Source organism: bacterium (assembly GCA_030649025.1).
Taxonomy (GTDB): domain Bacteria; phylum Patescibacteriota; class Minisyncoccia; order JAUYLV01; family JAUYLV01; genus JAUSGO01.
Map to the genome: position 1 here is coordinate 1 of JAUSGO010000004.1, position 56,922 is coordinate 56,922.

The 56,922-nt window shown below is 49.1% G+C and carries 61 protein-coding genes, 2 tRNA genes and 1 pseudogene (1 of these 64 only partly in view); 44 read left to right on the forward strand and 20 right to left on the reverse strand.

Going from position 1 to position 56,922, the window contains the following annotated elements:
• Positions 1-947: 3'-5' exonuclease (locus tag Q7S09_00620; GenBank protein MDO8557681.1), on the forward strand; the 947-nt coding region annotated here is incomplete at its 5' end.
• Here the strand turns inward: Q7S09_00620 and Q7S09_00625 are convergent.
• From Q7S09_00625 to rpmH, 9 genes are all read right to left on the reverse strand, one after another.
• The gene (locus Q7S09_00625) at positions 899-2,101 is read right to left on the reverse strand and encodes an O-antigen ligase family protein (GenBank protein MDO8557682.1); all 1,203 of its coding nucleotides are present in this window, start codon (positions 2,099-2,101) and stop codon (positions 899-901) included. The genes Q7S09_00620 and Q7S09_00625 overlap by 49 nt on opposite strands.
• Positions 2,102-2,108: 7 nt before the next feature.
• On the reverse strand, positions 2,109-3,434 hold the full coding sequence (locus tag Q7S09_00630; protein MDO8557683.1) for an O-antigen ligase family protein: 1,326 nt from the start codon (positions 3,432-3,434) through the stop codon (positions 2,109-2,111).
• 94 nt (positions 3,435-3,528) lie between these two features.
• The gene (locus Q7S09_00635; protein MDO8557684.1) at positions 3,529-4,287 is read right to left on the reverse strand and encodes a nuclease-related domain-containing protein; all 759 of its coding nucleotides are present in this window, start codon (positions 4,285-4,287) and stop codon (positions 3,529-3,531) included.
• A 56-nt stretch (positions 4,288-4,343) separates the two neighbouring features.
• A complete protein-coding gene (locus Q7S09_00640) occupies positions 4,344-5,765 on the reverse strand; it encodes a flippase (protein MDO8557685.1) in 1,422 nt (473 codons plus the stop codon).
• Between the two features lie 2 nt (positions 5,766-5,767).
• A complete protein-coding gene (locus Q7S09_00645) occupies positions 5,768-6,253 on the reverse strand; it encodes a R3H domain-containing nucleic acid-binding protein (GenBank protein MDO8557686.1) in 486 nt (161 codons plus the stop codon).
• A gap of 12 nt (positions 6,254-6,265) precedes the next feature.
• Positions 6,266-6,991 (reverse strand): YidC/Oxa1 family membrane protein insertase, encoded by a 726-nt coding sequence (locus Q7S09_00650; protein MDO8557687.1) that lies wholly within the window; start codon positions 6,989-6,991, stop codon positions 6,266-6,268.
• Between the two features lie 111 nt (positions 6,992-7,102).
• Positions 7,103-7,342 (reverse strand): membrane protein insertion efficiency factor YidD, encoded by a 240-nt coding sequence (yidD, locus tag Q7S09_00655; GenBank protein ID MDO8557688.1) that lies wholly within the window; start codon positions 7,340-7,342, stop codon positions 7,103-7,105.
• Positions 7,305-7,655 carry a ribonuclease P protein component gene (gene rnpA / locus Q7S09_00660; GenBank protein ID MDO8557689.1) on the reverse strand — a complete coding sequence of 117 codons (351 nt, stop codon included), beginning with the start codon at positions 7,653-7,655 and terminating at the stop codon, positions 7,305-7,307. The genes yidD and rnpA overlap by 38 nt, the downstream gene beginning before the upstream one ends.
• A gap of 17 nt (positions 7,656-7,672) precedes the next feature.
• Positions 7,673-7,810 (reverse strand): 50S ribosomal protein L34, encoded by a 138-nt coding sequence (gene rpmH / locus Q7S09_00665; protein MDO8557690.1) that lies wholly within the window; start codon positions 7,808-7,810, stop codon positions 7,673-7,675.
• Between the two features lie 189 nt (positions 7,811-7,999).
• Between rpmH and dnaA the strand changes: the two genes are divergently transcribed.
• From dnaA to Q7S09_00680, 3 genes are all read left to right on the forward strand, one after another.
• Positions 8,000-9,394 carry a chromosomal replication initiator protein DnaA gene (gene dnaA / locus Q7S09_00670; GenBank protein MDO8557691.1) on the forward strand — a complete coding sequence of 465 codons (1,395 nt, stop codon included), beginning with the start codon at positions 8,000-8,002 and terminating at the stop codon, positions 9,392-9,394.
• A 220-nt stretch (positions 9,395-9,614) separates the two neighbouring features.
• Positions 9,615-10,712 carry a DNA polymerase III subunit beta gene (gene dnaN / locus Q7S09_00675; protein MDO8557692.1) on the forward strand — a complete coding sequence of 366 codons (1,098 nt, stop codon included), beginning with the start codon at positions 9,615-9,617 and terminating at the stop codon, positions 10,710-10,712.
• Between the two features lie 26 nt (positions 10,713-10,738).
• Complete coding sequence (locus Q7S09_00680) at positions 10,739-11,038, forward strand: hypothetical protein (protein MDO8557693.1); 300 nt, start codon at positions 10,739-10,741, stop codon at positions 11,036-11,038.
• A gap of 45 nt (positions 11,039-11,083) precedes the next feature.
• Here the strand turns inward: Q7S09_00680 and Q7S09_00685 are convergent, their stop codons facing one another.
• The 6 genes from Q7S09_00685 to rpsL all read right to left on the reverse strand — a co-directional run bounded on the left by Q7S09_00685 (position 11,084) and on the right by rpsL (position 17,824).
• Positions 11,084-13,252: a transglycosylase domain-containing protein gene (locus Q7S09_00685; GenBank protein MDO8557694.1), complete on the reverse strand. Its 2,169-nt coding sequence runs from the start codon at positions 13,250-13,252 to the stop codon at positions 11,084-11,086.
• Positions 13,253-13,630: 378 nt separating this feature from the next.
• On the reverse strand, positions 13,631-14,239 hold the full coding sequence (locus tag Q7S09_00690) for a nucleoside-diphosphate kinase (GenBank protein MDO8557695.1): 609 nt from the start codon (positions 14,237-14,239) through the stop codon (positions 13,631-13,633).
• 48 nt (positions 14,240-14,287) lie between these two features.
• Positions 14,288-14,623, reverse strand: coding sequence for a hypothetical protein (locus Q7S09_00695; protein ID MDO8557696.1), 336 nt, complete (start codon positions 14,621-14,623; stop codon positions 14,288-14,290).
• A gap of 84 nt (positions 14,624-14,707) precedes the next feature.
• The gene (gene fusA / locus Q7S09_00700; GenBank protein MDO8557697.1) at positions 14,708-16,807 is read right to left on the reverse strand and encodes an elongation factor G; all 2,100 of its coding nucleotides are present in this window, start codon (positions 16,805-16,807) and stop codon (positions 14,708-14,710) included.
• Positions 16,808-16,918: 111 nt separating this feature from the next.
• Positions 16,919-17,386 (reverse strand): 30S ribosomal protein S7, encoded by a 468-nt coding sequence (gene rpsG / locus Q7S09_00705; GenBank protein MDO8557698.1) that lies wholly within the window; start codon positions 17,384-17,386, stop codon positions 16,919-16,921.
• A gap of 18 nt (positions 17,387-17,404) precedes the next feature.
• Positions 17,405-17,824, reverse strand: coding sequence for a 30S ribosomal protein S12 (gene rpsL / locus Q7S09_00710; protein MDO8557699.1), 420 nt, complete (start codon positions 17,822-17,824; stop codon positions 17,405-17,407).
• A gap of 187 nt (positions 17,825-18,011) precedes the next feature.
• On the opposite strand from rpsL, the gene Q7S09_00715 reads away from it, so the two are divergent.
• The 9 genes from Q7S09_00715 (at position 18,012) to Q7S09_00755 (ending at position 25,453) form a co-directional block, all read left to right on the forward strand.
• The gene (locus Q7S09_00715) at positions 18,012-19,211 is read left to right on the forward strand and encodes a thiolase family protein (GenBank protein ID MDO8557700.1); all 1,200 of its coding nucleotides are present in this window, start codon (positions 18,012-18,014) and stop codon (positions 19,209-19,211) included.
• A 1-nt stretch (position 19,212) separates the two neighbouring features.
• A complete protein-coding gene (locus Q7S09_00720) occupies positions 19,213-20,268 on the forward strand; it encodes a hypothetical protein (GenBank protein ID MDO8557701.1) in 1,056 nt (351 codons plus the stop codon).
• 127 nt (positions 20,269-20,395) lie between these two features.
• On the forward strand, positions 20,396-22,375 hold the full coding sequence (locus tag Q7S09_00725) for an AMP-binding protein (GenBank protein MDO8557702.1): 1,980 nt from the start codon (positions 20,396-20,398) through the stop codon (positions 22,373-22,375).
• A 243-nt stretch (positions 22,376-22,618) separates the two neighbouring features.
• A complete protein-coding gene (locus Q7S09_00730) occupies positions 22,619-23,224 on the forward strand; it encodes a hypothetical protein (GenBank protein ID MDO8557703.1) in 606 nt (201 codons plus the stop codon).
• 13 nt (positions 23,225-23,237) lie between these two features.
• Positions 23,238-23,310: transfer RNA gene (locus tag Q7S09_00735), tRNA-Val, on the forward strand.
• 39 nt (positions 23,311-23,349) lie between these two features.
• On the forward strand, positions 23,350-23,799 hold the full coding sequence (locus tag Q7S09_00740; GenBank protein ID MDO8557704.1) for a YraN family protein: 450 nt from the start codon (positions 23,350-23,352) through the stop codon (positions 23,797-23,799).
• Positions 23,800-23,926: 127 nt separating this feature from the next.
• Positions 23,927-23,997: transfer RNA gene (locus tag Q7S09_00745), tRNA-Gly, on the forward strand.
• A 286-nt stretch (positions 23,998-24,283) separates the two neighbouring features.
• Positions 24,284-24,691, forward strand: coding sequence for an NUDIX hydrolase (locus tag Q7S09_00750; GenBank protein ID MDO8557705.1), 408 nt, complete (start codon positions 24,284-24,286; stop codon positions 24,689-24,691).
• Positions 24,692-24,874: 183 nt separating this feature from the next.
• Positions 24,875-25,453 carry a hypothetical protein gene (locus tag Q7S09_00755; protein MDO8557706.1) on the forward strand — a complete coding sequence of 193 codons (579 nt, stop codon included), beginning with the start codon at positions 24,875-24,877 and terminating at the stop codon, positions 25,451-25,453.
• Positions 25,454-25,656: 203 nt separating this feature from the next.
• Here the strand turns inward: Q7S09_00755 and Q7S09_00760 are convergent, their stop codons facing one another.
• Positions 25,657-26,052, reverse strand: a complete 396-nt coding sequence (locus Q7S09_00760) for a protease inhibitor I42 family protein (GenBank protein ID MDO8557707.1) — start codon at positions 26,050-26,052, stop codon at positions 25,657-25,659.
• A gap of 206 nt (positions 26,053-26,258) precedes the next feature.
• Between Q7S09_00760 and Q7S09_00765 the strand changes: the two genes are divergently transcribed.
• Entirely contained in the window at positions 26,259-26,528 is a 270-nt protein-coding gene (locus Q7S09_00765; protein ID MDO8557708.1) for a hypothetical protein, read from the forward strand.
• A 105-nt stretch (positions 26,529-26,633) separates the two neighbouring features.
• Here Q7S09_00765 and Q7S09_00770 read toward each other — a convergent pair whose 3' ends face one another.
• Both Q7S09_00770 and Q7S09_00775 read right to left on the reverse strand, forming a co-directional pair.
• Positions 26,634-29,648 (reverse strand): ATP-dependent DNA helicase, encoded by a 3,015-nt coding sequence (locus Q7S09_00770; GenBank protein ID MDO8557709.1) that lies wholly within the window; start codon positions 29,646-29,648, stop codon positions 26,634-26,636.
• Positions 29,649-29,733: 85 nt separating this feature from the next.
• Positions 29,734-30,975, reverse strand: coding sequence for a pitrilysin family protein (locus Q7S09_00775; protein ID MDO8557710.1), 1,242 nt, complete (start codon positions 30,973-30,975; stop codon positions 29,734-29,736).
• 100 nt (positions 30,976-31,075) lie between these two features.
• Here Q7S09_00775 and murJ point away from each other — a divergent pair, with 100 nt between their 5' ends.
• Complete coding sequence (murJ, locus tag Q7S09_00780) at positions 31,076-32,398, forward strand: murein biosynthesis integral membrane protein MurJ (protein MDO8557711.1); 1,323 nt, start codon at positions 31,076-31,078, stop codon at positions 32,396-32,398.
• 80 nt (positions 32,399-32,478) lie between these two features.
• On the opposite strand, the gene Q7S09_00785 is transcribed toward murJ, so the two are convergent.
• Positions 32,479-33,543: a hypothetical protein gene (locus Q7S09_00785; GenBank protein ID MDO8557712.1), complete on the reverse strand. Its 1,065-nt coding sequence runs from the start codon at positions 33,541-33,543 to the stop codon at positions 32,479-32,481.
• Between the two features lie 197 nt (positions 33,544-33,740).
• Between Q7S09_00785 and nusA the strand changes: the two genes are divergently transcribed.
• From nusA to Q7S09_00825, 8 genes are all read left to right on the forward strand, one after another.
• Positions 33,741-35,129: a transcription termination factor NusA gene (gene nusA / locus Q7S09_00790; GenBank protein ID MDO8557713.1), complete on the forward strand. Its 1,389-nt coding sequence runs from the start codon at positions 33,741-33,743 to the stop codon at positions 35,127-35,129.
• A gap of 15 nt (positions 35,130-35,144) precedes the next feature.
• Complete coding sequence (locus Q7S09_00795; protein MDO8557714.1) at positions 35,145-35,564, forward strand: GNAT family N-acetyltransferase; 420 nt, start codon at positions 35,145-35,147, stop codon at positions 35,562-35,564.
• 65 nt (positions 35,565-35,629) lie between these two features.
• On the forward strand, positions 35,630-36,733 hold the full coding sequence (gene ddlA / locus Q7S09_00800; protein ID MDO8557715.1) for a D-alanine--D-alanine ligase: 1,104 nt from the start codon (positions 35,630-35,632) through the stop codon (positions 36,731-36,733).
• Between the two features lie 130 nt (positions 36,734-36,863).
• A complete protein-coding gene (locus tag Q7S09_00805) occupies positions 36,864-37,184 on the forward strand; it encodes an AbrB/MazE/SpoVT family DNA-binding domain-containing protein (GenBank protein ID MDO8557716.1) in 321 nt (106 codons plus the stop codon).
• A gap of 3 nt (positions 37,185-37,187) precedes the next feature.
• A complete protein-coding gene (locus Q7S09_00810) occupies positions 37,188-38,738 on the forward strand; it encodes an efflux RND transporter periplasmic adaptor subunit (GenBank protein MDO8557717.1) in 1,551 nt (516 codons plus the stop codon).
• 28 nt (positions 38,739-38,766) lie between these two features.
• The gene (locus Q7S09_00815) at positions 38,767-39,456 is read left to right on the forward strand and encodes an ABC transporter ATP-binding protein (GenBank protein ID MDO8557718.1); all 690 of its coding nucleotides are present in this window, start codon (positions 38,767-38,769) and stop codon (positions 39,454-39,456) included.
• 1 nt (position 39,457) lies between these two features.
• Positions 39,458-40,729: an ABC transporter permease gene (locus tag Q7S09_00820; GenBank protein MDO8557719.1), complete on the forward strand. Its 1,272-nt coding sequence runs from the start codon at positions 39,458-39,460 to the stop codon at positions 40,727-40,729.
• A gap of 6 nt (positions 40,730-40,735) precedes the next feature.
• Entirely contained in the window at positions 40,736-41,992 is a 1,257-nt protein-coding gene (locus tag Q7S09_00825; protein ID MDO8557720.1) for an ABC transporter permease, read from the forward strand.
• Between the two features lie 240 nt (positions 41,993-42,232).
• Here the strand turns inward: Q7S09_00825 and Q7S09_00830 are convergent, their stop codons facing one another.
• The gene (locus Q7S09_00830) at positions 42,233-42,388 is read right to left on the reverse strand and encodes a hypothetical protein (GenBank protein MDO8557721.1); all 156 of its coding nucleotides are present in this window, start codon (positions 42,386-42,388) and stop codon (positions 42,233-42,235) included.
• 119 nt (positions 42,389-42,507) lie between these two features.
• On the opposite strand from Q7S09_00830, the gene Q7S09_00835 reads away from it, so the two are divergent.
• The 21 genes and pseudogenes from Q7S09_00835 to rplF form a co-directional block, all read left to right on the forward strand.
• Positions 42,508-43,503, forward strand: coding sequence for a M28 family peptidase (locus Q7S09_00835; GenBank protein ID MDO8557722.1), 996 nt, complete (start codon positions 42,508-42,510; stop codon positions 43,501-43,503).
• A 307-nt stretch (positions 43,504-43,810) separates the two neighbouring features.
• Complete coding sequence (locus tag Q7S09_00840) at positions 43,811-44,254, forward strand: hypothetical protein (GenBank protein ID MDO8557723.1); 444 nt, start codon at positions 43,811-43,813, stop codon at positions 44,252-44,254.
• A gap of 283 nt (positions 44,255-44,537) precedes the next feature.
• Entirely contained in the window at positions 44,538-46,379 is a 1,842-nt protein-coding gene (gene lepA, locus Q7S09_00845) for a translation elongation factor 4 (GenBank protein MDO8557724.1), read from the forward strand.
• Positions 46,380-46,491: 112 nt separating this feature from the next.
• The gene (locus tag Q7S09_00850) at positions 46,492-47,112 is read left to right on the forward strand and encodes a hypothetical protein (GenBank protein ID MDO8557725.1); all 621 of its coding nucleotides are present in this window, start codon (positions 46,492-46,494) and stop codon (positions 47,110-47,112) included.
• 227 nt (positions 47,113-47,339) lie between these two features.
• Complete coding sequence (tuf, locus tag Q7S09_00855) at positions 47,340-48,533, forward strand: elongation factor Tu (GenBank protein ID MDO8557726.1); 1,194 nt, start codon at positions 47,340-47,342, stop codon at positions 48,531-48,533.
• A 110-nt stretch (positions 48,534-48,643) separates the two neighbouring features.
• The gene (rpsJ, locus tag Q7S09_00860) at positions 48,644-48,970 is read left to right on the forward strand and encodes a 30S ribosomal protein S10 (GenBank protein MDO8557727.1); all 327 of its coding nucleotides are present in this window, start codon (positions 48,644-48,646) and stop codon (positions 48,968-48,970) included.
• A 180-nt stretch (positions 48,971-49,150) separates the two neighbouring features.
• Positions 49,151-49,753: a 50S ribosomal protein L3 gene (gene rplC / locus Q7S09_00865; GenBank protein MDO8557728.1), complete on the forward strand. Its 603-nt coding sequence runs from the start codon at positions 49,151-49,153 to the stop codon at positions 49,751-49,753.
• 72 nt (positions 49,754-49,825) lie between these two features.
• Positions 49,826-50,455, forward strand: coding sequence for a 50S ribosomal protein L4 (rplD, locus tag Q7S09_00870; protein ID MDO8557729.1), 630 nt, complete (start codon positions 49,826-49,828; stop codon positions 50,453-50,455).
• 4 nt (positions 50,456-50,459) lie between these two features.
• Positions 50,460-50,876 (forward strand): 50S ribosomal protein L23, encoded by a 417-nt coding sequence (gene rplW, locus Q7S09_00875; protein ID MDO8557730.1) that lies wholly within the window; start codon positions 50,460-50,462, stop codon positions 50,874-50,876.
• A 72-nt stretch (positions 50,877-50,948) separates the two neighbouring features.
• Positions 50,949-51,779 carry a 50S ribosomal protein L2 gene (rplB, locus tag Q7S09_00880; GenBank protein MDO8557731.1) on the forward strand — a complete coding sequence of 277 codons (831 nt, stop codon included), beginning with the start codon at positions 50,949-50,951 and terminating at the stop codon, positions 51,777-51,779.
• A 78-nt stretch (positions 51,780-51,857) separates the two neighbouring features.
• On the forward strand, positions 51,858-52,199 hold the full coding sequence (rpsS, locus tag Q7S09_00885; protein MDO8557732.1) for a 30S ribosomal protein S19: 342 nt from the start codon (positions 51,858-51,860) through the stop codon (positions 52,197-52,199).
• Between the two features lie 90 nt (positions 52,200-52,289).
• Positions 52,290-52,628, forward strand: a pseudogene (gene rplV / locus Q7S09_00890) (50S ribosomal protein L22).
• 227 nt (positions 52,629-52,855) lie between these two features.
• Positions 52,856-53,509, forward strand: a complete 654-nt coding sequence (gene rpsC, locus Q7S09_00895) for a 30S ribosomal protein S3 (protein ID MDO8557733.1) — start codon at positions 52,856-52,858, stop codon at positions 53,507-53,509.
• Positions 53,510-53,598: 89 nt separating this feature from the next.
• Positions 53,599-54,003: a 50S ribosomal protein L16 gene (gene rplP / locus Q7S09_00900; protein ID MDO8557734.1), complete on the forward strand. Its 405-nt coding sequence runs from the start codon at positions 53,599-53,601 to the stop codon at positions 54,001-54,003.
• Between the two features lie 31 nt (positions 54,004-54,034).
• Entirely contained in the window at positions 54,035-54,346 is a 312-nt protein-coding gene (gene rpsQ / locus Q7S09_00905; protein MDO8557735.1) for a 30S ribosomal protein S17, read from the forward strand.
• A gap of 81 nt (positions 54,347-54,427) precedes the next feature.
• On the forward strand, positions 54,428-54,793 hold the full coding sequence (rplN, locus tag Q7S09_00910) for a 50S ribosomal protein L14 (GenBank protein MDO8557736.1): 366 nt from the start codon (positions 54,428-54,430) through the stop codon (positions 54,791-54,793).
• A 10-nt stretch (positions 54,794-54,803) separates the two neighbouring features.
• Complete coding sequence (rplX, locus tag Q7S09_00915) at positions 54,804-55,109, forward strand: 50S ribosomal protein L24 (GenBank protein ID MDO8557737.1); 306 nt, start codon at positions 54,804-54,806, stop codon at positions 55,107-55,109.
• A gap of 73 nt (positions 55,110-55,182) precedes the next feature.
• Entirely contained in the window at positions 55,183-55,740 is a 558-nt protein-coding gene (gene rplE / locus Q7S09_00920; GenBank protein ID MDO8557738.1) for a 50S ribosomal protein L5, read from the forward strand.
• Between the two features lie 47 nt (positions 55,741-55,787).
• Positions 55,788-55,973 carry a type Z 30S ribosomal protein S14 gene (locus Q7S09_00925; GenBank protein MDO8557739.1) on the forward strand — a complete coding sequence of 62 codons (186 nt, stop codon included), beginning with the start codon at positions 55,788-55,790 and terminating at the stop codon, positions 55,971-55,973.
• Positions 55,974-56,052: 79 nt separating this feature from the next.
• A complete protein-coding gene (gene rpsH, locus Q7S09_00930) occupies positions 56,053-56,439 on the forward strand; it encodes a 30S ribosomal protein S8 (GenBank protein ID MDO8557740.1) in 387 nt (128 codons plus the stop codon).
• Positions 56,440-56,683: 244 nt separating this feature from the next.
• On the forward strand, positions 56,684-56,922 hold the start of the coding sequence (gene rplF / locus Q7S09_00935) for a 50S ribosomal protein L6 (protein ID MDO8557741.1). 310 nt of this gene lie beyond the right edge of the window; only the first 239 of its 549 coding nucleotides appear in the window; it begins with the start codon at positions 56,684-56,686; its stop codon lies beyond the right edge, outside the window.

Below are 56,922 nucleotides of genomic sequence, written 5' to 3' on the forward strand. Positions count from 1 at the left end.
TCATTGACGAGATACTCGCCATGCGGAAAAAAGGCGTCAGTCTATCCGATGCCGTGGTGCTCTACCGCACCAACGCCCAGTCGCGGCCTTTTGAAGAATTGCTTCTGCGCGAGCGCATCCCATATCGCATAACCGGGGGAACGCGGTTTTACGAGCGAAAAGAAGTAAAAGACATGCTGGCGTTCCTTCGGTATCTAAAAAACGAAAACGACCGCTCGGCCCTGGAGCGCATTATCAACATTCCTCCTCGCGGCATTGGCAAGGTAGGCCTTGAGCGCATTGTGGAGCGGGGATTGGACGCCGCCGCCGACGCGTCCCCCGCGGCCCGTGATTTTAAGGCGATGGTGCGGCTTTTGCGCGAAAAACAACCCACGCGACCGCTGGCGCAGTTTATCAAAGAACTTTTGTCGGCCATTAACTATAAAAATTATCTGCGCGAAGCCTACGCGTCCTCGCGCACCTGGCGCGCCGACGAATTTGAAGAACGGTGGGAGAATATTGAAGAACTCATCGGCACCGCAAAAAAATACGACCAGATATCTCCGGCGACGGCGCTCGAAAACTTCCTTGAAGATATCGCGCTTTTTTCAAGCGCCGACACTATTGATGTAAGCGGCGGCATGCTCAACCTTATGACCATGCATCTTGCCAAGGGACTTGAATATCCCATTGTTTTTTTGGCCGGCTGTGAAGAAGGTCTTCTACCCCACGCGCGCAGTATCTATGACCCAGAGGCGCTGGACGAAGAACGCCGGCTTTGCTATGTGGCCATCACGCGCGCAAAAGACCTGGCGCACCTCACGTTCGCAAGAGAGCGGACGACCCACGGCGAACGCTCACGGCGCCTTCCTTCAAGATTCATTTCCGAGATTCCCGAGCACCTGGTGCATTACGAAGGTCACGATTTATCCGAGCCGGAACTCATTGAAGAATGGGAGACGGATTGAAGTGAGGCGATGGCAAGTAAACCCCAGAAGACGACCGAGAGGTCGTTTTTCCAATAAAGCGTGTCAACCGCACCGTGGAGTAAGATATAGAGTATGACGATGAATGCCAAATGTCCGAGATCCAATGTCCAATTGTCGAGGGTTTGTTTGAAGAACCACCAAAGAAGAAGCAAAAACCCGACAAGGCCCAAAAGGCTTGTTTGCAGCCAGAATGCCAGATAGATGTTGTGTGGCTGTGGGACTGCCCACTCAAGATACGGCGGGTAGTTTTTTTGTTCTGCAAGATACCGGTCCTGAAAATTTCCGGGGCCGATGCCGAAAACAGTATTGTCTTTCCCGATGACAAGTGCGCTCCGCCAAATCATCATGCGCGACGAGGCGGATGAACGCTCGGGAACATAAAACATTTCTTGCAGAAACGGCCAGAAGCGAGTAGCGAGAAAAGGCGTGAGCGCTCCGCCGACAATAACAATGACAATAACAATGACGCGAAACTTCGCTGTAAGCCGCGGAACGAACAAGCCAAGGACAAGCGCTCCCACAACTCCCACCCAGGCACCAAAGGACCCCGTAAGATATAACACGGCAAGAAGCGAGACCAGGGCCATGCCAAACAATATGCGTTTTTGTTTTGAACTTGTAACCACAAACCGCCATAGCATAATAAGCGCCGCGGGCGCCAGATACATCGCCAGATGATTCGGAGATTCAAAGAATGCGCGCAATCTTCCGTCGTATGTCACACTGCCCGCAAAAACATATCCAAGCGCAATAAGCGCCACACAAAGACCCGAGACGGCGTATGCGGAAAAAAGTTTGCGTCTTACATTGTCGCCCGCATTTCGTATGAGCAGGAACATAAGGAACGGATCAAGGAACCACCCCTTGATTATGCCCAATGACCGGAGCGTGGGATTTAGGGCGACAGAAAAAATAACGCCGAGCACGAGAAGTAAAAGCCCCGCGCGGAACATATGTTCGCGCGGCAGAGAAAAAAGTTCTTTAAACGCGCCCTTTCTGCTCGCCTGCGCGCTCGCGATAAAAAATGCAATATACAGCAATGCTTCAAACAATGTCGTAGGAATGCCAAATACGCCGAATCGCACAAGATACAGCGGCGTAAGTCCGAAAAGAATTATGGGAATGTGATACATAAAAACTTTATGGATTTTTAGCTGATTCGGCGGCGGCGAGCATTAACAATACAAATATTGCCGGGGCCCAGAGGGGATTCTCAAAAAACGCATGCGTGGAAAATCCCACAAGAGCGCCGACAAACCCCATCGTAAGAACATTGGAAGAAAAATTGTCCGTTTTACATGACCGATAAAGCCCAGAAAAAATCGCCACCAAAAGCAATATAAAAACGACAAGGCCCGGAAGTCCTGTCTCAACCGCTATATCAAAATACAGATTATGCGCCGTAATGGGATTGCGGATGCCCACGCTGCCGTCTTCGGCGACGGCATAATTTCCAAGTCCCGCGCCAAAGGGATGTTGCAAAGTTTTTTCCGTAGCATCCCTCCAGATATCAATGCGTCCCGCATTGGAACCTTCCGCAACATCAAAAGACGAAACAAGGCGTCCGACAACCGGAGCTCCCGCGATAAACAGAACAAACAATGCCGCTGCAACCAGAACAAGATAGGGCGCAATGCCGTGTTTCAATTTTTTCCACGAAAGCGCAAGGACGACAATGGTACTTGCAAGGAACCCCAGATATCCGCCGCGCGAAAACGTGAGAAATAGACAGACTACAAAAAGCGCATAGAGCGCGGCGAGAAACGTGAAACGTTTTCTGTCTTTTGCCGCAAGAAGCATGGACAGCGCCAAGGAAGATACGAACACAAGATAGAACGCGAACATGTGCGGATCGGGAAAGAACGCGAATGCCCGCAGATAATCGGCTCCTCCGATGTTCACAAACCAGCTGGGATATTCGGCAATAAGCGCGCCAAATTCTTCTCCGTGCAGATATGGCGCGAGTCCCGCAAAAAAACGAAAGAGATCTTCCGTTCCGAAAAAGAACTGCAAAATAAATTGCGTAATGCCCAAGAGGGCGGCCACAATGCCCCCCGCTAGAAGAAATTTTATCAACGAAGCCCGGCTATCGGGCTTTTCTTTAAAAAGCGCGGCGATGGCAGGAAGCAGAGGAGTAAGAGACCAAACATATAAAAGTTTCCGCAAAGCCCACGAAACTTCCACGGCAAAAAATGTCGCAAGAGACGCGACTACTAAAAATAACCCCAAAAGCAATGCGGGGCGCGTTTTTAATTCTGGGAGGAATGTTTTTGGATATTTTAAAAATACCGTAAACCAGAACATCGGCACCAAAACTCGCAAAAGAACAAGGTCAAAGCCGGGAAAGGGGTTGAGCGCGACAGAGAAGGGGAGCAAAAAAAATAAAAGCGCAAGACCCCGCGTGGGCCACCGCAAAAAAAAGAGAAAGCTTATTGTGGCAATACCAATGGTTATCACGAGCGCCATGTAGACAGTATACCACGTCCCAGTAAGTGAAATGTGAAAAACCAGACGGTCTTAGTTCGTCTGGTTTGGAATTTGCTTTATTGTATAATCTCTTTTATCTAAACCGACTCTTCTCCCCCAGCGAAAACTTACTTATGCTTTTGGGCGCAAAGCGCTGGGGTAGCTCTTTTAAATTAAGCATGTCTGAAACCTTCCTAACAACGTCATTCTGTTTTTCTGTAGAAAGAACCGGACTAGGTTCCGCGCCGCGCAAGAATTTCTCCAAATCCTCAAGTCGTAGAATCTCAACTAGATCGACTTTGTTATTTACCAAAAGTCGCGTGCCGGGTGCAGTGAAAACTAATATAGGACGAACGAAGGTAATGCCAAAAGATGCACCGATTCTCTCTTGAGCCCAGCGCGCTTCCCGTCTCGCCTGGGAGAGATAGTTTTGTAAAAAACCATTGACTGTTATTTCCTTATTCCGTGCATCATATTCAATTTTTCCCGTAACTTCTTTTGCTTCAATCGCAAACAGACCATTCGGTCCAATAACAAGAAAGTCGATATCTGCGGTCCCAGGTCCATCTGTCAGATTTTTGAAAAAAACAAAATGAGGGGCTAGCCCCTGAAGCACGTTCCAAACCTTTTGCTCACCGTTAATGCCTTTTTTGAATGCCGTCTTGGTGTCTTTGAGTCGTTCAATTAAGATGATGACACCTGTGGCGATAAAACAAAGAAAAAGAAGGGCGATTGCCTTTAAAAAAACCTGATGAATCGCTCCTCCAAGATAAAAAGAAAGTAATACGAGAGCAGTAATAGCAACGCTTTCGAAATATTCAAGCTGATTCACTTTTTTCTTTAAGTAGTTCATCTCTAAGAGCGGGTACTTATAGAAGTATACCCGAAGTAAAAACAGCCTGCGAGGAACTATTTTAAAGAGGGCCTTGCCAGTCCCCGAATCTCCGCGACAGAAACCGCTTTTAGCAAGAATGCGAAAGCGCCATAACTTACTGCCCCTATAAGAAGAAGTATAAGGATGGACTGCGAAGAGAAAAGAAAAAGCACGAAGACCATAAGCACGCTTGCAAGCGCGATGCGGGGAATTCGTCTAAGAGCCGCGCTGAACCATCCGAATTTTTTGAGCAATAGAATCATCGCAATAGTAACACCGACTTCGGTAAGCAGGGTGGTCCATGCCGCGCCTATGTAGGACCAGTGAGGGATGGCGTAAAAATTCGCGCCGACATTAAGAATCATGCCCCAAAAATAAATATATGCCAGCGTCTTTTGTTTGTGGATGACAATGAGCATGTTTGAGTAGAGTGTGCCGAAAAATATCGCGAATGTCGCGCCAAGCAATATCATAAGCGTCCGCACCGAATCGTCATATCCTTTTCCGAAAAGCGCGATGATCTTTGGCGCAAGCATTAAGCCCCCCGCAAGCATGGGGAATGCGATAAAGGAGAGCGCGTCAAATGCCTGGTGGACCGTGTGAAAGAACTTTTCCCGGTTTTCCGAGGCGTGACGTACAAAGACCGGAACGAGCAGTCCTATATAAATGGGCGGATAGGCAACGATGGTTTCCAGTATTTTATACGCGAGCCCGTAGACGCCCACATCGTAGGAGGGCTTAAGCAGGGAAAGCATGAGCGAATCTATTTTGAAATAGATGAACGAGAATATTGTGGAGAGCGCGATGGGGTAGGAGACGCGCAGAATGATCTTCCATGCCCCAAGATCGGGCGTGAAACGATAGAGAATGTGCCTTCGGGCAAAAAACGCCACGACACCAAGTTGCACGATGCCTGCGCCAAGCATTGCGAGCAACGCCCCAATAACCCCGTAGCCGGCCTGCAAAAGCCAAAGCGTGAGCGCCACCTGCACGATGCGTGAGACAAATTCTCCCGCCGCAACCACCCGCATGCGCAGATATTTTTGGAATACCGCGATAAAGAACGTAATGAGCGATGAGCAGACGAACGCGAAAGAGCCGATTGCGATACCTACTTTTACCGAGGCGCTATAGGGGAACAAAAGCGCGATGAGGGGGGCGACAACTCCGAGAATAACGAGAAGTGAAACCACCCGCAGAGAGAAGAATTTGGAAAAGATGTCCGCATCGTCCGCGCCCGGGCGCGACATGTCGCGTAGAAGCGTCTGATACAACCCAAGGTCGGCAAGAACGTTGAAGATGCCTCCGTATGCAAGAATGGTAAAGTATTCCCCGGCCTTGTCTGGCCCTAATCCGCGCGTCACCAAGCTCAAACTAAAAAACGCCAGTACCAATCCCAGCGTTCGTGTAATAACCGAGACCCCTGTATTAGCCGCGACGCCTTTTTTTGTGTGCATTTTTATTGTTGCAGCGGCTTAACCACAACTCTCCGTTCGAGCCCGTCTCCGGTCGACTCCGTGGTGATGTCCGGATGGGCGGTAAGTTCGGAGTGTATGATGCGGCGTTCATAACTTGACATGGGCTCAAGCTCTATCTGTTGCCCCTCTCTGGCCACTTTGCTTGCGACTTCCCGCGCGTACGATCGTAATTCAGTTACGCGCTCTTCGCGATAGTTGTTTATATCAATAATAAAACGCGGGCCTTCCGGTAGCATCCGCCGCACAATAAGTTTGGTCACATATTCAAAGGCGCGCAGATTCGTGCCCTGTTCGCCGATGAGCATGCCCGCATTGTCCGTGGAAACGGCAACCGTCAGCGGCTCATCGGGAGCGTTTTGCCGCAACGAAACGGAAATATCGAAAAATCCCATGAGGCGAAGAAGGGCCTCCGCGGTTTTTCGAAGAGTTTCCTGTTGATTTGATGCTGTTGGGCTTTGGTCGGTCATACACGAAAATTATTATTGGGTCTCTTGAAGAGAGGCCTTGGCGCGCTGCATGTGCCATTGCTGAAACACGGTAAACAGCGTGTAGACTATCCAATAAAGCGCAAGTCCTGCCGGAAACGTAATGCCTAGAAAAACGGTAAATAACGGCATAAAGTAAAGCATTTGCGTATTCATTACCCTTGCCATATCTCCTTCTCTCGCCACGCTGTGGGCCTTGGGAATGCTTTGTCTCGACTGCCAAAACTGCGCAGCTCCTGCCAAGATTGCAAGATATACGTTTTTCTTCGTCAGGTCAATAAGCCCCAAAAACAAGGGGTTGATCAGGCCGGGGTGGCTAACAAACGAATAAAGTCCGACAATCCCATCCGGCTTCAAGCCATTAAGAAATGCCCGATAAAGCGCGATGAGCACCGGAAACTGCACCAAGAGCGGTAGACAACCGGAAAACGGGCTTACGCGATGCTCCTTATACAGCTCCATGAGCTTTTTTGCCTGTTCTTCTCGCTTGTCTTTGTGTTTTTCTTGCAACTCTTTTATTTTTGGCTGCAACTCCTGAAGGCGTTTTTGTGATCTAAGGGCTTTAAGAGAGAACGGATACAGAATAACACGGATAAGAATGGTAAGAAGTATGATGGCAACTCCAATATCGTGGTGCGGCAGGATATTGTAAATGCCGATAAGCGCATTAAAGATCGGCCGATACAGCGCTTCATTGAAAATACTTATAAAAATATTCATAATATTGGGCCTTCGCGCTAATAAAGCGCCGATGGCATAGAATGATTTTTAAAACACGGCCTTTTGGTGCCCACACACGCGCTTGCCGGACACATACTATCGGTGTCGGAATCAGACGGGGTCGTATCCTCCTTGGGAGAACGGGTTACAGCGCATTATTCGCCAAGCGCTTCGCGCTATCCCTTTCAAAAAACCCTTTGTTTGTATCGCCTGCTTAGTGTACGTCGAGCACGACGGATAATATTTACACGACCCGCTCAAAAATGGCAACGAGATGATTCCGTGGTCCGGCGAGACGGTCTTTTGGTATAACTCAATAAGATTTGTTGCGGTTTTTGAGAGTGTTCGCATGATAAGTAAGCTCCTTTACTAAATCAAAAAAATCTGCGTCCTGGATGTTTTTTGAAGGAAAGATAAGCAGATCATATCCGAAGAGGGCGGGCATACATTTCTTGACAACCTCCCTTGTTCTTCGTTTTATAGAGTTTCTTGTAACCGCCTTTTTTGCTTCTTTGGCGCTCACTATAACGGCTATGCGAGGCGGCGCTATCCTTGTTGTTCTTGAAGCCTTCAGGCGGAAAAATCTTCCTCGGGTCTGCGTTCCTTTTTCCAACACAAAAAGAACGTCCTGTCTCTTTTTCAACCTGTTAATGCCGGAGAGCATAGAAGGCGGTTTCAGGACTACACAACTAACTTCTTTCTGTGTTTCCGGCGTCGTCTTTGCACCACCCGTCTTCCGCCGGTACGTCGCATGCGTTTTAAAAACCCGTGTACACGACGCCTTCTGCGCTTCTTTGGTTTGTAGGTAAGGGCTAGCATTCTTGTAAAGAATACATTCTTCGTGTATGCTCGTCAATAGTTAATTTTCATCCACAACTTCTGCACAGATGGGGATTATTTTTTAAGTTTTTTTCTGCGTGCTATACTACCTTCCGTTGTGTGAATTTATTTTCATTGTTATTGCCTGCGTTCTTCGCATGCATTATAAGATAATTTTTTCTCCTGCATATGACCAATGAAGATCTCTGGCAGACCGTGTTGGGCGAAATGGAACTTACGCTTTCCAGGGCAAATTTCGTTACCTGGTTTAAAAACACTTCTATTTCTGCTCACGAAAGCGGCGCCGTGATCGTCAGCGTCCCGAACGGGTTCACACAAGAGTGGTTGGAGAATAAATATAACAAATTTATCCTTAAATCGTTGCGCAAAACATCTCCGGACGTTAAAGAGGTGAAGTATGTCATAGGCTCCTACAGTCCGCCTCCGCGCCGAGAACACCTTGATGTCTCCCCCGAGACTCAAATGGACAAGGAATCTTTTGCCTACGACGACCAGCTTAGCGTCGGTGAACTTGAACAGCCGGTTCTGGTAAATAAAGCGAACCTCAATACCCGCTATACCTTTTCTTCGTTTATCGTTGGTTCTTCAAACGAATTGGCAAACGCAGCTTCCCTCGCCGTTGCAGGAAGCCCCGGTACGGTATACAACCCCCTACTTATCTATGGGGGAGTTGGGCTTGGAAAAACGCATCTTATGCAGGCGGTCGGAAACGAAATACTCGCAAAGCGCCCCGGAGCGCAAGTTAAGTACATAGCCGCGGAACGTTTTACGACGGAGCTTATCAATTCGCTCCAAGATAAGCGTATTGAAGAATTTAAACAGCGCTATCGGGCTTGCGATGTGCTTATTATCGACGATATCCAATTTCTTTCCGGAAAAGAAAAGACTCAGGAGGAGTTTTTTCATACCTTTAATCATCTTTTTGCCAACAATAAACAGATCATCCTTTCTTCCGACCGCCCTCCAAAAGCCATAGGAGGCATCGAGGAGCGACTACGGAGCCGTTTTGAGGGCGGCATGGTCGCCGATGTTGGCATACCAGAGCTTGAGATGCGTGTTGCGATTCTAAAGAAAAAATCAGAAGAAAGAAATATTGCGCTTCCCGATGACGTGCTTATGTATATTTCTACGAAAATCCAGAAAAATATTAGAGAGCTCGAGGGAGCGCTTAATAAAATAGCCGCTTACGTACAACACACCAAAACAGTTCCTTCTCTTAAAATAGCAGAGAAAATCCTCTCAAGCCTTATAAATCAGCCAAAACGGATGATTTTGGTACGGGATATTATGAAGGCTGTGTCGGATTTCTACGATATCGGCCTCGATGAAATTGTAAACCAGTGCCGGAGAAAAGAGGTGGTAAGACCGCGACAAATAACCATGTATCTTCTGCGCGAAGAGCTGCAAAGCTCTTATCCGGCCATTGGAGCCAAGCTCGGCAACAGAGATCATACGACCGTTATGTACGGCTGCGAAAAAATTACAAAAGAACTGGAAAACAACCTTACGCTACAGGAAGAGGTCCGGCTCATTCGGGAGCGCCTGTATGCAAACATGGGATAGAGTGTGTACAAAAAAAATAATTTTATTTTTCTCTTTTTTTGTTCACTGAAATATTCCGCTTATAGCCAGGCCCTCCACACCTTTATAAAATTCTTACAGTATATTTTTTGTATAAACAGCGATAAAAAACTATTTTCCCCTTTTCCACAGCGCATAATAATAATCATTATAAATATTATATATAAAGAAATCTTATTATATATAATACCGGTGTATAACTATGAAATTTTCCTGCATCAGATCATATTTTCTAAACGCGGCAAGCTCCGTTGAAAGAATAATAGAAAAAAATAGCACGCTTCCCATTCTTCAAAATATTTTTATTAAAGTTGAAAAAGGGAAGACCACACTTTCCACGACAAACCTTGAAATAGGCATACATGCTTCATTCCAATCAAAAGCGGACGAGGAAGGATCTTTTACCGTTCCTGCAAAAACCCTATTGAATTTTCTTATGTATGTGGATACAGAAAAGATAACAGTCCACACAAAAGGAACAAATCTTATTATAAATGCCGGCTCTCATAAGGCGGACATTAAAGGACTTGACGCAACTAATTTTCCTATCATTCCTGAAATAACCGAAAGCTTTTCTACTTCTCTGCCTGCAGAAGAATTTTTTTCAGCTCTTTCTTCCCTAACTTTTCTTTCTTCAATGGGAGACCTGCGGCCGGAGCTTGCGGGAGTTTTTTGCAGTTTTGAAAAAAACCAACTGCGCATGGCTGCAACAGACAGTTTTCGTCTCGGAGAATTTATTTTAAAAATCCCTACCCCAAAGAAAGAAACGACCTGTATTATACCTACGCGAACCGTAAACGAAATAATCCGCTTATTCACCGGGGCCGAAGCCGTTACCTTAAAACTAAGTGCCAATCAAATTCTCATCAAAACACAGGAAAAAGAGCTCATCTCCCGCCTCATCGAAGAAAAATACCCCGATTATACGGCAGTTATTCCGACATCAAGCACAACCAGAACATATCTTAAAAGGGAAGAGTTTATGCAGGCCTTGCGCGCCGCAAGCGTTTTTAGCGGAAAGACGCGTGAGGTAAAAATTAATATTTTTCCGGAAGAAAAAAAATATATTATAGAAAGCCGCAATGCCGACATAGGAGAACACAAAAGCGAAATTTCTTGCGACGGAAACGGAAAAAACGTGACGGTATCGGTTAACTATCAGTATTTCCTTGATGCCCTCGGGAAGATTTCCGACGAAATGATTTCTTTTGAGAACAACAACGAAACAGACCCCATTCTTCTTAAGGGGCTTGCGGGCGCCGGACCAAGATATATTATTATGCCGTTGCGCTCGTATTAGGCGGTTCGCGCTACAAAAAACCTCCTATGAAGCGACTCGGAGAGCTGTTGAAAAGCGTATATGAAAAAAAATCCGAAACATACGACGAGATCGAACGCATAAACATTTTTCTGAAAAAGCACCACGGCACTTTATCCCCCACTCTTCAAAACCTTCTTGATAGGCGTACAGGAATTTCGTATAAGAATAATATACTTACCATCTTTGTTCCAAGAGGGCTCTTTTCCCCAGAAACACACTTCGCCGCCCACGAACTCAAAGAATTTTTTCTAAAAGAATCCGAAAAAAAACTTCGCGCGGTGCGATTTGCTCCGGAACAGCAATGAAAAGCGTGTACCGCACAAGAAAAACGCCAGCAATCTGCTGGCGTTTTATTTTTTGGAAAAACCCGTCTGGCCCTGTGTTATCGCGTCCCGTATCATTTGCTCGGAAAACTCGGGACACGTAGGTAGTTTTTCCGGAGGCACGTCTTGGTAAAGATCCTCCATGATGGTTTTTGCGATCTTTCCGGGTCCTTTGCCGCCCGGTTCTTTGTGCGGATCGTTTACGCCATGTGCATCGTCTCCGATAGAGGTGTTGTCTTCAAAACCAAGCCACACAAGCACCGTATATCCTTTCTGGCCACACGTGGAGATGCTGATCCAAGCATCTTTGAAGTTATTTGTTGTTCCTGTTTTTGCAATTACGGGGAAAGGAAGAGGCGGTCCGTTTTTAAGCCAGGGGCTTCCTTTCCCGAGTATGTAGTGCGCAGTGCCGTGTTGCCACAGTATCGGGCCGCGAAGCATGGCAAGAAGCTTGGCCTCAGTGTCTTGAGGAATTACTTGCGCACAATCGTTTTTAAAGTCCTTCCCAGGAAATTCTTCCGGTATTCCTGTCGGATACATCACCCGATCAACAATACGCCCCTTGTCAATTAAGCACCCGCCGTTTGCGATTGTTGCGTATGCAAGCGCGATATTAAGCGGCGTAGCTTCCACGGCGCCAAGTGCTGCCGTTGGATAGTGATGAACGTCTCCTTTTGCGTCGACGTAAGACGAAAAATTCCCCTTCAGACCCGCTTGTTTGGCAATCCTTATCACATCGTTAATGTCGACCATATGCAGAACCGCCCACATTGTCGCAGCGTTCCGTGATTCCGCAAGCGCAAGCCAACAAGGAATTATCCCTTTGTGCTTTCCGTCGTAATTATTTATTGTTTTTCTTTTGCCATTGCCCATTTTCACACTTACATATCCATCATTGAGCAGACAGGGTTTTTCGTCGTCTCTGCCGATTCCCCACCCATGAGCAAGCAAGGCAAGGTAGACAAACGGCTTGAACGCGGAGCCGAGCTGGCGATTTGCCTGCCAGAGATAGCGAAATCCATACCAAGGATTTGTTCCGCCCTCAGAGACAGCGACAATGTCGCCGTTGTTTTTAAGAACCAAAGCAAGCCCCGTTATCTTTTTTTGTTTTTCCGGCTGGTCGTAATGGCGCTGGCGGTATGCCAGAAGACCATTTTCCAAAGCCGCATCCGCGATGTTCTGAACGGACGCATCGATGGTTGTGAAGACGGCCGGCCCAAAAAGATATAAGCGGTCCCGGTCTTCCTTGGAAAGGCTTTCAAGGGCAAAGCCGACCGCTGACGGAGCAAAGCTGCGCGCGTTCCACGGATTAGTGCGCAGGTCCCTTACTCCAAGAGGTTTTTTAATGTACGTCTCAAATTGATCTCGCGTAAGATAGCCGTTCCTATGCATCCGATCGAGTACGATGAATCTTCGTCCAAGAGCCTCTTCCTCGTTCCCTTTTTTGAAGGGAGAGTATTTGACGGGATTTTGGATGAGTGCCGCAAGAAGCGCGGCTTCGTGCGGCTCTAGATCCGCAAGCTTTTTCCCGAAATAGAAATCTGACGCCGCAACAAATCCGTATTGCGGTGCGCCTCCTTTGGGACTCGGGAACCTTCCAAGAAAGACCAATGAAGCGTACTGTTCAAAAATTACCTCTTTGGCTTTTCTCCGATTCCATCCGAAGTGGCGCCAGAGCACAAACTCCCAACGAAGCGCCATGCGCGCTTCCCGGATTTTTCTAAACCACCTTTCGTGTTTCCCAGATGGTTTTTTATGCCATTCGCGATACATCTCTTCCTGTAAAAAACGCATCCTAACAACCTGCTGGGTCATCGTTGAAGCTCCGCCCTTAATTTTCCCCGCAAGAGAATTCTCGATTGCCATAATAATCATTCGAAACGGATTAACTCCCGGATGCCACCAAAACTCTTTATCCTCTGCGGAAAGTACGGCGTATTCAAGGGTTTTTGGAATATTTTTGTAAGGAACGAAAGTCCGGTATTCTCTACCGAACTCTCCAAGAGGCACGCCATCCGATGTGATTATTTTCCCGGAAAGCTGTGGAGAAAATCCGAACATTTCTTCTTCGGTCGGCAGATCGTATGGAAGCACGTAAACCCACAATGCAACGAACACAGAAAAAAACGTCAGAATGGTCGCTATCCTGTGTTTTTTTACCGTTCTCCAAAGACGTTCGACGCGCAGAAAACGCATAACATCCTCCTGATCTTTCCCGACTCAAGGCCGGGACCCCGACTTCTTTAATTCAAAAAAACAGAAGCGTTGGGGTAGTTTTCAAGGTGCAAAATCACTATCAGCTATATCGTATATGGAGAAAAAACACAACACCCGCGTTCCTATCAAAAATCCCTCTCACAAGAGGGGTTTTTGATAGCTTCGCGGACTTCAGGTACACCGTATTCAGCTGGTCTCCAGGTGGGTGCCCGCAATCTTCTTTATCTGAACGTCCTTGGACGGACACTCATCAAAAGAAGATACTATGGGGTTCCCAAAGAAAGAAAGATTGTACTAAAACGTTTATACCCAAACACTCCGTGAAGCTATGTATAGTATACCACAACCCGTGCCAAATTAATACATCACGTCTTCTTCAGCGCGTTTGTAGTCATGAAGCTCCTTTTCCGAAAACCAATACGCAAGCTCTTTCTCCGCCTCTTCCGGAGTTCCGGATGCGTGTGCAAGGTTTCGTACCGTACGATGGTCTCGGTTGGCGCAAGCGGCGGAATCCGTTGAAAAATCACCGCGAATTGTTCCCATCTCGGCCAGGGCCGGCATCGTATGCCCGCAAAGCTTACGGATGCCCTCCACCACATGCACCCCCTTGATGGCCACCTTCATAATGGGACCGGAAAGCATGAATTCCACGAGCCACGACCTTACCATTCGGCCGATTTCCAGATCGTCATCCGTTCCCATTTCTGCCTTTACATCAATGCCATATTTCTCATAAGTTGCTTTCGTTTTCCCCGCCAAACTTTTCGCATACGCGTCGCTATTATCATAATGCCCTTCTATTTGTTCCCGCGTCGCCCACACCATTGCAAGGCCGATGATCTTAAAGCCTCGCATCTCAATACGGCGAATAATCTCTCCGGTTAGCCCGCGCTTTACGCCGTCGGGCTTAACAAGCAGCAGCGTGCGTTCTTCTCTGGGGTGTCGAGGATGGACAAGCTCGCTCATGAAAAATTTTTTAAAAATGGATTTTTACTGATGTGCGTATTCACTGGGCTACTCAAGCTCTCTGTAGAAGCGCCCCGTCGGCGTCTGCTGGACATCGTGTTGACCGGACAAGACAGGAGAAAAAAAATCTTCTCTTTGTACTTCTTCGATTTCTCGGTTAATTTCTTCTATTTTTCCTTTTTGCACCGCATCTGCCCAGGAAGCGCCTTCGGGCCTGCCGATCACGAACGCCTTCTTGTTTTCGACGTTTTTCTGGTGGGCTTGGCGCGCCGTGTTCATATAATCCCCGAATACGGAGATAACAAATTTCGGTTGGCCCTCTTCAAGGACCAGAACCTTTCCACCGTGCTCTAGAAATTCTTTTATCTCTTGAGTTAATTCCATACCACTACAATGCTAGCAGATAAGACGGCGCCGGACAAGCCCGCGCCACTCCTTTGAGAGTAGCTGTGAGCCAGCCTTGGCCCATTATTTTTTTCTTCCATTAATGATTTCTTCGGCAACATTGCGTGGCACCTCCTCGTAACTGGAGAACTCCATTGTGTAGGAAGCTCTGCCCTCCGTCATGCTGCGGAGCTTTGTGGCATAGCCGAACATTTCTGCAAGTGGTACCGCCGCGTCAACAATTTTCAACTGGGCCCGCTGTCCCAGGTTTTCTATGCGCGCCCGCTTGCTGGATAGATCCCCGGTAACGTCTCCAAGGAATTTTTCTGGCGTTACGGCCTCTACTTTCATTACCGGCTCCAAAATAATGGGCTTTGCGCGTCTCACGCCTTCTTGTAACGCCATGGATGCCGCAATTTTAAAAGCTATCTCGGAAGAGTCCACGTCGTGGTATGAGCCATCATAAAGAGTAACCCGCATGTCTTGCAACGGGTATCCGGCAACAACTCCCCGCTCCATAGCTTCCTTTACGCCTTTTTGCACCGCCGAGATGTACTCCTGCGGGATAACGCCCCCCCGAAGCTTGCTTTCAAATTCGAATCCGGCTCCGCGTTCCAGGGCCTCGAGCCTCAGCCAGACGTGGCCGTACTGCCCATGTCCTCCCGTCTGCTTGATGTATTTTCCTTCGGCTTCAGCCGTCCCTTTGATGGTCTCTTTATATGCGACCTGTGGCGTACCGACGTTCGCTTCCACCTTAAATTCCCGCTTCATGCGATCAACAATGATCTCGAGGTGCAATTCGCCCATGCCGGAGATAATCGTGTCACCGGTTTCTTCATCTCCCTTGATGCGAAACGTCGGATCTTCGTCGGACAGGCGTTTTAACGCCAACCCCATTTTCTCCTGGTCGGCCTTCGTCTTTGGTTCAATTCGCTGGGAAATTACCGGTTCCGGAAAAATAATTTTTTCAAGTATGATGGGATTGTCCAGGTCGCAGAGCGTATCCCCGGTCGTAGTGCCCTTAAGCCCTACCGCGGCGGCAATGCCACCGGCCCAAACTTCTTTGATTTCTTCCCGGTGGTTTGCATGCATCTGCAAAATGCGCCCGATGCGCTCTTTGTCACCGGTCCCTGCGTTATACACATAGGACCCGGCCTCTACCCTTCCAGAGTAGACCCGGAAGTAAGTGAGCGAGCCGACAAACGGATCGGTGGCCACTTTAAATGCCAAGGCCGAAAACGGAGCCTGGTCGTCGGCAGAACGAACGAGATCTTCTCCCGTTCTTGGATGAGTTCCTGTAACCGGGGGACGATCCAGGGGCGATGGTAAGTAATCCACCACCGCGTCAAGCATGAACTGTACGCCTTTATTTTTTAAGGCGGAGCCAACCAAAACAGGAATAAGTGCGTTGTTAATGGTGGCCCTGCGAATAATTCGTTTTACTTCTTCGATAGGCGGCTCGACTCCGGCCAAATACTGCTCCATGGCCTTATCGTCCTTTTCCACAACTTTTTCAATAAGTTCATGGCGAAGTTCTTTGGCGCGTTCCTGCAGATCCGCCGGGACGACGCTTTCCACAATGCGCTCCCCGTGTTCCCCTTCAAACCGATATGCTTTCATGAGAAGCAGATCCACCACTCCTTCAAATCTATCTTCCTCGCCAATAGGAAGATGCATGCGTATGGCGTTCGGGGTCAGCCGTTCAAGAATAGAAGCGAAGCTTCGCTCAAAGCTCGCGCCCGCCCTATCGAGCTTGTTGATAAAGCAGATGCGCGGTACGTGGTATTCGTCCGCATAGTGCCAGTTGGTTTCGCTTTGAGGTTCCACTCCCGCAACGCCATCGAACACTACCACAGCCCCGTCCAGCACCCGCAGGGAGCGTTTTACTTCAACCGTAAAGTCGATATGTCCCGGCGTATCTATAAGGTTAATGCGATACTCGTGCGTCTTTTTGTCTTTGCCGTAGGGCGTCCAAAAACATGCAGTAGCCGCCGAAGTGATGGTGATGCCGCGCTCCCGTTCCTGCTCCATCCAATCCATCACGGTATCGCCCTCGTGCACCTCGCCAATTTTATGCGAGATGCCGGTGTAAAACAAAACACGCTCGGAAACGGTGGTTTTTCCGGCGTCGATATGAGCAATGATGCCAATATCTCGTATACGCTCGAGAGGATAGTCTCTCATAAACAAAAACTCGTTATGTCGTTAACGAGTTGGCGAGCTCCCGCCTGAGGCGGATCCGCCTTTGGTGGAAATATGCCGATAGAATTGACCCGTTAACGCGTTAATGAAAATTTACCAGGAGAAGTGTGCAAATGCCTTGTTCGCTTCCGCCATCCGGTGAGTGTCCGCCTTTTTCTTTATCGCGTATCCCGTGTTATTGGCCGCATCGATAAGCTCTTCCGCAAGCTTTTGCGCCATAGGCTTGCCCTTCCGGGTCCTTGCCCCGTTAATAAGCCATTTGCACGCCAAAAACATTTTCCGTTCTCCCCGCACTTCACGCGGAACCTGATAGTTCGCGCCGCCCACGCGTCTGGATTTAAGTTCAAGCTGCGGCGTAGCGTTTTTTATGGCGGCGTCAAAGGCTTCAAGGGGATCCTTTTTTGTTTTTTCGCCCATGCGGACCAGCGCCGTATACATAATTCGCTCCGCAGTGGATTTCTTGCCCCGCTCCATAAGGTAATTAATAAATTTTGCGACGACGGCGCTCGCGTACTTTGCGTCCGGCTGAATGGTTGTTTTTAGTTTTCGTTTACGCCTCATACTCTATGATTTATTATCTTATTTTTTATCCTGCGGCCGTTTCACGCCATATTTGCTTCGTTCTTGTTTTCTATTTTCCACTCCTCCCGCATCCAAAACTCCCCGCACAATGTGATAGCGCACGCCGGGAAGATCTTTGACGCGTCCACCACGAATAACCACCACCGAATGTTCCTGTAAGTTATGCCCGATACCGGGAATGTAGGCCGTAACTTCCATGCCGTTCGTAAGCCGCACGCGGGCGATTTTGCGTAGGGCGGAATTCGGTTTTTTAGGGGTCATGGTTTTTACACTGATGCACACGCCGCGCTTGAAGGGCGAACTATAAAGTTTCGGCCTGTTTTTAAGCACGTTAAACCCGCGGGTCAGCACGGGGCTTTTTGATTTTACTTTTTGCGACTTTCGGGGACTCTTAATAAGCTGGTGGATTGTAGGCATGATGTTAGAAAAGATAGCACACGACCAATCTAAAGACAAGCGAAAGCGTAACAAGGTCTCTTCGCGCTGTCAAATAAAAACTTTTGAATAAAAAACAATCCTTGACAATCGTGGCTAATTTGTTAGTCTAATTTCTTCCGGTTCATTGAAATTTAAGAACAAGTTCACAAAGAAGGGGGCGCTTATTATGCATCAAGAAGTTGCGATAATCGGCTCGGGAATGACGCAGTGTCGGTCGCGGTGGGTCGAGAGAACATTTTGGAACCTTGCACAAGAGGCGGTTGCCGACGCCGTAAAAGACGCGGGCATCCATATCAACGAAATAAAGGCCGGTGTTGCGGGTATTTACAACGACATCTTTGAATTTCAGGCAATTCCCGAATCGGGTCTCCAGGGCATTGTCGGACTTGCGAACAAGCCTCTGATACGCGTTTCAAACGGTGGGGCAACGGGAGCCTACTCAATGCTTGCGGGCCATAACATGGTCGCAAGCGGCCAGTATGACCTTGTCGTGGTTTTCGGCGTTGAAAAGGCGCTGGATTGCTATGACTATGAGGCGCGTAGCGCCACACCTGCCGTGGTGCAGACCATTGGTTATTCGTGGGATCCGTGGTTCGAGCGTCCGCTTGGTGCGCATGCCTCGGAAAGTTACGCGGAGGTTGTACAAGCGTACATGGACGAACATCCAGGAGACCTCGCTCCGATGGCTCGCGCGAAAGTTGTGGAATTGTTGTGCCAGCACGCGCAGAACAATCCATACGCTCAGCGTCTGGGAGAGAAAGTAACGGCAGACCAAGTGCTTCGGTCGCGCTACATCGTCTATCCGATCAGGTCGCTTGAGACCTGCGTATACACCGAAGGGGCCTGTGCGCTTATTTTTGCCTCCGAAGACGTGGCACGCAGTATGCAACGCATCGGAAAGACCCCCGTCTGGATTTCTGGCGTCGGCGCGGCAAATGAGCCGTATTTTGTGGGACGCGATATCAGCCGCTATAAAGTCCTGCATCGCATCTATTCCGACTATCTTGCCACAAAGCAGGCTCTTGAGATGGCGCATCTTTCCATTAACGACATTCAGATCATTGAGCTGCACGATGCGTACATTCCGCAGTTCATGATAACGCTTGCCGAGATGGGTGTTACACCGCTTGGTCGGGCAAATGACCTAGTGGAAGAAGGTATTATTATGCCCGGCGGACGCCTCTTGGTAAATCCTTCCGGAGGTCTTGTCTTCGGCGGCCACTTTGTGGGCGGCTCGAACATGATGTCAACTTGGAGCGTGATGCGTGAATTCCGCGAACGCAATCTTCAGTTTGGCATGATTCATGGCACGGGCGCATCGCTTTCGATGTATGGCTCCGTATTCGTGCTCGAAAGGAGGTCGTAACATGGCAACCGAGAAAAAATTCGTCATTCCGCCAGCCATGCTACCCGAAGAGGGTATGCACGAGGTTGTGGGAAGAGACGGGGAGACGTATCTTGTCCGAAACGATGCAATGTTCACCGGCATACAGCATGCCCAGGGGGAATTTTCCGCATTCTTCCTTGCTCTGCGCGATGAGTGCCGCATCTTCGGGCACCGATGTCCGAGTTGTAGACATATCATCGTGCCGCCATTCGAGAAGCTCTGTCCTCCGTGCAATTTCGAGAAAATGACAAAAGAGTACGTGCAGGACGTCGGGATAACCGTAGCGACGCCCGTCATTACTGTTTTTGCTCCGGCGCGATTCAAGGAAGAAGTTCCGTTTGCGACCGGTAGAGTATACTTAGCCACAGAAGACCACAACTTTGCCGACACAGCCCTGTTTCTGCGCATGCAGACAACCAAGGGCGCTATTCGTCCGGGGATATTTGGAAAAGAAACTCCGGTGAAAATCGTGTTCCGTGATGTGCGGCGTGGCGAGATTCGCGATATCTTTGCGGTTCCGCAATCGGAACTTACCGAGACGCAAATAGCCAAAAGCCCGCTCTTGGAAAGCGACCTTGAGTGGAACAGGGTTGAGGAGCCTCATTGGACCGCAACACCTGAACGCATGGAGGCGCGTCAAAAAGTAGCCAATGGATTTAAGCTTCTTGGCGAACGCATCGCCGCAAGCTCTCGCGCAACAAAGGACCTGGCAAACTGGAAACGTAATATCGTGGTTCATACCGGCGGCGGAACGTTCTGGTTTGCTATTCAGGACGGAACGCTTGCCGTGCATGATGGGCCCTTCTATAGCAATCTTTATGGCGCGGCAGATCTTGTGCTGACCATTGAAGAGCCTGCACTGTTGCTTCATTGGGTAGAGGACGCACTCAACACAAGCGGAGAGGGACTGACCAGTCCTCCTCTGACTGACTTTGTCATCGAGGGAACGCTCTTGCTCAACAAGACAGAGCTTGAGACGATCACGCGGCTCGACCGCATAACCCGTTCGCTTCGCCGGGACGCAAACAAAAAGTAACTTCTTGGCGCACTTTCCGTGCGCCTTTTTATTTCGCAAAACACATTGACGGTCCGTTGGCGCAATGCTAAACGGTATTATATATGGCTCTTTTATAATTTTTGCATCATTCCATCGGAGGGATCTCATGACGAAAGACCAATTTGACTGGATGCCGACCAAAACGCATCTGCAAGATTCGCGCATCGGGAGCTTTATGCAGAAACACGGTATCGCAGACTTCAGGAAGCTTATAGAAAAATCGAATGCCGATGTATCTTGGTTCTGGACCGCCGCACTGGAAGATCTCGGATTCGAGTGGCATACGCCGTATCATGCGCTTTTTGACGACTCGCTGGGAATGCCGTGGGTAAAGTGGTTTTTGGGCGGGAGGCTCAACATCGTCCATCACTGTCTGGACCGCCATCTTCGCGACGGAAAATCCAAAAAAGATGCTCTTGTCTGGGAGGGAGAGGATGGTCTGATCCGCAAAATCACATATGGAGAACTCGCGCATTTGGTAGAAAAAATTTCTGCGGCTATGACGAGCGTCGGGGTGGCGAAGGGTGATGTTGTTGCAATGTGCATGGACCTCACCATTGAAGCGGTTGCTGTCATGTTCGCCTCCTTTAAAATAGGCGCAACGTGCCTTCAGACCGGAACGTGGCACGCGCCCGCGGAGCTTGCCGAAACTTTGCGTCGCGGTGCTCCAAAGATGCTATTTATTCACGAAAGTTTGCGTCGCGGAGGAGAAGAAAAAAGTCTGCAGGCGGCGATTGAATCCATAGGATCCGACAGTACGTTGCCCGTAACCGTCGTAGTTGTGCCAAGGATTGGCGCAAGCAAGGAAGAACGAGAAAGCGTTTCAGGTCCTTCCGGCGGGCGTATAAATAAATTTGGAATTCTGCTGGCGTCCGCAGAGAATAAGCCCGCTGTTAAAACACTGGCACTTGACGCGGAGACGCCGTCGCTCATCCTTTTTTCTTCCGGCACGACCGGGCGCCCCAAGGCCATTGTCCATACTCACGGAGGAGCACTCGCACAGGTTGTAAAGGAGGTGGGATACGCTTTTGACTGCCGCGAAAACGACGTTTTCTGCTGGACGACAAATCTTGGATGGATGATGGCGCCATGGGAAATAATCGGAACGATGTTCTTTGGCGCTACGCTGGTCCTTATCGAAGGATCTTGCGCGTACCCGACGCCGCACCGAATCTTTGAAATCATCCAGCGGCAGCGCATCTCCATCTTAGGCACAACGCCCGGCCACCTTCAGAAACTGCGGGACTGCTCCGAGCAGTACGGTCGGCATGATCTTTCGAGCCTTAGGATCCTTGGCTCCACTGGAAAAGTTCTTGACGCAGAACTTTGGAGCTGGTTCTTCACGACATTTGGAGACAAGAAGCTTCCCATCGTCAATATATTCGGCGGCACCGAGGTGCTTGGATGCCTTGGGTCCGCTCTTCCCATTATGCCCCTTAAGGCAGGAACGGTCGGGATGGCGGCTCTTGGAACTGGTTCAGACGTTTGTGATGATGGAGGAAATTCTGTCCGCGGACAGGCGGGAGATGTGGTTTGCCGCTCCCCTATTCCTTCCATGACCAGGAGCTTTTTCGGAGATCCTCAGGGATATTTAGATGCCTATTTCTCTCATGGGACGCATCTTTGGTGGCATGGCGACCGGGCGATCATTGACGAGGATGGTCTCTGGTTCCATCTCGGGAGATCGGATGATCTTATTATAAGGGATGGGGTGAAACATGATCCGGTAAAAATTGAGAGCGCGCTCAAGGCATTTCCCGGACCACCGCGTATTCGGGACGTCGCCGCGATAAGCACGACCGACAAGAACGGTCACGACCGCATCGTTTGTTTCGTCGTAATAGACGGGGCATTCGTGGAAAATGTGAAGGAATTTTTGCACGATGTGCGGGCCCACACGAAAATAACCTATGGAGCGCTCGGACAGCCCGATGAGGTTTATGTCGTCAGAGAGCTTCCGGTGAACCAGGCAAACAAGGTGCCGCACAAGGCATTACGGCTTATGCTTGAAGGAAAGGATGTGGGCGAAGTAGCGCTACAGAATCCTTGGGCACTTGAAGAAATACGCAGGGCGCTGAATTGTTAATGAGCGCTTGCAGCAAGGCATGTAATCCAAAAACTCCGTTCAAAATTCGAACAAGTTTTTATTAAAGACGGCGCACACCACTGCGCCGCTTTTCTTTTTCATCCACGCACCAGTCCCGCCAAGGCGGGACGGTACGGGGTTTCGCCCCGCACCAGAACACCGCGTCAAGAAACCATTAGTTCTGTTGGCGAAGCTTCATTTTTTCTGCTAAGCTCTATTTAGGATATTTAACCATCCATTCATATGTCCGGTGACGCTTCCCAAAAAGAAAAAGAGCTTTACAGCAAATTCAAAAATGCCTATGAAGCACATGAAAAACGTGTATGGGAAATTGAAAAAATCATGGCCAGGCTTAGCCAGGCAAAAAAAGAAGGGAGAAAAGATCCAGAAAGAGAACGGCAGCGCGAGGAAGCTTCTGCTCTTGTCCAAAAAGAGCTTGACGTCATCCAGCGGCTTGTTTTAGAGGCAAAAGAAGCGCTGGGTTCGCCAAAAAGCTTTCTCGGCGAGTCGGTTGATGCGAACGGGCTTACCTCGACAATTAGAAAACTCATTGAGCGGGAAGCGATTGAAAAGGCTGACCTCGCGTTTCCCTACACATTTCGAACAGCTCTTCTTAACGCCTTTCTGGAACGCGAAAAGCAAACAAGGGCATCGATTTATAAAAAACATGTTCGTAAGGGGTTCGGAAGTTCCGTTGAGAGTCTTATAGAGGAAGAACAGCAGAAAAACGAAGCCTATAGAAAACAACTCATGGATAAGTATCCGGACCTTCTATCCCCTAGTGATGTCGAGCTATTCAGCATGGCCTTTAAGCGCCGCATGGCTCGACATGGCGAAGAGGCCGTTTAAGTCGTAGATTATTGGGCGCATAGCTCAGCGATTAGAGCATCCGCCTTACACGCGGAGGGTCCTAGGTTTAAATCCTAGTGCGCCCACAATAAATTGTTCCATGTGAAACGTTAGTGTGTTTTTCTATGAAACAGGGCCACATGTTTCATGGGAAACATTTTTTAATCATGGATAGCCGTACGGAAATAGGCAGATCAGGAGAAGGTGCCGCATCAAGTTTTCTTATCAACAATAATTACCGCATCATCCACAGAAACTTCCACCTAGGAAGAATGGGGGAAATAGACATAATAGCAGAAAAAAGTGTTGGATTTTGGCCATTTTTAGAGAAAAGTCTAGTTTTTGTAGAAGTAAAAACGCTTGTCATAGGAAGTTTTAAGAAGGAATATGATCCAGAAATGCGCGTAGACGGCAAAAAACAAGAAAGACTTATAAGATTGGCCAGTCTATACCTCTCTAAAAACAAGATTAAGGCGGACACGCCGTGGCAAATTGATGTAATTGCTGTTGAAATAGAAAGTTCCACGGGAAACATAAAAGAGATTCGTCATCATGAAAACGCTGTTCATTTATAGAACTCTTCGTGTTTCATGAGAAACATTTTTATAATTCCACGTGAAACATTAATGTTTCACGTGGAATAGATGTTTGCGAACAAATTACTTATTTGATAGCATGATGCTGAAGTAAAATTTAATACTTGCGGGTATCGTATACCGGTATTATGCCACCTTGCCAAGGTGGAGAAACGGGTTCAATTCCCGTTACCCGCTCACCAAAATAAAACTGCCCCTTGTGAGTAGTTTTATTTTGGTCGAACTTGGGGAATTAAAGGGAGGTCCGGTGGACTTCCCAGGTTTTTCTGAGCCGGAGGAACGAGGAGAGGAAAAGAATTCCCGTTACCTGCTTCAAGATGCGACTCAATATGTTCTATAAAATTGGTATTCGCGACGAAGTCCCGATCCGCCAGAGGCGGAGAGGGAAAAATCCTCTCAGTTGCGGCTTTTTCTGTTTACGGATGATGAGAAGTTTGAACCTTTTTATGTTATAATTACCAATATGAACGAGAATCCGGTATCAGTTGTTGTTTTTTACGATATCAGTCACAAGCTGCTAATGCACAAAAGAAAGTCTTCTCCGGAAAAATGGGCCTTTATTGGTGGCGGCATCAAAACAAAGGAAGACCCCCTAGTAGCAGCGAAAAGAGAGGTTCAAGAAGAGCTAGGATACGAAGCAAAAAATTTACGTTTTTTTAGAAAATACGAAGTTTCTCGGGCTGGAGACATTAGCGCTGTTTACGTTTACATTGCTCCATTTCCAGGATTCGACCAATTCCACCACACAAAAGAAGGAGACATTAGAAGTGACCTGCATTTAGTTACCATAGAACAAGCGAAAACTTTGCCAAGCTTCCCGGTGGCCTATCAAATAATGGAAGACGTTGTAAATTTCTTGAATAGGGCATAGCAATTTCCAATGCTGCTATTCCAATAGGTTCGAACAACGCATAACCCGTTCAAGTTGATCCAGTCGAAGTGTTTATGGGTGAGGAGAAATCTGATCGCAAGGATCTGGACAGGAAAGTCAAAGTATGCTAAAATGTCCTGTTCGTTCAAATTCAGGAAAACTTTCCGGAAGGAGGATGCATAAATGGCTGGTTGGTCAGGAATTTACACAAATGATCAGGAGGTTGCCAGAAGCCTTATTCGGCAACTTACTGAAATGGGGTTGGTGATAGAAAGCAGAGCGTCAACTGACCCGAGCATCTCACTTTGGAAGAACGGGGTCTGGTTTTGGCTGGATCTGCCGGGTTACTTCCATCCTCTTTCCAAGAAACTGTTTGAGCTTGCGCGCGACATTATGCAGCCGAGGGAAAAACAAGAAGTATACATAAGCCCGAAAGACCTGCAAAGTCAAAACGCCGACAAGTCACAGGAGGGCGCGGGAGCCGTGCTGGTCTATCAGGCTGCCAACAACACTACTGAAAGCGGGTTCTACGTTGAGTTCGCCGACGGGGCGGAAACCGAGGCCCACTTCTTTGAGAACCCAGAGGATAAATGCAGTGATGGCTCAAATGAGATTGCCGCAGAATACTTCCTGAAACGCCACAATCTGGAAATTCACACGGACTTTCCCGATAACTGGAGAGTCGTAGAAGATTATGAACTGACAGAAAAAGCTCTACAAGAAGTGGAAAGAGAACATAGTTCTATACCAGCGGCGCGATAATCTCGCTCCGTTTTTTCTTTTCCAGCAGAAAAACTTGGCACCCCAAACCAGAGTTGTTATGGGCGACACGGTTGGGGGCAGTCACAAATCGTAATCGCTAAGACGATTTCTGGTTCATGGGCACAAACCACCCACGCCCACCACAGCGGTTCGAACAACGCATAACCCGTTCCAAAAGAAAAAGTCCCTTAGCGGGACTTAAATTAATGAATTCGGACGGTTACCCTGAAAGATCTTGTCGGTGATTTTTGTTTTCCGAACGGCCGCCGATACTCCAGCTCAACCACGCAAGAGTCTTTCTTCTTGGCTTTGAGCCTGAAAATCTCCACGGTCTTCATGTTGGGGTATCCCTGCTCCGGCTCCCGGAGATTCTTGCCGACAAACTCCAGCAATCTCTTATCGTATTCGGCAAGTTGCCACGAGTAGCCGGTTCCCGGTTGACCTGGAAGTTCAATGACCAAAAAACTTCCTTTTGCCACCTCAACGGTCTTCCCGTTGTCGGCCTCCGTAACCAGCGCCGTTCCGGGCTCCGAAGCGATTGAAAAAGAGCAAATTGACAGCAAGGCGAGAAAAAGAACGGAAACAAAAAGTCTACTCATTGGGGCCTCCCTCCTGCGCAGAAAATTGAAGAACACCAGAAGAATATCATAAATATGTGGACATAGTCGAGCGCGAGAGCAAAAACGTTCACATGCCACCTTGCCAAGGTGGAGAAACGGGTTCAATAAAATGTTCGTAGGCGACGACTGCTTGACTTTGAGATAAATCTTGCTAGGATAAGGATGACTTTACGGAGGCAAGAAAGATGATACAACTGTTACTGCTTGGGCTCGGATCGTTTATTGTTGTAGCGCTGCTGGTTTTGGTCGGTCTGAAAATTGGATTGAAAATCGGGGGTTCTTTTTTGAACTTCCTCATGGTTTTTCTGCTCTTCGCGCTTAGTGTTGTTGGAACAGTCGCTCTTTACCACCCACACATTCTGTACTTTCTTTACTTCCTTGCTTTTGTTCCGTCGCTTTTTGGAGCGGTCTTGGGCATCGGATGGAAGCTATTACGGGGACAATCCGCACAATAAGATTTCACGGTGGCAATTTTTGCCACCTTTCTTTTTGCGCACCTGCCAGCGCAAAGACGATTCAGAACGGCGCCCCCGCACGCCTTATCGATTTTTTACGCGCTTTTAGGACGGGTCCATCAAAGCGCGCAAGCGGCAGAATTCGCAGTCTTTTTCATCGCACCGCCGGTTCCAGAATTTCAAGTGCGTGATTTCATCGGCAACGCGCTCAATGGTCTCTATCAACTCTTTTTTTTCTGCTTCGGTAATCTCAAACAGCTCTCGCCGATACTTACCCCGCTCATCCGGCTCCAGAAAATCAATAATGCCGGCTTTCATGTGATATGTTTTTTCGGGCTTCAAATCGAGAAGTAATTTGTAGAATACAAGTTGTCGCTTATATTGGCCACTCCGCTTGTCCCGGGTTTTGCCTTCTATCCAATTGCGGCTCTGGGGTTGTTTGGTTTTGTAGTCCACTACAGCCACGCTTCTTCCGTCGGCATCCAGCTCCAACTTATCAAGGTTTCCGGTAAGTTTGATGTCTTTACCGAGCAACACTCCCGGTACCCTGAATTCGTTTATGGTCTGGGCGCTCCATGTCTCGTGCCAGGCATCAAAGTACCCTCCGAGCGACACGCCTCCTTTTTTTATAAGCGCCTCTTTGTCGCGTCTGCCAAGAGCCTTGTGGGCCATGTCTTGTCGGAATGCATCGAGTAAAAAATTCTTGTTCGTGTCCTTTCCCTGATTTCTTGCGTCAAAAAACATCTGCAAAGCTTTGTGCGCAGCAATGCCATATATTTGGAGCGATGTCGGGGAGGAGAACCAGCGCAGCAAATTCTGATAAAAAAATCGCCACGGACACGACAGATAGTTATTGAGCGCTGTCGCATTCAGTCCTCGCTTCCTGAAAATTTCCGAGAAATATTCTCTTCCGGGTGCCGCAAGTTCGTGCGGTGGAGCCATAAACGCCTCTCTTCTCTCCGAGAATGCTTTTTCAAACTCATCTCCGGCGTGCGCCTCGCGCAGATTCTCCCGTATTTCTTCTATGAATTGGCTCGGGACAAGCTCTCTGCCATCGGAAGAGGTCTGGCTATAAGTAATACACGAGACGCGTTTTGCTCGGGTAAGCGCCATGTAAAAAAGCCTTCGCTCGTCCTCGTTTTTCTCCATTTCTGAAACGTCCGACACCGTCCGGAACGGAAGTTCAAAATATTTGCGCGACCGCTTATTGCCCCAGTGGCCGTCCGATGCCCCGACAATGAACACCGCTTCAAATTCCAGTCCCTTGGCTTTGTGCGCGGTCATCAGGCGCACCGCCTCCTCAAGACGCGCGCCGCGTTCTCTGATCGTAGCTCCATGCGAGCGTAGCACCTCCAGATATTCCATGAGATCGCGCAATGCGGCGTCCTGGTGGTTTTCGGATATCTTTTTTACTTCATCAAAAAACGCGCCGACAGCTTCCATGTTTTTGGCATAATTGCCGTGTTTGAGTGCGTGCTCGAGAAATCCGGACTCACGCATGAGCCTGGAGATGAATTTCGCAAGTTCCTCGTTCTCGCTCTGTTGTTTCCAGCGTGCCAATTTCTCGTACAAATCTTTGATTTTTGCCGGTTCGCGAACGCCAAGCATATCCAAATTCTCTGATCCAGAAACCAGCATCCAAAGCGATACGCGCTTCTCGTCATCCGTGGCGCGGATGAGTCGGTAGATATCCATGGGGTCGAGTGCCAAAAAATCAATGTGTAGAATTCGTGCCAGCGCCTCGTCTTCTCCAAAGCGCCAGATCGCATTGCATAAGGCCACGAGTTTCATGATAAGGCGATTGGCCAGCACGTTTCGGTCCGACTCGATGACAAAAGGTATGTTTTGCGCGGCAAAAAAATCGGCGATGGGCAGCGCATCCCTATTCTCGCGATATAGTATCCCCATATTCTTCCAGGGAACGCCTTGGGAAAAGAGCTCCTTTACACGTCCGGCAAGAAAAAGAAGTTCTGCCTCCGGCAACGAGAACTTCCAGACCTGTACAAGATCCTTCCCCTTTTTTTCTGCCGCCTGAAGCGAGCCTCGCCTTAGAGGGCGGGCGGCTCGCAGGGGGAGCGACAGCACCGCTTTGTTCTTTTCTATGAGCGATTGCGCCGAATCCAGGATGGTCTGCGTAGAGCGGTAATTTTCTTCCAGTGAAATGAACTTTGCATCCGCGTATTTATTCTTAAAGTAAAGAAAATTGTCGAGCGATGCTCCCTGGAACCGGAAAATCGCCTGCTTTTCATCTCCCACCACAAAGAGGTTCGGGTTCGGATAGAAACTTGCCAAAAGCTCGAGCACTTTGTTCTGGGCACCGTTGGTATCCTGATGCTCGTCAACGAGGATATACTGATAACGTTCCTGCAGTTCTAGCAGAAAATTCTTGTCCGACTCCATGGCCTTTATGGTTTCCAGGATCATGTCGTCGAAATCATACAACTTCCGCGTCCGCAGCACTTCCTGATACCGGACGTATATTTCGGAAAGCTCTTTGTTCCGGTTCAGCTTTTCCAGCCGTCTTTGTGCCGAACCCTTCATTTCATTCTTGTATTTCCCTTTGGTGTGGTGCAGATCGTCGCGCGACTCAAACTCCTCTTTCTCCCTTTTTACCAATTCGGCAAACGCGTCGAGACCGAATCCTTCTCGCTTGATGTCTTTGATGGCCTTGAGAATTTCCGGTACATAGTAGAATTTCTCCGCGAACGGCCGGAGGTTCGTCCAAGAACCTTCTTCGATGATAGCGCGCAGGATGGCCATGGCATCGGCGGGCATGCAGTGTCTGCCGCCCATAATAGCCGGATATTTTTCCGGATATTGCTGGATAAGCGCGTTGCAAAACCCATGGAACGTTCCGATGCGGACGTAATAGCCGCGGCTGCCGATAAGCGCAACAAGCCTGCGGCGCATGTTCGCGGAAGCAGCTTCGGTGAAGGTGAGCGCCAGGATCGCTTCGGCGGGCGTGTCGGTGCGGGCTAAAATATTGGCAATGCGGAGCGTCAAGATCTGTGTTTTGCCAGTACCGGGTCCGGCGACAACCATGACGGGTCCTTCAATGTTTTCCACCGCCTCGCGTTGCCGGGGATTTAGTTTTTGCATCTCCGTTTCAAAGGGGGTCATGTTGTCGGATGTTACACCTCTCTCCATAGTAGTATAGAGCAGCAAAAAGAAAAATACGCTGCAATTTGTGCAACGTATGTTCGAGTTAAGACGGCTTCACGATAACCGTTACGAATTTTTCTGGTTTCAGCGTTTGCGCGCGAAGCGCCTCGACCTCTTCAAGAGTGATAGAAGAGATAATTTTGCGTTGTCGCGGGAAGTAGCGCTCCAAACTTTTGAGCGGCCAGTGTTTTTGTGCTGTGCCAAGAATATGTCCTGACCAGTCTTCCAGTTTCTCCGGCGTGAGCATATGCAGGTCGTCAAGCGACTCCTGTACTTCCTCGAAAGTGCTTTGATCTTGCAGGGGCGTAAAGACCGAGCTCTCAATAAGTTCCCGGACCGTATCAATGCGCGAAGAGAGGGTTTCCACATAGGCCGCGAAATAGTAGCCAAGCGGATGGGCGCCCGATATTCCGCCCCATAACGCATATGCAAAACCTCTTTTCTCTCGCACCTCGTTCCATAACCGCGACGTCTGGCCGCTCACCAAAAGCCGCATCAAGAACGTTGACATCTGACGCGTCCGCTCGTTCTTGAAGATGGGAAACTTGCAACCAAAAAGCAGGGTTGCCTTTTCGCTTTTAGGCCGCTCAATAACAACCTCCTGCTTTTCGGGCAGCACTCCGTACTCGTCGTTCCATGCATTGTGCAGCACGTGCCCGCGTGGCAGAGCAAGGTGTTTTTCCAGTAGCGAGAGGACCTGGTCGTGGCGGACGTCCCCGATGGCAAGCGCGATGGTGTTTTTCGGGACAAACCACTTCGCCTTCTCGCGCAGAAGATCTTCCCTGGTAACATTCTGGACTCCTGAGGGCGAGCCTACGCCATGAATGCGCAGAGGATTTTCCCGCCAGAGCTCCTTCCAGAGCGCAATGTAGGCGAGGTAGTTGTCTTCGTCGTGGTCGCGCGCTATCTCATTGAGCACGACCTCTTTTTCTCTTTCAACCTCTTCGACGGGGAATCGGGAGTTGCAGTAGATATCGCACATCAGATCACACAAGAGCGGAAATTTTCTTGCGATCGCTTCTCCCTCAAATCCTATCTCAATGTGCCCGGTATGGGCATTGCGCTCAAGTAAATTCCGTCGAATGAAGGAGTTAATATCCGCAATGCTTCTTCTGGCAGTTCCTTTGAACGCCATATGTTCAAAATAATGGAAAAGCCCTTTTTTGCCGGGTGGGTCATAAGCAGACCCTACTCCCGCGACCAGTTCTAGATGCGTTTTTTTTGAAGGAACGCGGCAGGAGATGATGCGCAGGCCGTCATCACGAACCGTTTCTTGGATTTTCATGAACCACCCCCGTATGCTTGCCAGCCCAGTATGGACCATAAAATCTCATTGTCAATCATTCATTCTTGTTCAAAATTCTCTTACTGGGTATACTCAAACAGTGAAATTGGATAAAAACTTTTTAAAAGATACGCTTATATCGTCGAGGGGCATTCTTGTCGGCACAACATTCGCAAGTTATGTTCTCGGTCTTCTGCGCGACCGGCTTTTTGCGCATACCTTTGGCGCGGGACAGGAGTTGGACGCTTACCAGGCGGCTTTTTTACTTCCGGATTTTCTTTTGAATTTTTTGATCGCCGGGGGGCTTGCTGCGGCGTTTGTGCCGCTCTTTCTTGAAGCGAAATCAAAAGATCCGAAACAGGCTATACTGTTTGCCAGAACAATAACCACGATCTCCGCGCTTTTAATGCTTGGGGTTGGCGCGCTGCTTTTCATCTTTGCGCCCTATCTTGCGACACTCGTTGCTCCCGGGTTCGGCGCAGAAAACCATATACTTCTGGTGCGTCTCGTGCGCGTGCTTGCGTTTTCTCCCACGATATTTGCGGCGTCAAACGCCTTGGGCGGCATTCTTGTCGCCGAAAATCGATTTCTCACCTATGGACTTGCACCGGTGTTCTATAACGCGGGCATTATCGTAGGAACATTCTTTCTCGCGCCCCATTTTGGTATTTTGGGCGTTGCATACGGCACCATAGGCGGCGCCCTACTGCATCTTGCCGTTCGACTTTTGGAACTTAAAACATTGCGCTTTCCCATCCGCCCCGCGTTCCACATGAAACTTCCCCAATTCATTCCGTTTTTACGCCTGTCCCTTCCTAAAATGTTCGGTCACCCTGTGGAGATGGCAACATTTTGGGGATTTACCGCGCTTGCCTCGACTCTGCCAAGCGGCAGTATCGCAATATTGAACTTCGCGAGAAATTTTCAAAGCGTTCCCATAAGCCTTATCGGTATCTCGTTTGCGACGGTGTCGTTTTCGCTTCTTGCCAAGGCCCACGCCGAGAAAGACCGCGATCGATTCAATGCCGAGCTTAATCGTACGATGCGGCATATCGTGATGTTGAGCGTGCTTGCGGCACTAGGCATGTTTTTTTTCCGAAACCTCATTATCTCGCTTCTCATCGGCGGGGGATCGTTTGACGAGCATGCAGTGCGTGAAACTGCGCTGCTGCTTGGCGCGTTCACCCTCTCGATTCCCTTTGAAGCCGTAAGCCATCTGCAGGCGCGCGCGTTTTATGCGGCGAAAAATACACTTTTACCTGTTTTGGCGGGCGCATTCAATCTCATAATCTCCGTTTTTTGCGCATGGATGCTTATTGGTACATTCGGGCTTTTGGCCCTTCCGCTTGGGTATGCGATAGGAACCCTTGCAAAAGTCATTGTCCTTGGCATTCTTTTGCCAAGACAACTTAAGAATATTTAAATTTTTTTCTCGGATTTTGAGCGCAGAATTTGTCAGCAATAAAACCCGGCCATTGGTGATGGTCGGGCGTTTAGTACACCTCAGAATTGTGTGATGATGAGCACCCAGTCGTTCACGTACTCGTCACGCAGTGTTCCGTTGGCGTCCTTTGTGGCACGGATAGCAAACACCTTCCAGGTGTTCTTAATGTGTTCCATGAGTAGGCGGTTGAATGTTTCGTCTCCCGGACTTGAGAAGATGTGCGTGTCTTCAATGTTGCCGCCCAGTGAGACCTTCAGAGCAAAATACATCGTTTTCCCTCGAAATTTTCGAATAGCTCTGTTTAGCTCCCGGTTTTGTGTATCGGCCGGAGGATCAGGACGGCTGAAAACAAAAGCTCTTGTGTCGCTTCTGCCTCTTCCGAAACCCGCGCCGATGCCGCCGCCCTCTCCACCGCCCGTCCCGCCGCCGCTGCCGGGGCCGTAACCGCCGCCGCTGCCGGGGCCTATGCCCGTCCCAGTGCCCGCGCCGATACCACCCGCAGATCCCTCGCCATCGGAAGTGGGATTGGGTATGGGGGCCATGGCATCTCCCACAGTATCGGGAAGTGCGGGAATGGGAATTTGTGATGCGTCAATTGAGCCCTGCAAAGAAGGAGGTTCGGGAATATCCGGATCTATATTCGGCGATGCAACGGAAGGCACGACAATCTGCGCCCGCTTAATGTCGGGAAGTTTTCCGGCAGAGGGCGGCTTGGGAGAATTTTTCCCTCCGCCTCCGCCGCCTCCGCCAATATCCGTCGAATCCATTTTTGGCATGTAAAGCAGGATGTACGGCGGACGGGTTTCGGCAACCATCGGTCTTTTTTGGGTCTTGCGGCCCATGAGCATCGCCAAGAGCACGACAATGGTTATGGTCATCGGATAGACCAAGCAAGTCGTTGCAAGCTGCGCTACCCATCTGTGACGGTTTTCTTTTTCTACCTGGACGACAAGATTTGTCGTCGGTTCGCAAATGCCCAGCGTGATAATGCAGGTGTTTCGATGTATATTCGTGTTTTCAAGTAGCCGCTCGACACTTCTCAAGGAAGCACGATCGGCTAAGTTTCGCATTATTTTGAGAAACACCGATGCGCCCTCCTTGTGAGATTGATGTGGATGTCGCATATCGTAGCACCATAACCGGCTATTGACAAGTTTTTCCATATAGCTATACTAGAAGGGTACAAGCCGCCTTAATAAAGGGTGGTTTTTTGATTAAGAAATTTAAAAATCAAAGATCAAAAATCAAAATTAAGGAGTGAAAATTTTTCTTCAAAAAACTTTCACGATACTCCAAAATTTTGCATTTTGAGATTTGCATTTTGAATTTTACTACCGTGGATCAAAAACAATTTCTTTCGGCGCTTACGCAGATATCCGAAGAAAAGGGCATATCGCGGGAACGCGTTATTGAAACAATAGAAATGGCTGTCGCCGCGGCCTATAAGCGCGAATATGGCCGCAGAGGACAGATCGTGCGGGCAAAAATGGATCCCGAAACGGGCGTGATGTCATTCACGCAGGTGAAGTTGATTGTGGAACCCTCAATGCTAAAAACAGAGGAAGAGATTGCCCAGGAGGAAAAAGAAGCGACGGAACGCATTGCCGCGGCTGCGACGGCAACGCCGGAGGAAAAAAGACTTCAAAAGAAGCGGGAAATGGAGGCCGAAGAACTACTCGAGAAAATTCCCGAATCGGAAGAGGAGAAAAAAATAAGATTCAATCCCGAGAAGCACATTCTTCTGGAAGATGCCCGGAAAGAAAATAAGGATATTCAGGTCGGCGAAGAGTTTATTACTTCGCTCGAGACGCATTCGGATTTCGGGCGCATTGCGGCCCAGACCGCAAAACAGGTTATTATCCAGCGCATCCGCGAAGCCGAACGAGATGCGATATTTGCCGAGTATAAGGGAAAGGAATGGGAACTGGTGAGCGGTATTGTGCAGCGCATTGAAGGACAGAGTGTTTTTGTGGACCTTGGCAAAACCATCGCAACGCTTTTCCCCGAGGATCAGCTGCCCACGGAAAACTATCGCATAGGCCAGCGCTTGAGATTCCTGCTCATCAGGGTTGAAATGACGCCCAGAGGCCCCTTGGTACTGCTTTCCCGGTCGCATCCCATGGTGCTTCGCAAGCTCTTCGCCCTGGAAGTTCCCGAAATAGCCGCAGGAACCGTGGAGATCAAGTCTATAGCGCGCGAAGGCGGCTCACGAACAAAGGTGGCGGTGGCGTCAAAAGAAGAAGGCATTGATCCCATCGGTTCCTGCGTCGGACAGCGCGGCACGAGAGTGCAGACGGTCATTAACGAGATCGGCGGAGAAAAAATAGATATCGTCGAGTGGTCCGAGAATCCGGAAGTGTTCGTTGCCCACGCGCTTTCCCCCGCAAAAGTTCTCGATGTAACGCTCTTTCCGGACGAGCGCAAGGCGATAGTGGAGGTGCCGCCGGACCAGCTTTCGCTTGCCATCGGGCAGAAAGGACAAAACGTGCGGCTTGCCGCAAAACTAACCGGCTGGAAAATAGATATCAAAGGCGCGGAATTACCGGCGGAGGCAAGCGTTGAAGAAGACGTCGCGACAGAAGGCGACGCCCAAGAGGCCACGCTCTCTGAGCCCGAGACAGAAACGCCCGCTTCGCAAAGCGCTTCTTCGGCAAGCGAAGAAATTCAGCCAGCCGCGGAAGAGAAGGTAACAGATGCGGCAAAGGAATAAATTAGGGGGTGGTCTTTGAAAATTGAAAGAAGGAAGTTTTTTGAGTGGGACAAGACAACGCAAATGCAACTGAAGCGGGCAACGCTGCCCGGGGGATACTTGAAGCATTTCATACGGTTATTTCCTGAATCGCCGACGATTGTTGTATTCGAACAGAAGCGTATTAAGGGGTGGGCCTTTGCATTCTTTCACGAGGGTACGACGGATCTGTTTCTTTTTGTTCACAGACAATACAGAAGACAGGGCGTGGCGACGTTGCTTATTACGGAGGCCATGAAAGACTTTCCGACAATCATGCTTGCCAAATGGAATGGGGTGACGGCGCGGTTTTTTCAAAAAATGCACAGAACACATCCTTCGAAAGTGCAGGTCTATGATTGGTGGAAAAGCCTTTCGAGGTACTCGAAACTTCTTCAACTCACGCCAGCCTCATAGCCCGCCGTCTACCCGGCGGTTTTTTGTTTGTCTCCGGTGCGGATTCCTGGTATGCTAAAAAATGCATGAAACAAAAAATAAAAGTCGGCATTATTTTTGGTGGCAAATCAGCAGAACACGAAGTGTCTTTGCAGTCTGCAAAAAATATCATTGCGGCTCTCGACAAGGAGAAGTATGAATCGGTGCTTGTGGGCATTGATAAAGAGGGCCGGTGGCACCTTGCCGATGATTCTGAATTTCTGCTTCATGCCGAAGATCCAAAGCTTATTGCGCTGAATAAATCAGCCGCTACCCCTCTTACCGTTTCTCCCGGAGACGGCAAGCGGGGCCTCGTTGCCTTTCCTCTCAGGAAGGATGGAGAAGGATCCATTGATGTATTGTTCCCCGTGCTTCACGGGCCGTTCGGGGAAGATGGAACCGTGCAGGGGTTGTTGAAACTTCTCGACGTGCCCTTCGTTGGCGCTGGTGTTTTGGGTTCTGCCGTGGGCATGGATAAGGATGTTGCAAAGCGGCTTTTTCGAGACGCGGGAATTCCTACGGCAAAATTTATTGCATACCGCGCATCCGGCGGGATTCCTGATTTTGACGAGGTGGAAAAACTGGTCGGTCTGCCTCTTTTTGTAAAACCGGCAAATCTCGGCTCTTCCGTGGGCATCCATAAGGTAAAGAACAAAAACGAATTTACCCGGGCATGCCAGGACGCGTTCCAGTATGACGAAAAGATCCTTGTCGAAGAATTTATCAATGGACGGGAAATAGAATGCGCAGTTTTGGGCAATGATGACCCGATAGCGTCGCTTCCGGGAGAGGTGATACCGCGGCACGAATTTTATTCCTACGAGGCCAAATATATCGACGAGCAGGGCGCAACCCTGCAAATTCCTGTAAAACTTCCGCCCGCTGTTGTAAAAAAAATCCAGCAGTTGGCTCTGCGAGCTTTTAAGGCGCTGTGTTTAGAAGGTATGGCGCGCGTGGATTTCTTTTTGAGAAATGGCACCGAAGCGCTTATAAACGAGGTGAATACCATCCCGGGTTTTACCAATATCAGCATGTATCCGAAATTGTGGGAGGCAAGCGGCCTCTCATATGCGAAACTCATTGATAAATTAATCGAGCTTGCCATGGAGAGGCATGAGAAAGAGAAAAAACTAAAAACATCCGTTGGGTGATGCGGCATACGCCTTCAAGGAAGCGAAAGAGCGTGCGAGCGTTCTTTTTTGTTTCTTTTGGCGCCGCCTTGACGGGGCATCATGGTAAGAGTATGATAAGTATGAAATATCATTCACTAAGCATTCCCCTATGAAGCTCGATAAAGCGTTCTTAGAGCGCGCAAAAAAACTGCATAACCAAGACCGGCTTTACGGAACGACCACGATGGGTGCACGGGGGCAGGTGGTCATTCCCGCAAAAGCCCGGGCGGATTTCAAGTTGAAGGCCGGAGATCAACTGCTCGTTCTTGGGAAGTTCGGCAAGGTTTTGGCGTTCATGAAAGCGGATCAGATGGAAGAGTTCGTTAATATGATCATGGATCATGTTGCGGGCACTTCTGCGGAGTCTTTAGCCAAAACACACATCACAAAGTTATTCGGCTCGCTTAAAAAATCTAAGAAAAATTCATAATATATGAAGCTACGTACAAAAATCGTTCTGGGAATTATTGTTGTCACAACTATCGGCGGCATTTCATACCGTCTTATTTGGGGCGGGAACGCCGCCGGCAATATCCAGACCGACTGGGTGAAAAAACAAAACCTGCGATCCACGGTGCTTACCACGGGACAGGTTGTCTCTTCAACGGACCTTGCTTTGGGCTTCAAGGCAAGCGGTGTTGTAAAGAAGATTTCGGTCAGAGAGGGCGATGTGGTGAAAGAGGGAGAAACTCTGGCCATGCTTGATCAAACCGATGCCTATGCTTCTTTAACGTCCGCCCAAGGAAGCCTCGCGCAGGCCAAAGCTAATTACGACAAGGTGCTTGCCGGTGCCTCGAGCGAGGCGATAGCGGTTGCAGAAAAAGCGGTTGAGGCGTCCCAGGTTGCACTGGATAATGCAAACACGAACCTTCAGAGCATCAAGGCTACACAGGAGACCGCCGTGGTTAATGCTTATGCCACACTGCTTAATACGTCTTTTTCGGCGGTGGCGGGTTCCGGCAATCTGGATAACGTTGTTCCCACCATTACCGGCACCTACATTGGTTTGCAGGAAGGAATATATCAGATCAGTCTTTTAAACAGCGGCAACGGTCTTCGTTTTCAAACTCAGGGACTTGAAAGTTCTTCGGGCGATGTAAAAACAACGCCGGTTTTTATGGGCACGAAGGGTCTCTACATCACGTTCGCATCGACCCCATCCATCGCAGACACCTGGACCGTGAACATTCCAAATACTTATGCCTCTGCTTATGTTTCCAACAACAATGCCTATCAAGCAGCGCTAAAAGCGCGCGAAAGCGCCATAGCGAGTGCTCAGGCGCAGGTGAGTTCCGCCCAGGCAGCTCTGCTTCAGGCTCAAGCGTCCGAAGCTTCTACGCGTGCCCAAGCGCGGCCGGCCGATATTGCGGTTGCAAAAGCACAAATACTTTCTGCGGAAGGTCAGGTGAAGACCGCACAAGCTCTTGTGGAGAATACGACACTGAAAGCTCCGGCGGACGGTACGATAACCCAGGTGGATATCAAGGTGGGCGAACAGACTACGGCATTGAAGGAGATTATTGTGTTGCAAGATGTGGGAAATTTGCATGTAGAGGCGAATGTCTCTGAGGCGTCGATTGCATCGCTCAAATCCGGTCAAGACGCGGATCTTACGTTTGATGCGCTGGGTCCGGACCGGCATTTTGCAGGGAAGGTAGAAAGCATTAATCCGGCCTCCGTGGTCATTTCGGGCGTGGTGAACTATAAGATCACGGCAAGCTTTGAACCCATTCCCGACATCAGGCCCGGCATGACGGCCAACATGACCATTCTTGCCGCGAAGAAAGAAGGAGTCCTTGCCGTGCCGCAGCGCGCGGTCATCAGCAAGGACGGTAAAAAATTCGTTCGGGTCATTGATGACGCAAAGAGGAAGGCCTATCACGAAACAGAGGTGGGAACGGGACTTGAGGCGGATGGCGGGCTTGTTGAAATAATCTTTGGTCTTTCGGAGGGGCAGGAAGTGGTGACATATATCAAGGCATAATATGCATTTGATCCGGGTAGAAAAATTGATGAAGGATTACACGAATGAAGATGTGGTAACGCAAGTGCTGCGCGGGATTGATTTTATCGTGGAGCCCGGCGAGTTCGTTGCCATTATGGGGCCGAGCGGCTCCGGAAAGTCTACGCTCATGCATATTTTAAGTTTTCTGGACCGGCCGACCTCGGGGTTTTTTGAGTTCGAAGGCAAGGATACAAAAGATTTTTCCGATGAGTATCTGGCCGAGCTTCGGAATGAGCGCGTTGGATTTGTATTCCAGTCATTCAATTTACTTAGCCGGACCACGGTGCTGGACAATGTGAAGCTGCCTCTTATCTATAGTAAGAAGAAAGAACAGGACCGGCTTGCCAAGGAAGCGCTTGAGGCAGTCGGCCTTTCGCATCGGCTCGATTATTTCACCAATCAGATCTCCGGCGGCGAAAAACAGCGCGTGGCCATTGCCCGGGCTTTGGTGTGCGATCCGGCGGTTATATTCGCCGATGAGCCGACGGGAAACCTGGATTCAAAATCGGGACATTCCATCATGCGCATTTTACAGGAGTTGAATGCACAGGGGCGCACCATTATCCTTGTCACTCACGAAACCGACACGGCAAACCACGCAAAACGCGTCATTCGCATCAGGGATGGCGCGATAATTTCGGACGAACCGGTCAAAATTCGGACCATGGCTACGGCGGAAAGCGAATTAACGAAATAAAATGAGCTTTCTCTCCACCATAAAACTGGTTGTCCGCACACTGCTCGCCCGCAAGGGGCGTTCTTTTCTTACGATCCTGGGCATCATCATCGGTGTCGGCGGGGTCATAACCATCATCGCGCTGGGAGCCGGGGCGCAAAGCCTGGTGCTGGGACAGGTGACGAAACTCGGGACCAATCTTCTCTATGTTCAGCCCTGGACCGGAAGCGAGAACGGTCCTCCTTCCACCGTGTTCGGCGTGGTCATAACCACCCTGACCAACGAAGATGCCGATGCTCTGCGCGATAAGGGACGCGTGCCACATGCCGTGGCAGTCAACCCATCGGTACAGGGTACGGCCACAATCACCTGGGGCACCGCAAACGTAGATACCAATTTTACCGCAACGGATTTCAACTATCCTGTAGGCGTCAACTTTACTATGCGCGAAGGGAGATTTTTCAGCGAGCAGGAAGATCGGGGCGATGCCAACGTTATTGTATTGGGCAGCACCGTGGCAGAAGAGCTTTTTGGCGGCACCGGAATAGACCCGGTGGGGCAGACAGTGAAGGCAAAAACCGCTTCGCAAAAAGAACCGGGCGGCATACCCTTGCGCGTTTCGGGCGTTATCAATTCTCGGGGAAGCTCCTTTTTCCAGGATCAGGACGATATGGTGTTCATGCCCCTGGGCATCGGGCAAAAACAGATGCTTGGCATCCGGTATCTGCAGGGCATCGGTATCAAAGTAGATTCGGCCGATACGGTCTCTTCAACGGCGGCGGATATAACACAAGTGCTGAAAGAAAGACATCGTATCAAGGAAGATGTAGATCTGGATTTTATCATTCGCAACCAGGCGGAAGCCATCAACATTTTAAGCACCATTACCAATGCGCTAAAACTTTTCCTAGTCTCCATGGCGGGGATCGCTTTGGTTGTTGCCGGAATCGGCATTTTAAACATCATGCTTGTGACAGTTGCCGAGCGCACGCGTGAAATTGGGCTCCGCAAGGCCGTGGGCGCTACGAACGCCGCTATCCGAAACCAGTTTTTATTTGAGGCCGGTACCTTGACGCTTCTTGGCGGAATGTTCGGGATCGTGGGAGGGGTTGTTGTCTCGTATCTTGCGGCTATCATCATGCGCTCTTTAGACTACGACTGGGCTTTTGTCATCTCGCCGTCGTCGGTGGTGCTGGCAGTGGGCGTTTCCATTCTCACCGGTGTCGTGTTCGGCCTGTACCCGGCCCTCAAGGCATCTCGGCTCAATCCGATAGATGCGTTGAGATATGAATAATGGTATATGTTGAAAGCGCTGAAACAATCTATAAAGGCCCTGAGGTCAAATTCCGTACGCACGGTACTCACAACGCTTGGCATCGTTATTGGTATTGCTACCGTCATTTTAGTGCTCTCGGCCGGGGCTGGTTTTCGAGGATTGGTGAATAACGAGATTGCTTCGCTTGGCACCAACACCCTGGTCATCGCAACAAAAGTTCCGCCTACTACCAAGAATCGGGCCTCGGCTTCGGGGCTTGGTCCGGGCAGCGGGAATTTTAATGAAACGGTGGCCGTCACTTCGTTCAAGTTGCGCGACCTTGACGACATAAAGCGTCTGCCAAATGTGGCAGACGCATACGGTATTGTTGTGGGGCAGGGAACGGCAAGTTACCGCAATAATAAAAAAAGCGCCATGTATATCGGCGCGGGCGCTTCCAGGTTCAACATCGATAAAGGGACTCTCGGCGAAGGCCGTTTTTATACCGATGGAGAGGACGTGGGAGCGGCGCAGGTAGCGGTGCTCGGTTCCTCCATGGCGAGAGAACTTTTTGGGCAAGATCTGCCTCTGGGGAAATATTTGCGCCTGGGTTCTCTTAATTTCCAGGTGATCGGCGTGTATAATTCGAGGGGCGGAGTTGGTCCGGGCAATGATGATGCCATATTCATTCCTCTCATAACCGCGCAAAAGAAGATGCTTGGCATTGACCATATTGCGCGGGCGGTGGTGGCAATGCAGGATACGGACCTGTCAGACGCTACGGCGGAGGACATCCGACTGGTATTGCGCCATAACCACGATATTACGGACACCGCAAAGGACGACTTTACGGTGGCAACGCAGGAGGACGTTCTGGCAACGCTCGGTACTGTTTTCAACGGCATCACCATCCTGCTCATTGCCATTGCGGCCATTTCCCTTGTCGTCGGCGGGGTCGGTATTATGAATATTATGTACGTGGTGGTAACGGAGCGCACGGCGGAGATCGGCCTCAAAAAAGCCATTGGAGCAAAGAACGGCGACATCTTGAACGAATTTCTTATTGAATCGGTTCTGGTGACGGTGCTGGGCGGCATTATCGGCATATTTCTGGGTGCGTTTCTTGCGTGGCTTGTTTCCGTTATTGCATCCGCCAATAATCTTACCTGGGCTTTTACCGTGCCCCTTTATGCCATCGGTATCGGCGTTGGAGTTTCGGCAACCATCGGTATAAGCTTCGGAGTGCTGCCCGCCAGAAGTGCCGCAAAACTTGATCCGGTAGAAGCGCTGCGGTACGAGTGATTTTCTTTTTGCCATAAGCGTTTGAATAGCAAAAAAAACGGCACCGCATAAGTGCCGCTCATTTTTTCCTTGTTGCCTAAAGGCTACGAGGACTTTTTTGTTCTTCTGAAGCCCAACAATCCCGGATATTTTTGAAGAAAAGCCTCAACCTTTTTCTTGGTGGTCTGGACAACGATGCGCCGCCCTCTTTCTCCACGCGACCGGTCGGGTTGCATACCATGTTCGACAACTCTGATGCCGTTATTCCGAAGCAATCCCTCGGCAGTTCCGGGCATCATTCTGGCGGTGTTCCAATAAGCCCCAAAGCGCAATCCAGTAGTTCTGGCCATCATCTCTCCCTTCAAGTAGTTTTTCTAGAATTTTCCTGTTCTCAAACAACAAGATAGTATAGAGCACACAGAGATTTTTGCAATAGAGCGATGGATTCATTTGACACGGACACCCCGATTCATATAAAATAAATATTCTCAAACGAGAAGAGTTCTTTAAGAATAATTTAATAGAAGGAGGGCTTTATGAGGGGTCGCGTCAGGGTTTTCCTGTTTTTGCTGTTATGTGTTCCGCAAGCCAGCCTTGCCTATGATAGTTGCGATGCCATCTTGTCCGAAGCAGACATCCGTTCCACCGTGGACATTCTTGCTCATCCGGCGCTTGCTGGCCGCGGAACTGGTCAGCGGGGGTTTTATGTTGCAGGACTCTTTCTTGCCCGGGAATTGCGCAATGCCGGATTTATGCCGTTGCCGAATAACACCGAAGGATATTTTCAAACGTTTAGAGCGTATACCGGAGCGAAGGCCGGCGGAGAAATATCACGAAATGTTATCGGCTATCTCCCGGGAAAAGTTTCTGGAGAATATGTTATTATCGGCGCCCACTACGACCACCTCGGTGAAGAAATGGGAACAACATATCTTGGTGCCGACGACAATGCATCCGGCACCTCAGGAGTCCTTGCAATTGCAAGACAGCTGGGTGCATGTGTCGGCTCCGGGAAAAAGCTTCGCAGAAGCGTCATCGTCGGATTTTGGGGAGCCGAGGAAATGGGCCTTGTCGGTTCGGAGTATTTTGTCGCAAGCAACATCGTGCCACTCAAAGAGATTGTCACGGTCTTTAATCTCGACATGGTGGGCCGCAACAACCCGCGACAACTTACAGCCATCGGAGCAGAACGTCCGATAGATTTTCCTCGCGCAAATCCGATACTCGAAAAACTTCTTCAGGAAGAGAACGCGAAGCTTGTTTTGCCTTTTGCCATCGGGTACGAGGACGGCGGCGTCGGATACTTCAACAGAACCGACAGCTACTCGTTCTTTGACGCCAGTTCTCCGAAAAACCGCCTTCCCGTTTTGACCCTTACTTCGCTCCTCCACAAGGACTACCACAGGCCGACGGATACTCCGGAAAAAATAGATGCCGGAAAGGTCCGGAACGTTGCACAACTTTTGTACCAAATCGTCGTGCGTCTTGCGACAAGCGCTCTTCGCCCGGCATATACGACGCAAACACATTAATGCGGGTGGAAAGCACAACATAGCCCTCGGTAACGCCGCGGGCTTTTTGATGTTTTGTCCACGCCAGGGCGGGGCTACGAAACGAAACCCCGCACGCAGTTTGCCAGATGTATTGGAACATACTTCTGCAAAGACAGAGAACTGCCTTTGTGCGCGAAGCGCGTGCGCCGAATAGGCGCATCCCGTTGCGCCCGCAGCGCTTCGCCTCACAATAAAATTGCAAACTGTCGTGCTGGGCTGTTGATTTTTTCCGCGCGACGTGCTTAATTAAAGCGAAGTTCTTTTCATTTCACCACGGAGGTGCGCCTTGCCCCATAAATACTGGAAGAAGGAAGACGAGAAGGCCGTAAAACTCGCAAGATCTTATCCGGAGCTCTGTACGGTTGCAAAACGCGTTCTTGGGAGAATCGGGGAAGACGTTTGTTTCGTATGCGGACCCATCACCACGGGCGGCGCCGGATCCGTAAAGAAAAATATCGTTGTATTGAAGCGGCGCATTACACTTCTTCGCAAAGAAGGCAAAAACGTTTTTGATCAGATGGCGTTTGAAAAAGCGCTTTGGCGTATAGAAAAGCTGGTGAGGGGCTCGGAAAAAGACCTTCTCAATGGATTTTATCGGCCTCTGTTTGAGCTGGGAAAGATCAAAACATTTTATTTCGTTTTCGGATGGGAGACCTCATACGGGGCGCAGTGGGAATATAACCAGGCACGGCGCCTGGGCATCCGGACGGTTTTTCTTGGGAAATTATAGACACGCCGGAAATCACCCTTCTTTAGGAGGGGATTTTTTATTGTTTCGTCTGCCGAATGGCAGCAACGAAACAATAACCCAGTTCCAATTTTGCCTTTCATTTCTTGCTATACCGCGAATAAAGATTTGCATTTTTTAACACCCGCGAAACGCGGGCGCCGAATAGGCGCATCCCATCATGCGCGAAGCGCTTCGCCAATGTTCTGCCACGCAAAATTGGTGCTCGGGTATTTTTTAAGGCAATTTCCAAAACAACTTCTCCCTGCTACACTGGGGTCGTGCTATGGACAAGCGATTCATAAGAAATTTTGTCATTATTGCGCACATAGATCACGGCAAGTCGACCCTTGCCGATCGGTTTTTGGAATTGACCGGAACGGTGGAGACGCGGAAGATGCATGCGCAGTATCTGGACACCATGGATATTGAGCAGGAACGAGGCATCACTATTAAGATGCAGCCGGTACGGATGCAATACGTCTTGGACGGGGATCCGTACACGCTCGATCTTATAGATACGCCCGGGCATGTGGATTTCACCTACGAAGTATCCCGTTCGCTTGCGGCGGTGGAGGGAGCCGTTCTACTTGTGGATGCAACGAAAGGCATTCAGGCCCAGACTCTCGCGAATCTGAGGCTTGCGCAAAAAGAAGGGCTTGTCGTTGTTCCTGCTATAAACAAAATAGACCTTCCCAATGCCGATCCTGAAAAAGTAAGCGAGGAGCTCACGGCGCTGCTTGGTATTGAAGCGTCCGCTATATCCCATATTTCCGCAAAGGACGGCATAGGCGTCAAAGAACTCCTTTCGCGCGTGATCAAGGAAGTTCCTTCGCCAAAAACCGAAACGCAAAAAGTCGCGCGTATACGCGCTCTTGTGTTCGATTCATCTTACGATACATATAAGGGCGCACTTGCGTATGTTCGTGTGGTGAATGGCCGGGTGAGAAGAGGAGATGCTATTTCCTTTTTTGCGACGGGTGCTTTGTGCGAAGTATTGGAAGTGGGATATTTCAAGCCCCATATGCTTGTGACAGAGGCGATTGAAGAGGGAGAGATAGGCTATATTGCTACCGGCTTGAAAGATGTAAGCAAATGCCGCGTCGGAGATACCATCACAAACAATGCCCAACTTTCGATTTCCTCTTCGAATCGGGGACCGGGGGAAAATTTTCAAACACATATTGAGCCATTGCCGGGCTATGCCGAACCTCGGCCCATGGTATTCGCAAGTTTTTATCCCACGGAAGGAGACGACTTTGACATGCTTAGGGATGCGCTTTCCAAGCTTAAGCTGAACGACGCAGCCATTACTTTCGAGCCGGAAACATCGGAGGCGCTGGGCAGAGGATTCCGTTGCGGGTTTTTGGGAATGCTGCACCTGGAAATAGCCAAGGAGCGCCTGCGGAGAGAATTTGATATTGATCTGGTGGTCACCACGCCGTCGGTGCTTTATAAAGTAACGTGCAATGACGAAAAAGTCCTGGACATCGCCGCCGCAGGGTTTTTGCCGGACCCCGCGCTTGTCAAAGAAATCCATGAGCCGTGGGTTGAGCTCGATATTGTCACTCCCCTCTCATTCATGGGCAACATCATGGAGCTTGTAAAAGCATTCCGCGCAATCTACAAAGAAACGGAGTATTTGAGTAAAGACCATCTCGTATTGCACTACGAGGCTCCGCTCGCCGAGATCATCACGAATTTTTACGATCGCCTTAAATCGGTTTCGAGCGGATATGCTTCCATGAATTATAACCTCTCCGGATACCGCCAGGGAGATTTGATAAAGCTCGACATTCTGGTTGCGGGAGAGAGCGTGGAGGCTTTCTCGCATATTGCGCCAAGACAATCTGCTGAAAATCGGGGAAGACGCATCGTAGAGCGCCTAAAGGAACTCATTCCCCAGCAGCTTTTTGCCGTGTCATTGCAGGCGGCGATAGGCGGAAAGGTCATTGCGCGCGAGACGATTTCGGCCATGCGTAAAGATGTGACGGGGTATCTCTACGGAGGAGACTATACGCGCAAGCGCAAGCTCTTAGAGAAACAGAAGAAGGGCAAGAAAAAAATGAAGGCCATTGGTCGTGTGAACATCCCCTCAAACGTATTTTTGGAGATGCTGAAAGAGTGAAGGGTGAGGTGGACAGTTTTTTTGTTTTCATGATACACTGTACAATTCCAGCATAGTTGCCAGTTTTTGTGGCTGTGTCTGGGAAGATTTTTGAAAAAGAAGGGGGGGTCCTATGAAGAAACTTTATTGGCACTTCAGTTTTTTCGGCATAGCGGCCTTAATTTTTGGCGGCATTGCCACCGCAGAAACCTGGAAGAGCACATATCTCGCCGTTACGATGATCGGCACCGGCACGTTGCTCTTTATCGCGGTCTGCTACAAGGACGATCCTGGCTACCACAAAATGCTTGCAGTCTACGACGAAAAGGGGATATTCCTGGGTTTTGAAAATGGCCCCGTCTGGCTCGGATTGTCCCATAGGCGACGCGTAGTTCCGATAGTCACCGGCGCATTTCTTAGCTCCGGATTTAAGTATGTGACCGAGAACCCCCGCATCACGCAGTTCCGGTACAATGTCAAGGTGGTTCCGAAAGATCTCTCTGAAAAGACAGCTCGACTTCTGGAGGCTCGCTTCGGAGTGGATTTTCCCGAAGCACTCATGGAAAGGCATATCGAACAATGCCTCTTCGAGCTCAACAGCGATTTCACGAAAGAAGAGTACCAGCGCTTCAGGAAACCCCATGTAGAAGCGGAAGAGTTGGCGTTCCAGAATTTCATGCAAGGGAGGCTCGACCCCATACTTGCGGAAGTGGGATTACGGATTGCCGATGCCAGATTTTCCATTTCTTTTTAATTAAGCTCATTGGGGGAGATCTCGTCTCCCCTATTTTAATATACAGAATCCATAAGACCGGAGGCTTATTGACACCGCTTCTTTTATGTATATAATTAGATAGTAATTGTGAGGTATTTATAAATATTGGCATATTTTAGGCAAAAACAGTAAACAAATAACAAAAAGCAAATAACAAGATCATCCCGCTATTTGCTATCTGCTATTTGCTATTTACTGAAATCGTTATGGCTGAAAAATTCGATCGTTCAAAGCCCCATGTTAACGTTGGCACCATTGGCCATGTTGACCATGGGAAAACCACTCTTACCGCCGCGATTCTTCACGTTCTCAACATGAAGGGATTTGTGAAAAAAGTTGAGGGAGTGAATGACATCGACAATGCTCCCGAAGAGCGCGCCCGCGGTATTACCATTGCACTGCATCACTCCGAATATGAATCCGAAAAACGCCACTACGCTCACATTGACGCACCGGGACACGCAGATTATATCAAAAACATGATAACCGGGGCCGCTCAAATGGACGGCGCAACGTTGGTCGTTGCGGCAACCGACGGTCCTATGCCGCAAACACGAGAACACATTCTGCTTGCGCGTCAGGTCGGCGTGCCGTCACTGGTGGTATTTCTTAATAAAGTGGACATGGTCGAGGACCCCGAGCTCATTGATCTTGTGGAGGCGGAAGTTCGTGAACTTCTTACAAAGTATCAATTTCCTGGCGACAAAACCCCGATTATTCGTGGTTCCGCGCTCAAGGCCCTTGAAGCAAAGTCCGTTGACGATCCGGCGGCAAAACCAATCTTGGATCTTATCGCGGCTCTGGACGCCTTTGTGCCGGATCCGGTGCGCGATATCGAAAAGCCGTTTTTGATGCCCGTTGAGGACATCTTCTCTATTGAGGGCCGGGGCACCGTTGTAACTGGCAGGATTGAGCGCGGGAAGGTCAAGTTGAATGATGAAATTGAGATCATCGGGCTCCGTCCGACCTCAAAAACCGTGGTTACGGGCATTGAAATGTTCAACAAATCCCTTGATGAAGGCATGGCCGGTGATAATGCGGGCATTTTATTGCGCGGCACGAAAAAAGAAGAAATAGAGCGCGGGCAGGTTTTGGCAAAGCCGGGTTCGGTCACGCCGCATACCGAGTTTGACGCAGAAGTATACGTGCTTTCGAAAGAAGAGGGAGGCCGTCACACCCCGTTCTTTAAGGGCTACAAACCGCAGTTTTACATTCGCACCACCGACGTTACGGGAGAGGTATTTTTGCCGGAAGGGACGGAGATGGTCATGCCGGGAGACACCGTTAACATCAAGGTGGCGCTTATGTACCCGGTCGCACTTGAAGAAAAACAACGGTTTGCTATTCGAGAAGGCGGAAAAACGGTGGGCGCGGGTGTCGTGACGAAGATTAACAAATAAAAAACGATATTTTTTGAGTACACGATTAAGAAAAACAAGGCAGTTAAGTTGGTTTTGTAGTTCTTTGCAACATGGGCACCGCTCAAACAAAAATAAAGAATGACGATACGATGAAAGCCGAGGAAGAGCAAAAGTCTCGCCTACGCATACGTATTCGGGCCTATGACAACAAGATCATCGACCAATGCGCAAAGCAGATCATGGAGACCGCAGAGCGCGTGGGCGCGGAAGTTTCCGGACCGGTTCCTCTGCCTACCGAAATCCGTAAATACACGGTAAACCGGGCAACTTTCAAATACAAAGACGCAAGGGAACAGTACGAAATGCGGGCCCACAAGCGCCTGATTGACATCTTGAATCCGAATCCCAAGGTCATTGACGCGCTCACCAATCTGAATTTGCCAGCCGGCGTTGATATCGAGATAAAAATGACTTAAGGGGGATTTGAATGCGCAGCAGCGACGGAGAATATACGAAAAATAACGAATAGTTTTTAGCGGGCAATGTTCGGTGGACAAACTCTAATGAGGAAGTCCGGTTCACAACCTATTTAATGTTCTAAAGACTCGTCTTGCGGGAATTGTTTACCGGGCGATGTCCGGTTTTTTTTATTGCTTATGAAATGTTTACTTGCTCAGAAACTTGGCATGTCGCAGATCTATACGGACGCTGGCATCGTTATGCCCGTCACCGTTGTTTCTGTTGCGCCGAATACGGTCATACGGGTCCGTTCAAACGATGCACGCGGCTATGATGCGGTGCAAGTTGGCGCGGGATCCAGAAAAAAACTCACAAAACCGATGGCCGGGCAATTTAAAGAACTCGGAAAATTTAAATGGGTGAAGGAATTCAGAACAAGGGCAGGAGATCTGAAGCGTGGCGACATTATAGGTATTTCGGTATTTACCGAGGGAGACGTAGTGGATGTTACCTCGACGAGCAAGGGGAAGGGGTTTGCGGGCGTGGTGAAGCGGCATCATTTTCGCGGAGGACCGGCGTCGCACGGCCATCCACACAATCACCGCGCTCCGGGATCCATCGGATGCCGTTTTCCGCAACATGTGCACAAAGGAAAGCGCATGGCGGGTCACATGGGCTTTGAAACCGTGACGGTAAAAAATCTAAAAGTGGTGCGGATCAATGAGGAACAGGGTCTTATGGCTATAAAGGGAGCGATACCGGGAAGCAGGGGGACGCTGGTGAAGATCATGGGAAGATGAATTATGCTTAATTACGGATTACGCATTACGAATTAATTCGCAATACGCAATTCGCAATTGAGTGATTCAGCAATGCAGGCAAAACTCTACAACCAAGACGGAAAAGAAGCCGGGACAACCGAATTGCCCGATGCGATATTTAATGTTCCGCAAAACTCCGCACTGGTAAAGCAGGTTGTCGAGGTGGAGCGGGCTAATAGACGAAAACCCCTTGCCCACACCAAGGTACGCAGCGAGGTGCGCGGCGGAGGCAAAAAACCGTGGAAGCAGAAGGGCACGGGAAGGGCGCGTCATGGCTCAATTCGTTCGCCGCTGTGGAAGGGAGGCGGAACAACTTTCGGGCCGCGGAACGAGACAGTTTTTAAAAAGCACATCAATAAAAAAATGAGACGAAAGGCTCTTTTTATTGTACTTTCGGCAAAAGTAAAGGACGGGGAATGCGTTTTTATTGATCGGATACAGCTCAACGAGTCCAAGACAAAGGCGTTTTCTAAAATCATAAAAAATTTTAAAGAAACATTGGGCAGGTCGCTTGCATTTGTAAGTTCGGGTGATGCCGTGCTTGAACGGGCCGCGCGCAATATTGAAAAACTTTCCGTATACCAAGCCTCTCAGCTCAATGCGCTCGATTTGTTACAAAAGAAGTTTCTCTTTATACCGAAGTCAGCAATCGAAGTTATTGAAAAAACTTTTTTGAAATAATCCCATGTCCATCGTACAAACTTTAAAAAAGAAAATTGTTCGCAAGGAAACCGGGAAAGAAGAAGCTCCTTCCTCCGCTTCCGCGACCCCGGGCCATATGAACGAAGCGGATCGGATAGGAGAGTCCGTCCAAGAAAAGAAGGGGCAAGCCACGGCCGTTTTAAGAAAGCCGCGTGTCACGGAAAAAACTGCGGAGCTTGGCATCGAGCGCATCTATACGTTCGACGTAGATCCTAAGGCTTCAAAACATGAAGTGCGCCTGGCAGTGGAAAAAATGTACGGCGTCAATGCCGTAAGCGTGCGCACCATTACCGTGCATCGCAAAAAACGGACGCGTGGGAAACTTGAGGGATGGAAGAAGGGATATAAAAAGGCACTGGTGAAAATAAAAGAAGGACAAACAATAGAGATTTCAAGCTGATTAGCTTATTAGCTTCTTAGGGAATTCAAAAAAAAGTCCTAAAAAGCTAAAAAGCTAAAAAGCTAAAAAGCTGTGAAGTATTTCAAACCAATAACGCCAGGACAACGGCAAAAAACCACAGTAGACTACAGCGCTCTGACGCCGCGGACAAAGCCCGAAAAATCTTTGCTCGCGCCCTACGCAAAAAAAAGCGGGCATGGAGCTCTTGGCCGCATTACGGTCCGCCATAGAGGCGGGGGGCACAAGCGTAGGTACCGGATTATCGATTTCAAAGGCGATAAATTTGACGTGCCGGCCACAATTTCTTCAATAGAATACGATCCGAATCGCTCGGCCTTTATCGCATTGCTTTCATATAAAGACGGAGAGAAGCGGTATATTCTTGCGCCAAAAGATGTCGGAGTGGGAAACGTCGTACTCGCCTCTAAGAATCGCTTGCCGGCAGAACCGGGCAACCGCATGCCGTTGAAGTTTCTACCCGTAGGGACCTTTGTGCATAACGTGGAGCTGTTTCCTGGGCGTGGCGGGGCGGCAGTGCGTTCGGCCGGCTCATATGCGGAAGTGCTTGCACAAGAAGGACGATTCACGAATCTTAAGCTTCCCTCAATCGAAGTACGAAAATTTTTTTCCGAGTGCCTTGCGACCATAGGACAGCTTTCTAACTCCGAACATAATTTGGAAAATCTTGGCAAGGCCGGGCGTGCACGATGGAAAGGAATCCGTCCCCAGGTGCGAGGGAGCGCGATGAATCCGGTTGATCATCCGCATGGCGGAGGCGAGGGCAGGCAGCCCATCGGGCTTCCCGGTCCGAAGACCCCCTGGGGGAAACCGGCGCTTGGCGTGAGAACAAGAGACAGAAAAAAACAAAGTTCAAAGTATATTGTGTCGAGAAGAAGGAAATAAATTATTCAGTTAACGCATTTGCGCGTTAACGGGTTCCGTAAAAACTCGTTAACTCGTTAACTCGTTAACTCGTTAACGGTGTCACGAAGTCTTAAAAAGGGCCCGTATATTGAACCAAAATTGCTTAAAAAACTAGGCAGGGTTCGTATTGGCGACAAGGTAGTGATAAAGACGTGGTCGCGCGCCTCCACAATCTCCCCCGAGATGGTCGGCTTTACCATCGGCGTACATAACGGCAAGATTCATATTCCGATATTCATTACCGAGGAGATGGTAGGTCATCGACTTGGCGAATTTTCTTCAACGCGCAAGTTTGTTCGTCACGGCGGACGCATGCAAAAAGAACAAGAACTGAAAGCCAAGGAAGCCGAGCAGGAATCCGAAAAGGCAGCAAAAACAGCGGCCACAGAGAAGAAATAAAGATCAGCTTATAGGTTATAGCTGCTAACTTGTAGGGATGAAGAAAGAACGAGTTAAGCTCAAAAAGCTATAAGCTCTAAGTCATAAGGTATGTCAGCGATTGTTGCAAAACTTAATCATTTTAGAATGAGTCCGCGCAAGGTTCGGCTGGTTGCGGATCTCGTGCGCGGCAAGGATGTGGACGATGCAGAGGCTCAACTGGAACATATGCGGAAGCACGCCGCCCTGGCAATAAAAAAACTGTTACGATCCGCCATTGCCAACGCTGAGCACAATTTTCAAAAAACTCGATCCGCACTTTTCATCCAGACGCTTACGGTAGATGGCGGGCCGACGCTAAAACGTTTTCGCGCACGGGCATTCGGGAGAGCTGCGGACATCCATAAGCGGACAAGCCACATAACGCTTGTGCTTGGAGAACGTAGCGAGGCGCTAAGGAAGAAACGTTTTGTTCTGCCTGAAGCAAAAAAATCAAAAGAAGCGACAACTCTTGAAGATCTTAGTCAAGAGAAAAAGAAACCGGAAACAGGCTTCTCCCCAAAGGAACTACGGAAAGAACCGCGGGGCGGGATTCAAAAAAAAGTCGCCGACATGGGCAGAAAATTTTTTAGAAGAAAAAGTGTGTGACAAGTAAATCGGGCTGAAGCCACTCTTATATGGGACATAAAATTCATCCAATATCATTCCGTTTGGGATACATCGAACCGTGGCGATCGCGGTGGCTCAACCGAAACCGCAAAAGCTTTAGGGCGTCTTTGGAACAAGACGTGAAGATTCGTCGCTATTTGGAAAAAAAGTTTCGCGGGGCAGCGGTAGACGTAATTGAAATTGAGCGCACTCCGAACTTGGCCACGATCATCATTAAAACAGCGCGCCCCGGCATTGTCATAGGAAGGGGCGGAGGCGGAATTGAAGATTTGCAAAAACAGCTAGCCCACATCGTTGGAGTAGAAGATAAAGGAAAAATAAAAGTTCAGGTCGAAGAGGTTAGAAGTGCCGAATCGTCTGCGCGCATTATGGCAGAGACCATCGCCGAGCAGCTTGAAAAGCGCATGCAGCATCGACGGATCATGAAACAAGCCATTGAAAAGATTATGGCAAACAAAAAGGAGGTGGAGGGGGTCAAAATCAGGCTCGCCGGACGCATCGGAGGAGCCGAGATCTCGCGTGCCGAATGGCTTGCAAAGGGGCGATTACCGCTGCACACTCTGCGTGCAAGAATTGATTTTGCAACGAGCGAGGCTCACACCACCTATGGCGTTATCGGCGTGAAAGTATGGATATACAAAGGACAGGTATTTCAGAAATAGGTTATAGCTGATAGGTTTTAGCTTGTAGAGTTTTGAGGGATGCGCATACCCTCACTCGAAGCTATAAGCTATAAGCTATAAGCTATAACATGTTATCTCCGAAGAAAGTAAAACATCGAAAATGGCAAAAGGGTCGCACGCGAGGAATCTCTTCGCGGGGAACCGTCTTGGCGTTTGGGGTATTTGGGCTTAAAGCGAATGGATCGAAATGGATCACCGCGCGTCAAATAGAAGCGGCCCGTCGGGCAATGACGCGTTTTGTCCAGCGCGGGGGCAAGATATGGATTCGGGTGTTTCCGGATAAACCGGTTACAAAAAAGGGGACGGAGGTGCCCATGGGAGGCGGCAAGGGCGGCGTGGACCACTACGTTGTTCCCGTTCTTCCCGGAAGAATTCTTTTCGAAATTGATGGTGTTAGCGAGACGCTGGCCAGGGAAGCCATGCGGCTTGCGGCACACAAACTTCCGATACGCACGCTTTTCGTAAAAAAATGATTGATCTCTATTTAGGATTTAAAGTAAGCCCATGAGCGACAAACACACCAAAAAACACAAAATATTCCGCGGCGTTGTGGTTTCGGATAAGATGCAAAAAACGATAGTGGTGCGAGTAGACCGCATTAAGGAACATCCGAAATATGAACGCAGATATCGTGTATCGAAGAGATATAAAGCCCATGATGAAAAGGGGGAGTTTCGCACCGGAGATATCGTGCTTATTGAAGAGGTGCGCCCTTTGTCGCGAGACAAAAGGTGGCGTGCCGTGAAGAAAATAGGAGAAAATAGAACGGAAGTCCTCGAAGCAAATCCCAAAGACGATCCGAGTAACTCTGAATAACAAGACTTGTAGCCTCTTAACTTCTTAGCTTCTTGGGCGGATTCCTAAAAAGCTGAAAGTTAAAAGCTGGAAGTTGTTTGAATGATCCAGGCCGGCACATGGTTAAACGTTGCAGACAACACGGGAGCGCGGCTCGTGAAGTGTTTTAAGGTTTATGGAGGAACGCGCCGAAGATATGCGGGCCTGGGTGACATTATTATGGCCTCCATAAAGGAGGCAGAGCCCCGTAAGGCGGTAAAGAAAAAAGACGTAGTGAAGGGTGTTATTGTGCGCACGAAAGCCGCAACCAGGCGCTCCGATGGTTCTTATGTTCGATTTGATGACAATGCTATGGTGATCCTGGATGGCAAGGAGCCAAAGGGCGGAAGAATATTTGGTCCGGTTGCCCGGGAGCTTCGCGAAAAGGGGTTCATGAAAATAATTTCATTAGCACCCGAGGTGGTGTAGTAATGCACGTATGCGAATCAAAAAAGGAGACACTATAAAAATGATTTCGGGAAAAGACCGGGGGAGAACGGGAAAGGTTTTACGTACCGATCCTCACAAGGAACGCGTTGCGATCGAAGGACTGAATATGATAAAAAAACATCTCCGACCGCGCAAACAGGGAGAGAAGGGACAGATAGCGACCATACCGTCCCTGGTACACGTTTCAAAAGTGATTATTATTTGCTCGAAGTGCGGGAAAGAGACCCGCATCGGATACGGCGGAACAGAGGGAAGAAAGCACCGAATCTGTAAAAAATGCGGCAGCGAGATTTGATAGGGGGCCGATGGCCTATAAGAACAAGAAAACAAGCAAAAATCTTTTTCTATAAGCTCTATACCATAAGTCCATGATGTCATTATTCGAAAAATATAAAAAACAAGTTGTGCCGGCGATGCAAGAAAAGCTCGGTCTGAGAAACGCTTTGGCGCTTCCCGCCATTGAAAAAGTTACAGTGAATTCGGGAATAGGAAAATTTCTTAAAGATCCAAAAATCCTCGATGACATTGAACGAGATCTTACCCGCATTATTGGGCAAAAACCCATGCGCACAAAAACAAAAAAAGCCATAGCTTCATTCAAGACGAGACAGGGCATGGAAATTGGTTTTAAGGCCACGCTCCGCGGACGACGCATGTGGGATTTTCTGGAGCGCCTTATCGGAATTGCGCTTCCCAGAACCCGAGATTTTCGAGGAATTCCGGATACCTCTTTTGACAAGGACGGCAATCTTTCCATCGGCATTCGGGAACATATCGTATTTCCGGAAACTTCAGGGGATGACGTGAAGACTATTTTTGGCTTCCAGGCGGTTTTGACCACCAAGGTCCACAAAAAAGAGGATGGCGTCTTGCTGCTCAAATTGTTAGGATTTCCCATAACAAGCATTAAAAATACAAAATCCTAAATATTCGGAATATAACCACCCGCATTCGTTAGTTTTAATTTGAGGGTATGGCAAAAAAATCCCAAATTGCACGAGCAAAAAAGAAACCGAAGTTCTCTACGCGAATCGTGCGCAGATGTTTCCGTTGCGGACGGCGGCGGGGATATTTGAGGGATTTTAACTTGTGCAGAATCTGTTTCAGGGAGCTGGCGCGCAAAGGCGAGGTTCCGGGTATACGGAAATCTTCCTGGTAGCCGGTGAGAACAATCTAATTATTTTCTTCTTTCAATTCCGTTTTCATCAGTTCATAAGGAGACTCTAACATTTATTTTTATGGACCCCATCGCAGATCTACTGACGTGCATTCGAAATGCAAATGCAGTAGGAAATCCCGTAGCAGTTATTCCGTTTTCAAAATTATCGTTCGCCATCGCGGAAGTTTTGGCGCACAAGAAATGGATTGACGGCGTGACAAAGCCGGGGAAGAAGGCAAAAAAGACCCTCGAGATTGCGCTCAAATATTCCGGCAAGACTCCCGCCATAACCGGTGTTCGCAGAATTTCCAAGCTCGGAAAACGCGTATATAAAGGATGGAAAACGCTACGTCCAGTACGCCAAGGATATGGGATGGCGCTTATTTCAACTCCACAGGGACTTCTTACCGACACGGAGGCAAGAAAATTAAAAGTAGGAGGAGAGGTATTATTAGAAATCTGGTAAGGGCTTTGTCTGCGTTTCGGAGCGCCTTTGTCGCGAACGAAACGCAGGAACAAAACCTTACCCCCTCACTCATCCCGGCAAGACATTCTCGATGTATGTAGCTGGAAAGGCGAAGCCGCCTTCGGCTCTCGGCCCTATATATCGAAAAGCTCTCGTAAGGATGAGTGAGGGGGTGCTCACTGTTGTAGCTAAAAATCATTCGCTCAACATTGGGTCTCGCTCATAATTTTTAGACAACATTGGCATGTCAAGAATCGGAAAACAACCCATTAAGATCCCCGCCGACATTAACGTTGAAATTCTGGGCAACGTTGTTAAAGTTATGGGCTCCAAGGGAACGCTCAAACGCCTTTTGCATGACGAAATTCACGCCGAGTTTCGGGATCACATGTTGTATGTTACGCCCAGCTTCCAGACAAAACGCACTGCGGCGCTCTGGGGCTTGGAACGGGCACTTTTAGCCAATATTGTTCATGGTGTTGC

Coding starts and splice junctions, on each gene's coding strand:
- Q7S09_00625 (MDO8557682.1), bottom strand. CDS start 2,101: ATGTATCACATTCCCATAATTCTTTTCGGACTTACGCCGCTGTATCTT.
- Q7S09_00630 (MDO8557683.1), bottom strand. CDS start 3,434: ATGGCGCTCGTGATAACCATTGGTATTGCCACAATAAGCTTTCTCTTT.
- Q7S09_00635 (MDO8557684.1), bottom strand. CDS start 4,287: ATGAACTACTTAAAGAAAAAAGTGAATCAGCTTGAATATTTCGAAAGC.
- Q7S09_00640 (MDO8557685.1), bottom strand. CDS start 5,765: ATGCACACAAAAAAAGGCGTCGCGGCTAATACAGGGGTCTCGGTTATT.
- Q7S09_00645 (MDO8557686.1), bottom strand. CDS start 6,253: ATGACCGACCAAAGCCCAACAGCATCAAATCAACAGGAAACTCTTCGA.
- Q7S09_00650 (MDO8557687.1), bottom strand. CDS start 6,991: ATGAATATTTTTATAAGTATTTTCAATGAAGCGCTGTATCGGCCGATC.
- yidD (MDO8557688.1), bottom strand. CDS start 7,342: ATGCGAACACTCTCAAAAACCGCAACAAATCTTATTGAGTTATACCAA.
- rnpA (MDO8557689.1), bottom strand. CDS start 7,655: ATGCTCTCCGGCATTAACAGGTTGAAAAAGAGACAGGACGTTCTTTTT.
- rpmH (MDO8557690.1), bottom strand. CDS start 7,810: ATGCTAGCCCTTACCTACAAACCAAAGAAGCGCAGAAGGCGTCGTGTA.
- dnaA (MDO8557691.1), top strand. CDS start 8,000: ATGACCAATGAAGATCTCTGGCAGACCGTGTTGGGCGAAATGGAACTT.
- dnaN (MDO8557692.1), top strand. CDS start 9,615: ATGAAATTTTCCTGCATCAGATCATATTTTCTAAACGCGGCAAGCTCC.
- Q7S09_00680 (MDO8557693.1), top strand. CDS start 10,739: ATGAAGCGACTCGGAGAGCTGTTGAAAAGCGTATATGAAAAAAAATCC.
- Q7S09_00685 (MDO8557694.1), bottom strand. CDS start 13,252: ATGCGTTTTCTGCGCGTCGAACGTCTTTGGAGAACGGTAAAAAAACAC.
- Q7S09_00690 (MDO8557695.1), bottom strand. CDS start 14,239: ATGAGCGAGCTTGTCCATCCTCGACACCCCAGAGAAGAACGCACGCTG.
- Q7S09_00695 (MDO8557696.1), bottom strand. CDS start 14,623: ATGGAATTAACTCAAGAGATAAAAGAATTTCTAGAGCACGGTGGAAAG.
- fusA (MDO8557697.1), bottom strand. CDS start 16,807: ATGAGAGACTATCCTCTCGAGCGTATACGAGATATTGGCATCATTGCT.
- rpsG (MDO8557698.1), bottom strand. CDS start 17,386: ATGAGGCGTAAACGAAAACTAAAAACAACCATTCAGCCGGACGCAAAG.
- rpsL (MDO8557699.1), bottom strand. CDS start 17,824: ATGCCTACAATCCACCAGCTTATTAAGAGTCCCCGAAAGTCGCAAAAA.
- Q7S09_00715 (MDO8557700.1), top strand. CDS start 18,012: ATGCATCAAGAAGTTGCGATAATCGGCTCGGGAATGACGCAGTGTCGG.
- Q7S09_00720 (MDO8557701.1), top strand. CDS start 19,213: ATGGCAACCGAGAAAAAATTCGTCATTCCGCCAGCCATGCTACCCGAA.
- Q7S09_00725 (MDO8557702.1), top strand. CDS start 20,396: ATGACGAAAGACCAATTTGACTGGATGCCGACCAAAACGCATCTGCAA.
- Q7S09_00730 (MDO8557703.1), top strand. CDS start 22,619: ATGTCCGGTGACGCTTCCCAAAAAGAAAAAGAGCTTTACAGCAAATTC.
- Q7S09_00740 (MDO8557704.1), top strand. CDS start 23,350: ATGAAACAGGGCCACATGTTTCATGGGAAACATTTTTTAATCATGGAT.
- Q7S09_00750 (MDO8557705.1), top strand. CDS start 24,284: ATGAACGAGAATCCGGTATCAGTTGTTGTTTTTTACGATATCAGTCAC.
- Q7S09_00755 (MDO8557706.1), top strand. CDS start 24,875: ATGGCTGGTTGGTCAGGAATTTACACAAATGATCAGGAGGTTGCCAGA.
- Q7S09_00760 (MDO8557707.1), bottom strand. CDS start 26,052: ATGAGTAGACTTTTTGTTTCCGTTCTTTTTCTCGCCTTGCTGTCAATT.
- Q7S09_00765 (MDO8557708.1), top strand. CDS start 26,259: ATGATACAACTGTTACTGCTTGGGCTCGGATCGTTTATTGTTGTAGCG.
- Q7S09_00770 (MDO8557709.1), bottom strand. CDS start 29,648: ATGACCCCCTTTGAAACGGAGATGCAAAAACTAAATCCCCGGCAACGC.
- Q7S09_00775 (MDO8557710.1), bottom strand. CDS start 30,975: ATGAAAATCCAAGAAACGGTTCGTGATGACGGCCTGCGCATCATCTCC.
- Q7S09_00785 (MDO8557712.1), bottom strand. CDS start 33,543: ATGCGACATCCACATCAATCTCACAAGGAGGGCGCATCGGTGTTTCTC.
- ddlA (MDO8557715.1), top strand. CDS start 35,630: ATGAAACAAAAAATAAAAGTCGGCATTATTTTTGGTGGCAAATCAGCA.
- Q7S09_00805 (MDO8557716.1), top strand. CDS start 36,864: ATGAAGCTCGATAAAGCGTTCTTAGAGCGCGCAAAAAAACTGCATAAC.
- Q7S09_00810 (MDO8557717.1), top strand. CDS start 37,188: ATGAAGCTACGTACAAAAATCGTTCTGGGAATTATTGTTGTCACAACT.
- Q7S09_00815 (MDO8557718.1), top strand. CDS start 38,767: ATGAAGGATTACACGAATGAAGATGTGGTAACGCAAGTGCTGCGCGGG.
- Q7S09_00820 (MDO8557719.1), top strand. CDS start 39,458: ATGAGCTTTCTCTCCACCATAAAACTGGTTGTCCGCACACTGCTCGCC.
- Q7S09_00825 (MDO8557720.1), top strand. CDS start 40,736: ATGTTGAAAGCGCTGAAACAATCTATAAAGGCCCTGAGGTCAAATTCC.
- Q7S09_00835 (MDO8557722.1), top strand. CDS start 42,508: ATGAGGGGTCGCGTCAGGGTTTTCCTGTTTTTGCTGTTATGTGTTCCG.
- lepA (MDO8557724.1), top strand. CDS start 44,538: ATGGACAAGCGATTCATAAGAAATTTTGTCATTATTGCGCACATAGAT.
- Q7S09_00850 (MDO8557725.1), top strand. CDS start 46,492: ATGAAGAAACTTTATTGGCACTTCAGTTTTTTCGGCATAGCGGCCTTA.
- tuf (MDO8557726.1), top strand. CDS start 47,340: ATGGCTGAAAAATTCGATCGTTCAAAGCCCCATGTTAACGTTGGCACC.
- rpsJ (MDO8557727.1), top strand. CDS start 48,644: ATGAAAGCCGAGGAAGAGCAAAAGTCTCGCCTACGCATACGTATTCGG.
- rplC (MDO8557728.1), top strand. CDS start 49,151: ATGAAATGTTTACTTGCTCAGAAACTTGGCATGTCGCAGATCTATACG.
- rplD (MDO8557729.1), top strand. CDS start 49,826: ATGCAGGCAAAACTCTACAACCAAGACGGAAAAGAAGCCGGGACAACC.
- rplW (MDO8557730.1), top strand. CDS start 50,460: ATGTCCATCGTACAAACTTTAAAAAAGAAAATTGTTCGCAAGGAAACC.
- rpsC (MDO8557733.1), top strand. CDS start 52,856: ATGGGACATAAAATTCATCCAATATCATTCCGTTTGGGATACATCGAA.
- rplP (MDO8557734.1), top strand. CDS start 53,599: ATGTTATCTCCGAAGAAAGTAAAACATCGAAAATGGCAAAAGGGTCGC.
- rpsQ (MDO8557735.1), top strand. CDS start 54,035: ATGAGCGACAAACACACCAAAAAACACAAAATATTCCGCGGCGTTGTG.
- rplN (MDO8557736.1), top strand. CDS start 54,428: ATGATCCAGGCCGGCACATGGTTAAACGTTGCAGACAACACGGGAGCG.
- rplX (MDO8557737.1), top strand. CDS start 54,804: ATGCGAATCAAAAAAGGAGACACTATAAAAATGATTTCGGGAAAAGAC.
- rplE (MDO8557738.1), top strand. CDS start 55,183: ATGATGTCATTATTCGAAAAATATAAAAAACAAGTTGTGCCGGCGATG.
- Q7S09_00925 (MDO8557739.1), top strand. CDS start 55,788: ATGGCAAAAAAATCCCAAATTGCACGAGCAAAAAAGAAACCGAAGTTC.
- rpsH (MDO8557740.1), top strand. CDS start 56,053: ATGGACCCCATCGCAGATCTACTGACGTGCATTCGAAATGCAAATGCA.